The following is a 57,671-nucleotide window of genomic DNA, read 5'->3' on the forward strand; positions in this document are numbered from 1 at the left end:
TAATAGTATCTCAACGGATATATACCCAAACCAACATATAATCAGGAGGGATTTTTCCATGGCTTTTCAATTACCGGCACTTCCGTATCCGAACAACGCACTTGAACCACACATCGACGCATTGACGATGGAGATTCATCATGACAGGCACCATAACACTTATGTGACGAACCTGAACGCCGCACTGGAAAAGGCACCCGAACTGCAAAACAAAAGCATCGATGAGCTTCTGACCGACCTGAACGCTGTACCGGAAGCGATCCGCACAGCGGTCCGCAACAACGGCGGTGGACATGCCAACCACACCCTGTTCTGGGAAGTGATTGGACCGAATGGCGGCGGCGCACCAACCGGCGCACTGGCTGCTGCCATTGACAGCGAGCTGGGCGGCTTCGATAAATTCAAGGAAGACTTCGCGGCTGCAGCTACTACACGCTTCGGCAGCGGCTGGGCTTGGCTCGTGGTGAAGGACGGCAAGCTTGCCGTAACCAGCACACCGAACCAGGACAACCCGATCAGCGAAGGCGCAACTCCAATCCTCGGCCTCGATGTATGGGAGCATGCCTACTACCTGAACTACCAGAACAAACGTCCTGACTACATCAAGGCGTTCTGGAACGTAGTGAACTGGGAAGAAGTCGGCAAGCGTTACGAAAGCGCGAAATAAGCATCTGCCTTCAGCATGATGCTCTAAGCAAACAGGTTCACCTCTGCCGTAATGGCAAGGGTGAACCTGTTTTTATTTAAAATATAAGAATTTATATGTTCCACACGATAACTTATCCTTCTATTTCTCGCTGAAACGGTACCGTCCTTTAAAAGGACGGCAATGCCGTTTCCACTTGCCACGCTAAGCCAGGCTGAATTCACTGCCTGAACTTGGCGTTCAGAGCGTCGTACTCACGCCGGGTGACCGGAATTACCGTTCCATGGCGGGGGCTGGCCGGCAGCTCATAATCAGTGGATACCGTCCACTTACCCGAATCAAGATCTTCCGTCTCCAGCGGGATGTACCCTCTCCCTCCGAATTCATCCACAAACAGATACCACTTCTTCTCTGTATTGGATTTGAACAGGGTTGGCCCTTCAATGCCCTTTAGTCCGCCGACACTCCCGCTTAGCAGCTTCACCTCAGGCGCAAATATTGAATCCAGGGACTCCTGGAACACCATTTTGCCAAAAGGGGATTCCGGGCCTTGCTCGCGCTCATCCTTGGTGAATCGGTAAATCTTCCCGTTATATGCCGCCATAGTGGTATCAATGATCGAATACCCGTAGTCCATATAGACCTGCGGCTCTGTGAACGCGCGGAAATCGCGTGTCTTGCTGTACAGGATCGTCTGGTAGGCGTCCCCGGTGTGAGTAGAATCGGCGTACATCCGCGAGGCCCAGAATACGATATATTTCCCGCTCTCCTGGTCATAGATCACCTCAGGTGCCCAGGTATTCCCTGCTTCCTCCGGCGAGACCTTGGCTTCCCAAGGCTCCGACCAGTCCACGAGATTATCCGATTCCCACACGATGATCGACCGGCTGCCCTGTGTCTGGGCTGCGCCCCAATCCCAATTGCCGTTGATCTTCAGATCGGTGGCGATCAGATAGAACTGTCCACCTTCAGGTGAACGGATGATGAAGGGATCTCTGACCCCCTTGTTGCCTAAGCTGGACCTAAGCACGGGCTTCCCGCTATTCAGCTCCTTCCAATGCAGCGGGTCATTGCCTTCGCTGAGGGCGAAGTATACCTGCTCGCCGTCCCCGGTCCCTTCGCCTGTGAAATAGCTGAACAGATAGCCCGCATAGTCCACCGCCACCGGAATGTCCTGTGCAGCTTGAGTCCCGGTAACCTGAGTTCCGGCAACCTCACCCGGCTGGCTTGCCTCCTCCTCAAGCTCCGGCCCGCCTGCCACCAGGGTCACCACCGACTTGCCCGGAATCAAGGCCTGGAATACCTGCTCCCCATCTGCTGTCCCATCAGCAGCTACATCAACGGCCACATCCTCGCCGCGGGCCAGATCCAGCTGCGCATTGGTTACATAGGAACGCAAGGCCGAAGCCTTCAGCCCAAGCCCGCTCAGCGTGAGCTTCACCTGCTTCTCCTCCAGGCTGTCATTCACCAGCACCGCCGTCATGCTCTGCTCCTCCTCATGTACATAAGCCGAGCCGAGCAGCTCACTTCCGGCTTCCTGGCTCAGACCGGAGAGCGCAATCCGCACCGCTCCGGGGCGGATGAACTTGCTGTAGTTGCCGAGCGACCAGAGGATCTTCGAGGTCAGGATGTTCTGCTCGTCCCCTGGCTGAGTATAATCGGTGTACAGCAAACCGTCCTTGTAATCCACCTTGGACACTGCCGTCCACCATTGCCATGCGGCTGCATCTGCCTCGGTCAGATCGAAGTGAATGGTGCGCGCCACCTGCAGCGCGGGCTCCATCCCCAGATCCCGTCCAGGGCCATAGTCGCCCATAATGCAGTATTCGGTGACCCAATATTTGGCCTGCGGATCATATTGCTTCAGATTGCGCTCCAGCAGCCTTCTTAGCTTCACCAGCCGGTCGTCGCCAGAATGACTGTAGTCGGACCAGTAGGAATGCGAGGCGATCTTGTTGCCTACCGCTTCCTTCAGCACAGGGTCACCCAGCAGGTCCTTAATGTATTCCCGGTATTTTCCCAGCCCCAGGCTGTTAGCCCCGCTGGAATAGACGCCGCTGCCCGTGAATTCCCGGTAGTGTTCATCATCCAGCAGAGAGGTAATCTCCACCCCGTCCGGGGCACTGATCTGCGCTTCCAGCCCGCTGGCACGGAGCTGGGCATGCAGCTCCAGAATCACCCGCTTCAGATCGTCATTGTTGTACCGGCTGGCTTCCTGCTGCGCATGATTCCAGTCCCAGGTCGGCTCGTTAACGGGGCTGATATAATCGAACGCCAGCCCTTCCTGCTTGAAATGCTCCAGCACCTCAATCAGGAAGGAGGCGAAGGCCGCTTCAGAGCCTTCCTTCAAATTACTGGAGCCTACCTCCGGATCAGGCTGGGCATGGCCGTTGCGGGTCATCCAGACCGGCGGGCTGTTGACGAAGGCAATCAGGGATTCGACTCCGCGCTCCCTGGCCGCCCGCAGGAACCACTGCTGGCCTGCCTGCCTGCTCCAGTCGTACGGCCCTTCCTCCGTTATTTTGAAAGCTTCCGTTCTACGCCACGGATCTGGAATGATTGCCTGATCGGTCTCCGCCGAGCCTGCGCCTATATTGAAGCGCCAGGCCGACAGCCCGATCCCTCTGCTGCGTGAGAACAGCAAATCTGCCACCTTGTTCTTATTCTCTTCGGTCCACTCCTTCCCCAGGGGGTCCATGGACCAGGCGTCGGACGCGCCAAAGTTATCGATAGTCTGATAGCGGAGCTTGCCGTCTATCGTCACTGCCGCATCCGGCGGTTTCTGGTGCTGCACAGGGATTTCCTCCTCTTTCCTATTACTGAACAGAACTACAACAACAACAACACACACTAGAACAACGCCGGTAACCGCCATAGCTGCCAGCCACTTCATGCTCCTATCCTCCTCCTAACCGACCAGACCGGAACGCTCCACACTCTCTACGAAATGCCGCTGAACGAATACATAGAGAATAATTAGCGGCAGAATCGCCATCAGCACACTGGTATTCATCATCATGGACATGAAGAACGGGTCCTGAACGAGCGAATTCGCCGCCTGTCCGCCGCCTGTCATGTAGGTAGCAATGCCGTAGCCGGCCGATGACATCATCGATGACATGACCTTCGGTTCATTCAGATACATATTGGTGAAGAATGAGTCATTCCACTGCCACACGAAGGAGAACAGCATCACCGTTACCATAGACGGAATGGCATTGGGCAGAATCACCCGGGCGAAGGTGGTGAAATAGCCTGCTCCGTCCACATAGGCCGCTTCCTCAATCTCCCGTGGAATGCCCTTGAAGAACTGGCGGAAAATATAGACATACAGCCCTGTCTTAACGCCCATCCCGAGCATTGAAGAAATAATAAACGGCCAATACGTGTTAATGAGATTCGCCGGCTTCCCCGTGAACAGCTCAATCAGGCCGAACAGGTCAAAGTTCTTGAAGTGCAGGTACAGGGGGATCATGATTGTCTGGGAGGGGACAAGAATCGTAAAGATCACTGCCGCGAACAGCAGCCCGCTCCCCTTGAACTTAATCCGGGCAAAGCCGTAACCGGCCAGCACACAGATGATGGTCTGAAGCACCATAACCGCTGAGGACAACAGCATGGTATTCCGCAGTACTGCCGGATAGTTCATCGCCTTGAATACGAGCCTGAAGTTCTCCAGGGTGAACGCCTGCGGTACCCAGATCACGGTGGAATCATACAAATCGTCCATACTCTTGAACGCAATCGACAGCTTCAGCAGGATCGGATACAGAATGACGAACGATATGCCGAAGACCAGCACAAAACGGGCGATCACCCACAACCATTTTTTCGAAAATTCCACCCAATAGGCGGCCGAAGCCAGCCGGTTCAGCTGCTCTTTCTTAGAGCGGTGCGGCATTGCTGCGGTCTCTGTCTTCATGAATGCTCCTCCTTCCAAGCCGCTAGTCTTGATAAAAGACTTTACGTGAGATCAGCGCCGTCGTTACCCACAACAGCAGCGCGATGATAGCAAAATACATCCAGGACATGGCTGCGCTCAGCCCAAAATTGAAGCTCTTGAACGCTGTATCCACCACCATCCGGCTGGTCTGGTCGCTGATGAAGCTGTCGATGATGGTATAGACCAGATTCGTCAGGATCAGCGGGCCGATCATCGGAAACGTAATTTTCCAGAACGCCTCATAGCCTGTGGAGCCTTCAATCTTCGCCGCCTCATACAGGGAAGGGGAGATCGATTGCAGCCCCGCCAAAAAGATCAGAATCTGCACGCCCGATTGGCTGACAATCTCATAGATCCGGCTCACCGCTCCAGTCAGATACTGCACCACGGTGGGGCTCAGACCGGATTCGATCAGCAGCGTGGTCAGCTCCAGATTCTTGATCACCGACAGGCCTCCGCCCGTGGAATCACTGGCGCTGCGCACAACAGACTGCATCAGATCCCCGTTCTCAATGCTGGCAATAATGCCCGAGGCCAGAATGACCGGCAGGAAGAAGATGGCCCGGGCCAGCACCCTGCCATGGAACTTCTGATTGAGCAGCACGGCGAAAAACAGGCTGAAAATCAGAATAAGCGGGGTGTTCAGCACGATATTCATCACGGATTCCGTTAATGTCCGGACATAGGATTCATGGGAGAACAGCGCCTCCCGGAAGTTCGCGAGTCCGATATACTTCAGCGTGAAGCCTTCATCATTGACCTGCAGGTTACTGAGGCTGAACCGCAGGGAAGACAGCAGCGGCGTCAGGAACAGGAAGCAGAAGCCCGCGAACCAGGGAAGAATAAAGTACAGGCCGTAATATCTGTTTTTTTGCTCCAGGGACAGCTTCTTAAGCTTCATTATGGCTGCTCACCTCCTACCCGGTAATTCCGTCCGTCTATGGTTACTCCGCCCACAGTCACCGGTGCACGGTTATAATTCACTATAATTGCGGTACCCGCTTCATAGGTCGTCTGATAGACACCGGCCGCAAGCTTCTTATGCTCCTTGATCGTCTGGGACTGGACACTCTTCAGTACACTGCTCAATGCCTGATACTGCCCGGCTGCCTGATCAATCCAGCTGCGGTAATCCGCCGAGTAGAGCCGGTCGAATCCCGTCATTTTAATCGCGGAAGGATCTGCATAGAACCAGGTATAATAAGGTGCGCTCCCGGTCTCCAGCGCCTTCAGCAGGCTGAGTGATGCATCCTGATCGTCAGCCATATTCCAGGCGGTTCCGGCATATTGCAGATAGCCGTGGTACACCATCTGGAAGAAGGGGATGCTCTCATCCGTAATATTGAACCCGCTGCTCTGCATGGGCGCAGCCACTATATGACGGGCGAAGGGCGCCGCGTACGCATTGCCGCCTTCCACCATCAAGCGGGGCACCGAGCTGCTCATGCGCTCCAGCTGCTCCTTGACGATTCCCTCGGCCCGCTGGCGGTCCACCAGATCCTCCGCATTGAAATCGGAATTTAACCCGCTGCCGAGATCCCGCAGGGACAAGCCGTCCACTCCAAGCGCTGCATAATCCCCGAGGAAGCCGTCTACCACACCCGGCAGTACCCGGGGGCTGACGACATAACCGGAGGGCTGCTTCACATCCAGCTTCAGCATGGAGAAGTCGAAGGGGTACGTATGCGCCAGCTTGCCCGTAATCAGCCGGGAGGCCTGTGATTTGCGTAAGCCCTTGGCTTCCGGGAAGGTCTGCAGGAACGAAGCATCGGGATACAGTGTAATTCCCTTATCCTGTGCGTAAGACTGCAGCTCCTGAAGCCCTTTTGCCCCGCCAAGCTTGCTGTCCACCGATACGCCCTTCGGGTAATTATGGTTGATGCCGCCATTGAACCATCCGGTATACCGCAGTTGAATGTCCCCGATCCCCTTCTCCTGCATCTGCTCCAGAATGACCTCGGCCTCCTTGAAGGAAGTAAGCGGCTCATAAGCACTGTAAGGAATGCCCAGGAAGAATTTCTTCTTCGGAATGCCGCCGATCAATTCCAGGTAGAAGGGAACGTCCTCTGCATCTTCCAGCCTTGCCATCCCGGTATGTTCGATTAAGTACTCCCGGTATTGCGCGGCCATGCCTGAATAGCTGGCTTCTTCCTGATCAAGGAAGCTGTATGCTACAGTGATATCTCCGGGGAAAATACCTGCCTGAAATTGCTTCACCGTACTGGAGCGCCAGCCGTTGGTCAGCGTCACTTCCTCCAGACTGCCCAGCGTATAGCTGGAGAAGACATAGTTATACTGATTCAGCCGCCCGCTGACGTCTGCCTCCACGGCTGCAACCGCATCTCCGCTCTCGATCACCGCCAGGAAGCCGCGGTCCTGAACCTTCATGCCGAATACAGGCAGCCGTGCGGTCTCCTCCTTCTGCACTTGCCCCAGCTGGGTCAGCGCAGCATCCGGCCCGTACATCGCGGTACGGTAAGGGGTTGCATAGAGCTTGTTATTATTGAAGTGTATCAGCGACCCGGAGCCGTCAGGCACCAGGCTGTAGCCTTCATCCTTCGTCCCGCTCGCCCCAAAAAACGGAAGCAGCGACAAACTCTGAATATGCATATTATCCGGATAACGGACCTTATCGCCCGGGATGCTTACCCGCAGCAGCTTCCCGTCCAGCCGGTATTCCAGGGGAAGCGTCACCAGAGAGGCTCCGTCCTCCTCTTCACCGTAGGCCGCCTTATCGATGGCGATTTGCGCCTCATCATAGCCGATCTGCCCGAACAGGGAGGTCACCTTCTTCAGCCCCACTCCCTTGAAGGAGGTATCCCTTCTTTCATACCGCTTGTTCGGCTCATCGTACCTGAACCGCTTCTCAATCTCCTTCTTGTCACTGTCCTTCTCAAGGCGCCCGATGATCAGGGTACGGAAGCGTTCTTCACTGATGTATTTGGGAATGCCGTCGATATTGCTCTTGACCTCCCCCAGCGTGTACACGATATTCAGGCTGTCGCCCGATTCCTCGATGGTGAACTGGCTGCTCTGCACACTGTGGGTGTAGTTGTCGTAGTTCATCAGATTGCCCTTGCTGTCATAATAGGTCAGCTCCACCTGCACATTCAGCTTGGATTTGTTATATCCAGTGGCGACAGCATCCTGTTCGCGGTCCTGCGGGTTAGAATACCAGAGCGCTCCGCTCTTCTTATCCTTAACGGCGATCTCCGTGGTCATCTGATTCAGATACAGGGTCAGATATTCATTGTCCAGTGCCTCCTTCATGTCTGCGGATAGCTCCGGCGATTTCGGGGTCGGGGTGTCCTGCACGCTCTGCGCTGAGGATTGTATCGCTGCTTCGGATGGTCTCGCTGCTTCAGACTGTACCGCCGATTCAGCTTCAGGTGCGGATTCGGCCAAGTCCGCGTACGGCAGGACGGCTGCGCCGCTGAGCATAAGCACAATTGCAATGATGGTTAGCTTCTTCTTCAAAGCCTGGCTCCTCCTTTCTTATCCGCGAAGTGAAAGCTCCTGGTAGACGGTGTAGACAAAACTGACAATTTGCTGGATCAGATTGAAGAACAGCAGGCCCAGGAAGATGATAATGCCCACCACAGCCAGCGTCAGCAGCATGGTTGTAATCGTTTTGAGTACCGTGTACTGATGAACCGTCATGGTCCCGATGAACAAGAGCCACACGAACCACAGCGTGGCCAGAGCATCCAGCAAATGATAGAAGGAAGCCTCCCGCAGTGTAATCACGTTGCTGAGCAGGATATTGGGGATGTTGATCAGAATCAGCGGAAGCAGGGCGTAGCCTGTCGTAATGACGATCTCCGCGAACTTCCCCTCCCCGTCCATCAGCGTCGTCAGCGACCAGTTCGCCAGGCACCAGAGCAGGAACGGGAAAATAATATACTTGAGCTCATTGATGCTGTTCAGTTCAAGCGGGTGATTATAATTGACCACATAGCCCACATACTGGCGCTTCACGATCATGGTCAGGGTAAGGGCGAGAAGAATGCCCAGTGCCATACGCAGCTTGCCCTTATTCTCGTATTTCAGATCCCAGAATCCGTCGAAGGGGTGCATTGCTACATGCAATGAATATTTAATGTCCTTAAGAAACGGCATCCTGAACCCTCCCTTCCTTTCTCGGCCGCTTCACCAGGCGGACGATCACATAGCCGCCCAGCAGCATGGCTATCATTCCGGTCATATAGATGCTGAAGTGATCGCGCATATACTCCCTGCGGTATTTCCCCAGTGCCTTGGAGTAATATTCACGGTCATTGCCCAGCTTCAGAAAGGTCATAGCCTCCTTGTATTCGCCTTGGCGGAGCAGAGATTTGCCGATGCCAACATACGCCATCTCATAGTTGGCATCCAGCTTCAGCACCTCCCGCCACAGCTTCGCGGCTTCATCATGCTTGCCGGAGCTGTACAGGGTGTTGGCTTCATTCACCATGCTGCCGAACCGGGTCACCGTAAACTCGGTAATTCTCCCGAGATCACGGTCCAGCACATAAATCGCATTCTCATAGCTCTCCACCGCCGCCGGGTTCTTGAATGTGCCGAGCTGGCTGCCCAATTGGCCGATTACATATAGCAGCTTGCCGTCCTCATTGTAGGTGAAGATCCGCCCGCGCGTGGCGTCCAGTGCCCGGTAGACCCCGTTTCCGGTCACATCAATGTCAATGAAGGCGGAGCGGTCCTTACTCAGATCTCCGATCGGTGGAATCTCCCCGCCAACCCGCAGGACATCGATGCCGGAGGGATTCAGTCTTTTTATCGGAGAGAAGGTCTTCTTATCCACTGTAGTGGTATAGATGAAGCCATCTTCATCGACATCGGCATTATTGAATTCCAGCGGAATGAACTGCACCATCTTCTCGCGCTGCTCCTTGGTCGATACCGACTTCCAGAACAGATCCACAGGATCAAACTGCACCTTGTTCGTGCCCATGAAGCCTGTGAACTGCCCGTCGCTGTCGAACTCGATCAGCCCTTCATAGACCCCTCTGCCGACCACATAGATGCGGCCTGCCTTATCAACAATCACTTTCCGCGGAAAATACTCAAAACCCGCTCCGATCACATCCGCCTTCGGCGCTCCGATCTCCCGCACGAAGGTCCCTGTGCCGTCCAGCTCGACCAGCCGCCCATTCTCCGTATCCGCCACGTAGATCCGGCCGGCGTCCGTAACGAAGAGACCTTCCGGGTTATTGAAGCTGTCCTTCTTCTCCCCGTTCCGGAAGCCTTCGATGACACGGAGTGTGTTCCACTCCTTATCCAGCACCACAATCCTCCCGTTCCCGGAATCAAGCACATAGAGCATCCCTTCCGCTGAGACAAACAGGTCTCCCGGAGCGGTCCAGGCTCCCGTCCCTGCCTCCAGCCCGCTGATGGCCCTCGAAGGAAGATAAGCAATCGGCGACTGAACAGCGTCTCCCCAGTAGGAGTAGGTATATCCTTCATACGGCGCAGCCCGGGCCGGCCTAGGACACAGGCTCACAAGCAGCAGCACGGATACAAGCACCAGTATCGATGACTTTATTCTCAACCCCAACGCCTCCATCGCTTCAGTCCTTCATGCCGGACGAAGCCATCGTCTGAATCACATTGCTCTGTGACAGAATGAACGTCACAATCGGCACGGTCATCATAATCACCGCTACCGCGGCTCCGACTCCTGCACGGGCGATCCCGCCCTGAATAATCTGGCCCATCGCGTAATGCAGCGTCTTGAGCTGCTCGCTGTAGATGAAGCTGCCCCCGTCCGTGCCCCATAGCATCTGCATCATCAGAATGAGCAGCGTCAGCCAGGCCGGCTTCACCAGCGGCATGACAACCTGCCAGAAGATGCGGTATTCACTTGCCCCGTCTATCTTCGCCGCCTCCAGCAGCGCATCCGGGATCTGCTCCATAAACTGCTTCATGAGATAGAGTCCCAGCGGATAGGCAAAGGCAGGAACGATAACCGCCTGGTAGGAGTCCATCCAGCCCAGAGCGGACATAATCATATAGTTCGGTATCGCGGTGACATGCGGCGAGAACATCAGCGACAGGACAACCACGGTGAACAGCACCTTGGAGCCGCGGAATTTATGCTTCGCCAGCGGGTAAGCCGCCGCCGAGGCCAGCAGAATATGCCCGGCTGTACCGGCAGCGGTAATGAATACCGTGTTGAATATATATCTGGAGAACGGCACCCAGGAATTCTTCATCACCTGAAACAGATTGGCGAAGTTCTCAAGCGTGGCATTGCGTACAAACAGCGTAGGCGGGAAAATAAACAGCTCATCCAGCGGCTTGAACGCATTGTTAATGACATAAATTAACGGAACCGCCATGAATGATCCGAATCCGGCCAGGGCCAGGAACAGCAGGGCGTCGACCTGCCAGGAACGGTTTACTTTTTTGTTCAGACGTATCGCCAGCTTCATCCCGCTTATTCACCCACCCTCTTCAGCAGCTTTTGAACAATCAGATTGCTGCCCAGCATCATCACGAACAGCACGGTGGCAATCGCCGAGGCATAGCCCATCTCGAAGCGGATCGTACCGTAGTCCACCAGATGGGTTACAATCGTATGCGCCCCGTACTGCACACTCGGGAAGCCTGCCAGCGCCATAGCTACATCAGCAACTGCCAGCGACGCAGTGATCTGAATAACCGCGCCGAACATCAGCTGCGGGCGCATGGAAGGGAGCGTAATGAACCACAGCTCCTGCCAGCGGTTTTTGACACCGTCCACAGCCCCTGCTTCATACAGCGTCTTGTCAACGGTCTGCAGTCCGGCGATGAAGGCCAGGAAGCTGGTCCCGAGGCTTAGCCAGAGCTGTACCAGCATGATAATCCCCAGCATATACTTAGGGTCCTGCAGCCATTGGATCGGCTCATAAATTACGCCAAGCTGCATGAGAAGTCCGTTGATGATCCCGTAGGAGTCACTGGAGAAGATAATCTGCCAGATGAAGAATACATTCCCCGAGATCGACGGCGCAAAAAAGATCAGGGTCATAAACGCCCGCAGCTTGGGATTCAGCTCATTGATCAGCCAGGCAAACAGAAAACAGGCGATATAGCTGACCGGTCCGGTAACGACCGAGAAAATCAGTGTATTCTTGACCCCGATCAGGAACACATCATCGTTCCAGAGCAGCTTGGAATAATTCTCCCAGCCGATCCAGCGCGGCATCTCCAGCATATTGAAGTGCGTGAAGCTGAAGATGATCGAAATCGCCACCGGCAGTACGGTAAACAACAGAAACAGCACCATATATGGAGCCAGCAGGACGTACAGGTGCTTATCCCGCCGCACATCCTTGCCGAACAATGCCCAGTAATTACGCAGCCCGGAAGGGGACAGCCGGGGCTGAATCAAGGGTTCGGCCGTATTTTTCACTTTCTGCACAAGAGTCCCTCCCTATTCCCTTCGTTTCAAATCGAACTCTGCTCTCTTCTGATCAATCTCATAGTCGATCTCCTGCACATAATCGTACAGGGCATCAGCGGTGTTCGTTCCATTGTTGATGACCTCGCGCAGCGCATTGTCCAGATGGCGGCCTGTGAAGTAACCGCCCGGCACCTCAGGCACACCCTGCACCCATTGCCACTGCTCCTCCAGATGGCGGTAATCGCTTGTCGGCCACGGCAGCTCCTTAAGCGCTTCAACGTTGGCGGTCGGATACCGCGCAGCCGCACCCATGAGGCCCTCCATCTCCCGGCCGAAGCGGACCTGCGAATCCTTGTCTACCCACCACTTCATGAATTCCCAGGCAGCATCCTTGTTCCCCGCCTGCTTAAGCATCAGGGCGGCGGTGCCCCCGCTGGCAACATCCCTGCGGATACTGCCGTCCGGCTGCTTCGTGCCCGGAACCGGAATGAATTCCCACAGTCCCTTAATCTCCGGCGCAGATACGCTCAGATAGTTATAGAAGGTATAGTCCTGAATGCCGACCGGCATCTCGCCTGTGCGGAACCGCATCGGGAAGTCGAAGATCAGCGGCAGCTTGTAGCTGGTATAGAAATTGGTCCAGTTCTTGAAGGCAGCCAGCCCGGTCTCTGTATCGAGTCCGCTCTTCGCTCCGTTATTCAGATAAAATGATCCGCCCATCTGATAGAGCAGCATGGCATAGGCGCGGTTAACCTCCAGCACCGGCACGCCTGTCGTCTGCGCGAGCGGCAGCGCCATATCCATCCGGTGCTTCTGCAGCACCGGAATCATCGCGTAGACCTCATCCCAGGTCTGCGGCGGCTCAAGATTCAGCTCCTGAAGAATATCCTTCCGGTAGAACAGCATGTTGAAGATCTGCTGCTCCGGCAGGGCAAAGACCTGATTCTCGAACCGGTACGGCACGAGCGCACTGTCTCTGAACTGCTTCACCACATCCTCATAGCCGGGATACTTCGACAGATCCTCTGCCGCTTGGCGCATCCCGAAGTTCACCGGCATATCATTGCCGACCTGCATCGCCACATCCGGGCCTTCCCCGGCCAGCGAGGCGCGCAGCAGCACATTCGGACTCACCAGCTTCAGATTGACGCCAATGCCGGTGAGCGGGGTAAATGTATCATCAATCATTGCCTTCAGCACCTGCGCCTGGTCGCGGCCGGTTCCGATCCATACATCAATGTTCTCGCCGTTCTCCGTGGTATTGCCAATCGTGTTGTAATCCTCGAAGAACGAATGGGTGAAGGACGACACCTCATGCACAAGCTTCCTGAACCCGGAAGCATTCGCCTTCGGCAGCTTCACATCCGGCGAAGAGAGCAGCAGGTAATCAATCTCCAGCGGCTGCTCCCGTACCTCCAGAATCCAGGAGCCGACGCTGCCGACATTGATTTTGAACTGCGACAGCCGCTTCTGCACCGTTTCCGGCTTGTCGGCCATGTCCGCCAGCTGATAGGCAGTTTTATTCAAGGTTGCGGTTTTATCACTCTTTTCCCCTGTAAGCCGGACCAGTTCTTCCGATACGCCATATAGAATCTTGCTCTGCTCACGGAAGACCGCCGTCATATCCGGGATTTGCTCCTCCAGCTTATAATCGCGGTACGGATCAGGCACATTGCCTGTAATCATCAGGATTTTCCGGTACATCGCATTAATGTCCAGCACACTGGCCTCCACCTGGCGCAAGAGCGGTGCAATGGCCCCTAGGCTGACCTCCAGCTGTAATTCGTGTTTTCCTTTGCTTAAATAGAATAAATAGGGCTCCTCATCGTTCCCCAGCCGGTTCATCTGCCAATCCGAATCATAGTAGAACGGAACCTGCAGCATTTCCCGGAACGGAATCTCTCCGTCAATCCGCATAGAGCGTGTGGAATAGATCCCTCTTAGCAGCTCCTGCCGGCCTTTGATGGTGATGTTGTACAGACCGTCCTCCGGCGCTTCCACCTCCCAGGCGATCCATTGTCCTGGTACCCGCCAGTTGTTGCCGCCAATCGTGTTCATTCTGATCTTGGACACATCGTACGGCTCTGTTGAAGGGCTTGAGCGGTCTGTAATCGGATACAAGGTCGGGGAGGATTTGTAAGCAGCGTCTTCCCCCTGCACCTTAACCGAGTGGCCGCTGGTGGCCTTATACCCCTTAGCTTCGTAGCTCTGCTTCACCTCTGCGTAGGCAGCGGGTGCATCGTAGCTGTGCAGCTTAATATAGTCGATGACCATCGGCTCTCTGCTGGACACCATCGTCAAGGTGTGCCGCCCGGCCGACAGATAGAATTGGTACGGCTCCTCATAGTAGCCTTCCGTATCTCTCAGCAGGGTCTCCTGCCAGGCCGGGGCCTCAATCTGGCGCGGCCGGAGATCATTGTCCCGGTTATCCTGCTGGATCTCCGGGTTCTCATTGACCCAGATCCGCCCGAAGGACAGATTGCGGGCGCTGGTGAACGGCAGCTTGCCGTCGATCAACAGCTCACGTTCAATCGCCGAGCTTTTGCCCTTCACCGGATAATACCGGACAGAGATGTGATACAGCCCGGACTTCGGCACATCCAGCTGCCACTCTACCGAACCGCTCTCCTCCGTTCTGACGTATCTTCCCGTCTCCCCGCCAAGCTCCGTCAGCACCTCCGGGCTCATCCCCTCGGCCCCTGTATAATCGGCTCCCTTCAGCATGATTTCTTCGCGGGGCTGCTCCTCGCGCTCGTATTGCTGCAGATAATGCTCATAGCCGCCCTCAGGCAGCTGCCGCACCTCCTGCCCGTTCCCCGTCACACCTTGCGCCTGGGCAGCAGGCAGCTCTGCGCTTGCCGCTGGCAGCGCCATCATGGAGATCAGCATGACGGTTACAAGTGTCCGGTTCATCATCCGCCGGGATAATGATATTCTCACTCGGGTTCCCTCCTCTAGCAGACTTGCATATTAAGAGTGATACAGGTGGTGCAGAATAGAAGGATAAATAATTGTGTGAAACATATAAATCCTTATAATTCAAGCGCACACGGCTACGCCGCCCTATAAGGGCGGCTGCCGATTTTGCAGACAAACACAGCAGGTATTGCGCAAGACAAGCAGTTATTACCCTTGTTATGAGCTGTCCAGCTACCTATTTCTTCTCTTTATCCTGCTCACCGCTCAGTACTTTCTTGGCTGCGGCCTGCGCCGTTCCAATCACTTGGGCCACCCCGGTGGACGGTGTAATCTCGCCCTTCAGGAATTTCTCAGTCACCTTATCCAGCTGATCCTTGACGCCAAGACCGCCGTAACGTCCGCCGAAGACCCGCTCCACCTTATCTTCATCATTCATCGCATTGGCGATAGAGGCTTCATCCGGCAAAATATTCTCCATCGACAATCTGCGGTTCTCCTGCCAGCTGTCGAACGGCTGCAGATCCTCCCAGATCTTTACGATGGTATCCGCATCCTTAACCCCTTTGGGAATGGCATAGGCTGCTGTCTGGCCCAGCGGATCGTAGTACTTATCGGCCTGCGGGCCTTTTGGAATATAGACATATCCCCATTCATCCTTCATCTTGCCAAGAATACGCCCCTCGATTTCCCAGAGACCGCCCGGATACATAGCCACGGTGCCTTCTCCAAAATACTTAGCCGGGTCTTCCCAGTCATTGCCCTCGTTAGGCTTGAATACCTTATCCTGCGTGTACAGCTTATGAAGGAAGTTAAGCGCTTCCATGGATGCCGGTGAATCAAAGACCGCCTTCTGAGTAGCTTCATCGTAGATTTTGCCGCCGTTGCTGGCGATCAGCAGCTCCGAGATCACATAATGGGCTCCGGCCAGACCGTACTGGTCCATCTTCCCGTCCCCGTTCTTGTCAATCGTCAGCTTCTTCGCCGCATCAAGCATCGTATTCCAGTTCCAGTTATCCTCATCCATGAGCTGTTGCGGGTCCTTCAGGCCTGCTTCCTTGAAAATACGCTTGTTGTAGAACACGCCGCTGTCGTTCGGGCTATACCAGCTTTCCAGGCCATAGACCTTATCGCCGCCGAAGCGCATGGAATCAATCACACTCTGATCGATGAGTGAATCCTTCAGATAATCATCCAGCGGTGTCAGGAAGCCGCCATGCATCAGGCCCCAGATGAAGCCGTCAGGCAGCCGGACAATCTCGGCAAACGGATCGCTCGCCATAACGGAAGAGGACAGCTTCTCGGCGGTGGACCAATACTCTGTATTCAGGTATTTAATCTTGACGTTGTATTTCTCTTCCACTGCTTTGATCCGCTCGCGGGCAAGCTCATCTGCCTCTGAATCCCCGACAGGAGTGGCATCCCACCAGTGGGAGATGCGGATCTCCCGCCCGTTCAGATTAGCAGCCGGCTCCTTCGGCGCTTCCGTTGCCGCTGCTGGCGTTTCACTGGCTGCCGGAGCCTGAGTCGCCTCCGCCGCCGGTGTTGTTGCCGGTGCAGACGCGTTATTCCCTCCGCTGCAACCGGTTACAAGTGTAACTACGGCTGTCAGCAGCATGAACCACGCCGAGCTTTTCTTCTTCAACTGTTTCACTGTTCGCCACGCTCCCCTAATTTCAGTGATGTTAAGCTAATCCAAGATTAAACTGATTCAAGATTAAACTGATCCAAGATTAAACTGATCCAAGATTAAACTGATCCAAGATTAAACTGATCCAAGATTAAACTGATTCAAGCATGTCTGCGTCCGTCCCCCGCTCCCTTCCCGATGTCATATTTATATAGTGGCGTATGCCAGCATATAAGCCCTTAAGACTACCCTTGAGATGATGAAAAGAAAACTTGGAAATAAATGAACTTGGATACGGTTATTACCGCCCCCTAAGGGCGGTGCCGTATAAGCGAGAAAGATAAGGAGCATTGCATGGCCGAATCGTCCCTTTAAGGGCGGTGCTGCTCCAGAGGGAAGGATTAGGATTGTTGTACGGCCCCTGCCTTCCCCTTAAGAGCGATACTGCTTCAGAGGGAAGGATAAGGATTGTTGTACGGCCCCTGCCGTCCCATTAAGAGCGATACTGCTTCAGAGGGAAGGATCAGGAGCAACTGTGCACGGGCCATGCCGTCCCTCTGAGGTCGGCACCTCTCTCGCGGGAAATATCCGGATGAGTGGTGGGTTACGGCTGCGAATTCTTATACTTTTCAAATTATCAGTAAATTCGTAAAATCTCCTTGTCCCATATGTACCGCCAGAGTAACCGCTTACTCAAACTCTAAAAAATAATGAAATGGGTTTCATGAAATCCATTTCATTATAACTTCTGGTTATCCCCTGGTCAATCCTACTTTACACAAATTTCATGCTTCAATCCAAAAACTTTCCAGAATACAGGCCCCCTCGTGCTGACGCACTCCACATACGCCTGGAAAGTTCTTGACCGGCCCTGGATGAACATACTTGAATGCGTGCACAGCAGACTTGTCTGGTAAGCAGCTTCCGTTAGGCTACTATGCGTGCTAATGCGCGAGCTATTCTGCGGTATTTTTCGGACGGCCCGTGCTGTCGCGTACCACCAGCTTTGGCTGGAGCACCGTACGTTTCTTGGGATTCCTGCCGCTGATCAGCTCATGAAGCATCTCTACCGACAGCTCCCCCAGCTGGTTGGTGTTCTGCGACACCGTGGTCAGCTCCGGAATAACCGCTCTGGACAAGGGCGAATCGTCGAACCCGACGATCGACAGATCTTCCGGTATCTTCAGCCCATGCTGGGTGGCTGATTTCAACGCGCCAATGGCTGTAAAATCATTCACACACAGCACCGCTGTCGGCCGGTCCTCCTGCTCCAGCATCCGGTCCATCAGCGTCCGTCCGCCCTCGATCGAGAAGTCGTGGAACATGACCCAATCCTTGCGCAGCGTAAGCCCCCGCTCCTTCAGCTTCATCCTCACAGACTTCAGCTTCACCTGGGTCGTGGAGGTCTCCTCCATTCCCCCAAGGAATCCGATTCTCCGGTGTCCCAGGTCCAGCAGATGCTGGGTGGCCAGTGCCGCCCCTTCTTCTTCATCGGTGTAAATGCGGTGCAGGCCGCTCCGGGGCAGATTGCCGTTGACCAGCACGATCGGCACATGCTTCGACAGCTCCACGACCTCCTGGGACAACGCCGGCGGACACTGATTCAGGTTAATTCTGCCGCCCAGGAAAATAATCCCGTCCACTCTTTTCTCCCGAAGGATGCTAAGGTACTCCGACTCGCGGCTATGCTCCCCCGCCGTATCGCAGAGGAAGAAGGTATAATGCTTCTCTCTGGCTACATTCTCGGCTCCCCAGAAGACCTCCGGGAAAAAGGGGTTGGTGATGTCAGGCAAAATCATGGCGATCGTGCCAGTCTCCTTCTTAAGCAGACTGCGGGCCAGCGCGTTCGGCTGAAACTGATGCTTCTCAATCACAGCCATGATGATCTCCCGGGTGCTCTCCTTGACCGGAGCTGTATTGTTGAGGACACGGGAGACTGTGGCTACGGACACCTGGGCCTCCTTGGCGATATCATATATGGTAATCGTCTTCATCCTTTACCTCCTTGGTCTCGCGTTCCTGGCTTATAGCAACTTACATCCGGGGCGGATGGGTGCGGGGGGGGTGGGGTGGGGTGGGGTGGGGATTGGGGTGGAGCGGGAGTTGGCAGGGGGGGCAGGGCGTGGGTAGAGTTGGTAGGGCGCGAGGAGATGGGGTGGTGCTTAGTGGCCCTTTATTCGTGCCAGCCGCCAACTGCTCCTCACTTCACTCAACCACTAACTTTTGGCCAATTCAGGGGCATTTCTGCTCCTCATTTCGTTCGACCCGCCCACTTTCGGCCAATTCAGGGGTACTTGTGCTCCTCATTTTGCTCGACCCGCCCACTTTTGGCAATTCAGGGGTATTTGTGCTCCTCATTTTGCTCGACCCGCCCACTTTCGGCACATTTAATGGGATTTATCCCTCTGATTCCGGCGCGGTCAGTGGCGCACATATACTATACTTTCGGCTGTTGAGGTCAGGTAGTACTTAATTCCAGTTTGTCCACAACCGAAGCACCCTACATTTGCTCAACAGCACACGGAAGCGGCGGCACTCTATTGAGAAGGACGGCAGCCGTTGCAGCGTTGGTGAGAAGATGAGAGAAGCACCCCCGTCTAGCACCAAACATACTAATCTTTACACTGCAATCGGCAGCAGTGATGCTTGTCCGTTGGGTGATCTGTATGGCTCAGCAGGGATTAGCATAGCGGTAGCAGCTTGGAGCCTACGTCCCTTGCTCATCGAAATAGCTGTTCAGCAGCTTGAGGAACACATTCGGAAAGGCGTAATTTTTCATGTCCTCACGGTTGATCCAGCGCTGCGCTCCGCTGTCTGCTGCATCAGCTGCGGCATCCCCGCTGTCGAACAGCGCCAGCGGTGCGTCTTCCGCCGGCTGTGCCCCTAGCGCGCCATCCGCGCGCTCCGCTTGCGCCGCCCCGTACACGGCGCGGCTCTCCGCTGCCAGCGGCAGCGCCGCCTCTTCCCTGCAGCGGTACACCTGCAGGGTCCAAACAATATGGCTGAATGTATGCTCCGCAGCCATCCAGTGCCCCTCAGGCCGGGCGTGAATCCCGGCCTGGCTCATGGACCGGCGCAGCCGGTCCAGCGCTGCCGCTTCCGGCAGCAGCGCACCGCGCGCGCCGCCGGCCTCAGCAGGCGGCGCAGGCCAGTGCGGCAGCTCCCACATGCGGGCCAAAAGCCCGCTAGTCGGCCGCTGCCGGATCAGTACCCGGCCCGCGTGCTCGCCGCGGCCCTCCACTAAGGCAGCCATCCGCTCCTCCGGACGCGGCGGCTTCGCCTTGGTCTTGACGGGCAGCGAAGCCTCGCAGCCCGCCAGCCGCGCGGCGCAGTGCTCCATCACCGGGCACGGAAGGCAGCGCGGTGATTTCGGCGTGCAGATGAGCGCGCCAAGCTCCATCAGCGCCTGATTGAAGCTGCCCGCCTCCCCTTCGGGAATGAGTTCGGCGGCGAGCTTTTCCATTTTCACACGGGTCGGGCCTTTGGCAATGTCATCCTCAATCAGGAAATACCGGGATAAGACGCGCATCACATTGCCATCCACCGCCGGCTCCGGCCGGTTGAACGCGATGCTCAGAATAGCACCGGCTGTATACGGGCCTACGCCCTTGAGGCCGAATACGGCATCGCGGTCATCCGGCACCAGCCCCCCGTACAGCTCCTTGACCTGCTTCGCGGCATGCTGGAGATTCCGGGCACGCGAGTAGTAGCCAAGACCCTCCCAGCATTTCAGCACCTCTTCCTCCGGTGCATCTGCGAGCGCCTCCACGGTTGGAAACTGCTCAATAAAACGGTTGAAATAAGGAATTACCGTATCCACCCGGGTCTGCTGCAGCATAATCTCCGAGATCCAGATGTAATACGGATTGCGGTGGCGCCGCCACGGCAGGTCCCGCTTCTGGAGGTGGTACCATTCCAGCAGGAAACGGCTGAAGAATAACTTGGCTTCCTGCTGCGCTTCTATGTGCTTCTCATCTGTCGTCATCGTTATTCTCCTTGCCGTTCATAATTATATAGTTACAGGCTGTGGCCGGTCGTCCGCTCTACCACCGCGAAGGCCGAGGCCAGTCCGCGGCTGTGCGTAATGGTGAGATGAATGACATACTCCTGCTCCGGCAGCCCCAGCCGGGCCCAGGCCTCCGCCGACAGTATGGCTACTGGCTTGCCCAGCGCATCCGGCAGAATCTCAATGTCCTGAAAACCCACCATCTGACCGATTCCGCAGCCCAGCGCCTTCACAACCGCTTCCTTGGCCGAGAATCTCCCGGCGGTGAATTCCGCTGTCTTCGCGCCTTTGCCTGCGGCCAGCACCCGCTCCTGCCCGGTCAGAATTCTCCGTGCGAACCGGTCGCCCAGGCTGCCCTCTGCAATCCCGGCAACCCTGCCGATTTCCAGCACATCATGCCCGATTCCGTAAATCACACTCCCACACCTCTCCTGGCTCTGCATTCCTTAACCCTCTTATATTACCTTCTATCCTTACCCTGCGTCTAATGATATGATCTTGCTAGGACTCCACAGATCTCTTGTAACAGTGAAGCCTGTCAGCTTCTTGACCAAGTATTATTAATAATAGTCTTAGCGTCAGCTTTCTGCTATCTTAAAAGAAAAAAAACTGAAAGTCTATCACCCGCAAATCAGGTATATCTGGTAAAGAAGTACAACCGCCAGTTCCAAGAGATGAAGGAAAGGAAGAATACCTTATGTCCCGTAATTTTGAATTACCCGCAGGAGAGGATACGGTGCTTCGCTGCTCCCATTTTCCCGCTCAGGGAGAGGCCCGGAGTGTGGTGGTTATCGCTCACGGCTACAAAGGCTTCAAGGATTGGGGGATGTTCCCGTATACGGCACAGGCGCTCAGCGACGAGCATGAAGTGATCAGCTTCAACTTCTCCCATGCCGGCATCGGCGAGGATCTGCAGAATTTCACCGAGCTGGATAAGTTCGCCCGCAACACCTACCAGCGTGAGATCAAGGATATGGAGATCCTGCTCTCTTATCTGAGCCAGCACCACAGGTTCGGCAGCCTCCCGCTTTTCCTGCTGGGCCATAGCCGCGGCGGGGGCGACTCACTCCTCTACGCACTGGATCATCCGGCAGAAATTGCCGGGGTCATCTCCTGGAACGGGATCACTAACCTGGATCTGTTCACAGAGCAGCAGAAGAGTGAAATGCGGGAAAAGGGCCGGACCCATGTGCTCAACGGACGGACCGGCCAGCAAATGCCGCTGGACGCCATCATTATAGAGGATCTGGAGCAGCAGGCGGAGCGTTACCAGATTCTAGAGCGGATGAAGCAGGCCAACTTCCCCGTTGTCCTGATTCAAGGTAGTGAAGACGGCGAGCATCTGCGGCGCGGCTCCGAGCAATTGGTCCGGCTGCGGCCGGATATCGAATGGGTGCAGATTCCCGGCGGCAATCATACCTTTGGCACCGTTCATCCTTTTGCCGGAACTACCCCCCAGTTGGAACAGGCGATATCCGCTACCAGAGGGTTCATCAACCGGGTACTGGCGAAGTAGACCATCCATTTATAATGAGCCTCACATACCTGGCTGCCTAATTGTATTAGGTTTTCCGCATACATTCGGCCGATGCACCTTCGCGCCACACAATGTATTCGGTTTTCCGCACACATTTGGCCGTTCGCCCTCGCACCAGCATACTCTTACACAAAAACCGCCGGAGCGTCTGCATCAAGCGCAGCGTCCCGGCGGCTCCGGCATAACCTGTCTAGATCCCCGGAATACTATCGCGCTTATGCGCCGTTCTCCGGAAGAAGCGCTCCAGCTTCTCAGCCGCTTCAGGGCTGACGGTCTTCCCCTCCAGATAATCGCTGTTCTCCTCATAGGTGATTCCAAGCTCAGTCTCATCCGTCTGGCCCGGCCAGAGTCCGGCCGTCGGCGCTTTGGTTACGATATCTGCCGGCACGCCAAGCGCCGCAGCCAGCTGCCGTACCTGCCGTTTGTTCAGGGAGGACAGCGGTGTTATATCGACGGCGCCATCGCCCCACTTCGTATAGAATCCGGTAATGGCCTCAGAGGCATGATCGGTACCCACCACCAGCAGATTGTTCTCAAAAGCAAGCGCATACTGCATCACCATCCGCGTTCTCGCTTTTACATTCCCCTTGCCCTGATGGGTAATATGCTTGTGCTGGCCCAGGGCCTTCAGGCTATGCTCGACCTCCAGGGCGATCTCGTTCACCGCTTCTTCGATATTGGTCTCCACCGTATGGGTCAGCTCAAAAGCCCGGGCCACCGCATAGCTGTGCTCAATATCCTCCTGCTCCCCGTAAGGCTGGAACACCCCGAGTGTCATATACTCCTTGCCTTCCTCCGCCGTCAGCTCGTCCGTAGCCAGCTTGCACAGACCCGCAGCCACCGCGCTGTCCACACCTCCGCTAATCGCAATCAGCAGACCTCTGGCCCCCGCCTGGAGCGCATACGCTTTCAGGAAATTTACACGCTTACGGATCTCCGCATCCGTATCAATCACCGGTTTAACTCCCAGCGTAGCAATAATCTCTTCCTGCAGACTCACAGGACCACCCCGTTTCTTAGAATTGTAATCCCTACCCTTAACATTAGAAAAAAAATCCCGCATGAGCCAAGCCCCCGGCTGACGGCTGGCTGATGCGGGATCATTACTTATTCATGCTGCTGCCCTCAGGCTGCAGGACATTATTACTGGCACACGCGGTCAAAAACTTCCTTCAGCTCCGCAGCAATCTCGGCGGCCGAACGGTCTTCCACACCGTGACGTTCGATGAAGTGAACCAGCTCGCCGTCCTTCATCAGCGCGATGGAAGGAGATGATGGCGGATACGGTGCGAAAAATTCACGCGCCTTGGCGGTAGCTTCCTTCTCCTGACCGGCAAATACGGTGAACAGGTGATCCGGCAGAATCTCGTTCTGCAGCGCCTGGGCTACCCCTGGACGGCACTGTCCGGCGGCACAGCCGCATACGGAGTTCACAACAACCAGCGAAGTTCCCTTGGCTGCCGGAAGGGCTGCTTCCACATCCTCCGGTGTTAACAGCTCCTGAAATCCGATGCTTGTCAGATCGTCGCGCATAGGTTGGATAGAATCTCTCATATATTGATTAAAAGACATGGACATTTCTCTGCACTCTCCTTCATCACTTGAATTGAGATAAGGTCAGAACCCGGATAACGTTACCGCGTTCCAGCACTACTTGCTAACTTTATTATACATACATACTCTGCGAAAGCAAGAGACGCAGCCTGCCGCTGCACAGCCCCGAAACGGTGCCGTCCCCGTGAAATCTGCTACATATATACAGGGCTCTGGACCGCTCCCTCTCTGGACTCCACCGGAAAAGTAACGATGACCGAGGTCCCGGACCCTACCTCCGATTCTACCCGGATCGTTCCGTTATGCCGCTCTGCAATACTAAGACAGAGCGGCAGACCAAGACCTGTCCCCTGGCTCTTGGTGGTGAAGAACGGAGTGAACAATTGATTCAGCTGGCTCTGGGGCATGCCTTCTCCGGTATCCGTAATAATCAGCAGCACGTTATCCCCATGCTCATAGGCAGCCAGCGTCAGTACGCCCTTGGCCTCCATCGCCTCCATGGCGTTGCGGGCCAGATTCAGAATCAGCTGCTTGATCTCCCGGATATTCAGCTGCAGCAGCGGCATCGTCGGGCTGATTTTCAGCTCCACACTCTGGCCGCGGAGATTGGCATCCGCCCAGATCAGCGGCGTAAGCTCCTCCAGAATATGCTGGAGCCCGGCCGGCTCCTTGTCCGATACACGGGTCTGTGCCAGCGACAGAAAGTCATTGATGATGCTGTTGGCCCGGTCCAGCTCTTCCATGACAATATGATAATAGGAGTGGAGCTCCTCCGGGCTTTTCTCCCGCATCAGCTGCAGGAAGCCGCGAACTACCGCCATCGGGTTACGGATCTCATGCGTAATGCCCGCAGCCATCTGCCCGACCAGCGACAGGCGCTCGACATTGTCAAGCTCACTGCGCATTTTCTCCTCTTCCGTCAAATCCTGAATAATCATGACGATGCCGCCCGGCAGTCCCGATTCATGCTGGAGCGGCGCGGTAAAAATATGATAGGTCATCGAATCGACCCTGATCTTGGTATTGGAGCGCTGTCTGCTCCTCAGAACCGCCTGTAACCGGTCCAGGGTAGCCTGATCCATGCTTTTGCCGAAGATATCACTAGCCGGCCTGGACAAAATAAACTCTCTGGTCAACAAGGGACAATGACGCTGCATCAGGCTCAGCATATATTCATTCACCTCTGTCACATACCCGTTGTCATCGAACTCCATAATATTCAGCGGAACCACATTTGTAATCTGCTGCAGCTTCTCCGATTCCCACTGGAATTTCTCCGAGATTCCCTGCATTTGGACCCTAACCTGCAGCTTGTCCCACGCCTTATCGATATAGGTGATGAACAAGGCGCCCAGAATTAAGGCCGTTAATCCGTATAGTCCGGCGAGGGCCGCTTCGCTGGTAGGTATATCCATGACGTTCCTGCCCTGTATATTCGGTACAATGACTATGAATAACATGCTCGGGAAAAGTGCGCCCCACAGGATGAAGATTTTGCCGGGTATCGCAGATTTCTTGAACATCCCGGACATACCGAAGAGCAGCGGATACAGCAGCACCCCTGTATTCAGGAAGAGATGCTCCAGACCTGAGGGCACCGAGAACAATGCAGTACAGAAGAAGAAGTATAGCGCGAGGTAGACGCTGGAGCGCAGATTACCATATAAGATCCCAATATACGCCGGGAGAATAGCCAGATTCAAATAGACCAACCCGAACATCGTGGCCGACAGTGCCATGCACAGCGTAATCCCCAGCGCGCAGCAGATCATCAGAAAGGTCTGGTCATCCGGAAACCTGATGTTCCTGCGCAAGGGATGGCCCCGGTCCAGCCTCCACTGAAAGAGAAACAGAAAAATGCAGGCAGCCGATATTTGCAATAAAATATCCTTTACCGCATAAATAATTGCAATCACTCCTCAAATTGGTTGAAATTCCTTTTCCACTTAGATTAAAGCATAACCGAGCATTCCTGACAACGATAATCAGGTTTCGGTCGCTTAGACCTGGCTACACTCCGCCTGGAATGGTATGATGCCGTTAATAGAGTGTCGCAATAAGCAAAAGGAGCAAATGAATGAGTAACTACGATGTAATCGTCATTGGAGGCGGCCCGTCCGGGCTGATGGCAAGCGTAGCCGCAGCCGGACACGGAGCGTCCGTACTTCTGATCGACAAAGGGGCTAAGCTGGGCCGCAAGCTGGGAATCTCGGGCGGCGGGCGCTGCAATGTTACCAATATAAAGGAGACCTCGGAGCTGATCGCCCATATTCCGGGCAACGGCCGTTTTTTATACAGCTCGTTTGATCATTTCAACAACCGGGATATTATAGATTTCTTTGAGGGGCTGGGCATTGCCTTGAAGGAGGAGGATAACGGGCGGATGTTCCCTGTATCGGACAAGGCCGCAAGCGTAGTATCCGCTCTGATAGGCAAAGTGCGGAGCCTTGGTGTGCAGATCATGACGGACAGCCCGGTCCGTGAGGTTCTCTACGAGGAAGGAGCCGTCCGGGGCATCCGCCTGGAGTCAGGCCAAGCGTTCGGCGCGAAGGCTGTAATCATCGCCACTGGAGGCAAGTCCGTGCCGCAGACCGGCTCTACCGGCGACGGGTACCCTTGGGCTGCCGCCGCCGGACATACGATCACGGAGCTGTTCCCGACCGAGGTCCCCATTCTCTCCCGGGAGGCGTGGATCAAATCCGGGGAGCTGCAGGGCTTGTCCCTCCGCGATGTCACGCTGAGCGTCTGGAATCAGAAGGGCAAGAAGGTGATCTCCCACAGGGGGGATATGATCTTCACCCATTTCGGCTTATCCGGCCCGATTGCGCTGCGCTGCAGCCAGTTCCTGCGCCAGGTTCAGCAGAAGTCGGGAACCGATACCGTGGAGATGTCCATCGACCTGTTCCCGGACCTGTCCCTGCAGGAGGCGGAGTCTATGCTCCAGAATAAGCTCGATCTGGAGCCGAAGAAGGCGATCCGCAACTCGCTGAAGGGTCTGCTGCCCGAGCGCCTGATCCCGCTGCTGCTGGCGAAGAGCGGGCTGGACGGGGAGATTACAGGCCATCATCTGCCCAAGCTTGGCCTGGGGGCGCTGGCTGCCCTGGTGAAGCGGATGCCCGTTCAGGTTCACGGGACACGTTCCCTGGCGGAAGCCTTTGTGACCGGCGGGGGAGTTGCGCTCAAGGAGATCGACCCCAAGACCATGCAGTCTAAGCTGACGGCAGGCCTCTATTTCTGCGGTGAGATTCTCGATATTCACGGGTATACCGGCGGCTATAATATTACCGCTGCCTTCTCCACCGGCTATACGGCCGGTAAGCATGCGGCGGAGCAGTAAGGTGGATAAGCAGCGCCTATAGTTAGCTTCTTCTGTCTGGCCTGCGATCTGAGAAACATCCCGGATGCTGCCAGTGACAGCCAGAACAGCCGTAATAGCAAAAAGCCTTCCCCCCGGCTTGTGGAGGAAGGCTCTTTGCTATTATCTTGCAAACCTTATGACACTGAAGATACGGCCGATCCAGATTCCGGCGGCAGCCCCGACAGGGATAAAGATCAGCAAGCCCCACCAGCCGTAGGCCGGAATGCAGAGCATAGCGGAGCACAGGACGGCAAAGGGCGTCAGCAGAATGGGCATCGCCTTGGAGCCGGCGTCCGCCTTCTGCTCCTTGGTGAACGGCAGAATGCCGATATAATCATCCCCGGAGAACAGATTCCAGAAGGAGGTCAGCCAGTAGGCCATCAGGCAAGTCAAGATGGCGTACAGCAGCCATTTCAGCACTACCGGCACAATAAGGATGGCCACCAGCGACACCCCGGTGAACTGCAAATACAGCTTGAGATGGGCCGGATTGCGCAGCAGTGCCTTCATCCCTGCGGCGGCGAAGCGGCTCTCGGGCAGCTTCGAGGCCAGCAGCGGCTGCGACTTGCGGAAGATCCAGGGCTTATAGCGTGTCGGCCGCGGCTTATCCAGCACACGGCGCAGCAGAATCGCTGCAATTCTCATCCGCTGCTTGTAGTCTTCGCGCACATCATTCATGAACGTGCCGCGCAGACGCAGGCGGGCTCTGAAGGCCAGAACGGTCACTACCGCGTAGGCGGCTGCCGCCAGGAACAGAAGGGCCGGGCTGTCCTTCCAGAAGAGCGCGAGACGCAGGTAGATCCCGCAGGGTACGGCCACCGCCAGGATCAGCCACAGCCGGCGGCGGAAGCCCTGCCGCTGCACCTTGACGATATGGCCCAGCAGCTTAACGGCCCAGCTACAGGTTATGGTCAGCGCCAGCAGGCCATAAGCGCTTGCCGTGCTCAGATCGTAGCCGCGGATCAGAAACGGCAGCAGAATGACGTACACCGCCGCCATCTTCAGCGCAGTTACCGCTAGGCTATAGACCATCCCGCCCTTGAGGATCGTGCTGATCCAGTTCTGCCGCTGCCGCAGGAACAGCAGATCGCCTTCCTGGAGCAGCAGTACGATACCTCCGGTAGCCAGCAGAATGGCCAGCAGCGAAGGCACGACCACAAAGGGTACATGGCTGAACCAAGCCGGGAGATTGCCGTTCCAGTAGCCATAATAGAAGCGGCCGCCGAGAAGGCCCCCCGGGATGAGGATATACAGCAGGACCGTCCAGTCTACAGCCGTACGGATAATAGCACTCTGCTCCCGGAAATGGGAGAACAGTCTTCGTCTTAAGAGATTCCTTGCAGCCGGGAACGCAAATGAATTCCGGCTCATGTTAATTCGTCGAAGCAATCAAACAGCGATCCCTCCGGCAGCCCCGCTTCCCCGCGTATCGCCGCAAGTGTCCCCTCAGCGGCAATTTTGCCTCCGGAGATCAGAATGAAGCTGTCGCAGATTTTCTCCGCTGTATCCAGAACATGCGTGGACATCAGCACCCCGGCGCCGCGTTCCCGTTCCGCCTCCAGCAGGCGCAGGAAATCCTTGGTGGCCCTGGGATCAAGGCCGATGAACGGCTCGTCCACAATATAGACATCCGGCTGTACCAGGAAGCCGAGCATGAGCATCATCTTCTGCTTCATCCCCTTGGAGAAGCCCGCCGGCAGATCATCGCGCACATGGGTCATGCTGAACTGTACCAGCAGCTGTTCCGCCGTGGATTCGAAGGCTTCATAGCTTAAGCCGTAGGCAGCGGCAGCCAGATCAAGATGCTCCCACAGAGTAAGGTCCTCGTAGAATACCGGCTGCTCCGGCACGTAGGCGTAGGACTGGTTCTCGCCGCCCAGCTTCACCCGGGCCTTGGCATGCTTCAGCAGACCAAGCAGCGTCTTGATCGTAGTGCTTTTGCCGGCCCCGTTCGGTCCGATCAGTCCCAGCAGCTCGCCCTTTCTCACCTGGAAGGAGATTCCTGAGATGCGGATATCCCCTGCCTCATAGCCTGCTTCCTCAATTACCACATCAAGCACGGTATCCTCTTCATCGTAGTCATCATCGTCGTCGTAATACTTGTTGATCCGGTCCTCCGTCTGCTTCGGAGCCTTCTGTTCCTCTGAGCCTTCTGTCTCTTCCATATCTATCTCCATCTCCTGTATCATCATTCAATATAATGCGATCATAGCACCATAGACGGACCTTTGCTGCAATAATTTTCACCCTTTACCCCTCCTTCAAAAGATTGTTCAATTTTTTATAATTAAAAGTGTGCTTATTGTGACAAATGACATGTTTTTCAATCTTTGTTTGACGTATTGTAAAGGCTAGATATCCGGAAGGAAGTATTCCAAACCGTGCGGATAAGCCCGTACGATTAACAATAGAGGTGGAGAAGCATGATACAATCCTATGAACGCGATACTCAGTTGACCCTGCATTTGTACAGAGTTTTTGCCAAGTCCTTCAAGAGCATTAACGAGCATGCTGTAACCGGCAGCAAGATCGAAGGCTTCAACCCGACCGCCTTCGCAGTCATGGAGGTTCTCTATTACAAAGGTCCGCAGCCGATCCAGCAGATCGGTGCCAAGCTGCTGCTGCAGAGCGGCAACGTTACTTATGTGATCGACAAGCTGGAAGAACGCGGCTATCTGCAGCGCAAGCCTTGCCCTAGTGACCGCCGTGTTATTTTTGCCGAGCTGACTACCGAGGGCGAACGCCTGATGAACGAGATGTATCCGAAGTACTCGGAGCGCCTGCATCTGGCCTTCAGCGGACTCAGCGACGAAGAGAAGGAACAGATGATTGTGCTGCTGAAGAAGATGGGCCTACAGGCCGAGAAGCTCTCCCCGCTGCCGCGCAAATAAGGGTAGTTGAGGAATCAGCGGTTGTGAATCTATTCACTAATTGAGCCAATTATCAGAATAGGGGTTGTTCCAAAAAGCATGAACCTGCTGCTTGGAACAGCCCTTTATTTTGAGCAGAATCAACATAAGCACTCGAGTGGACGCTGCGTGAACGGACCGAGGTTTGGGTCGCTGTGCTCGTGAGAATTTTTTTCATTCCCTTTTGCGGTAAAAATCCCGAGACTGCTAATGCTTCCGAAGCGAGCTTTCCTGCGGAAAGCTTTCAGGCGAACGCTATCGCTTTTCCACATTCGTTCCGTCCTCTCCGTTGTTTAAGCGGGATGCGAATACCTAATTTCAAACTACACAAGCGGAAACGGCTGCGTACACGCACCGTATACCTCGTTCACGCATATTGTATGTGGTTTTCCACATACATTTGGCAAATCTACCTCGTACACGCATATTGTATGTGGTTTTCCACATACATTCTGGCAAATCTACCTCGTTCACGCACATTGTATGTGGTTTTCCACATACATTCTGGCACATCTACCTCGTTCACGCACATTGTATGTGGTTTTCCACATACATTCTGGCACATCTACCTCGTTCACGCACATTGTATGTGGAATTTCGCATAGGTTCAGCCCGATGACTTTTCCCCAGCGCTATGCACATATATGATTCACAACAGACAAGGAAGGTCCCCGTCCATCCCCAATCGAGCGATTTCTTTTCCGTGCTAAGACTTGAAGCTTAACGCTTCGATGGTGTATTTACTTCCTGTATGGAAGGCACCCCTTGGTCAAGACGCACCGAGATTACCAGGGAGATCACAGCGAACACTGCCATCACGATGAACAGGGAGTGCAGACCGCCCTCCAGCGCACCTTGCAGACTGCTCCAGGCTTCCTTAGGCAGCACGCTTCCGCTATGCGGGTTAAGCAGCTGGTTAATATCTGCGCCGGAGGCGGCTGCCCCCGGCTGTTCCGCCAGGCTCCGGTCAATACTGAAGTTCAGCCAAGAGCCGAAGATTGCCACCCCCACCGTCTGCCCGAGCGAGCGGGTGAAGGTGTTCAGTGCCGTAGACGCACCGCGCTGCTCATGCTGCACCGAGGACTGGGCGATAATGGTGAAGACGGTCGAGGCATAGCCGAAGCCCACCCCGCAGAATAGCATCAGCACCAGAAGCAGCTGCTGCGAGGAGTCTGCATTCATCAGCGTAAGCCCCACGGCTGCGATAACAATCAGCGACAGGCCGAGCATTCCCGTACGGCGCGTGCCTGCACGCAGAATCATCCTCCCGCCCGCGATGGAGCCCAGCATCCAGCCGACCGACATCGGTGCCAGGAGCAGGCCCGAGAGGGCGGCGCTTTTGCCGAAAACGCCCTGCACCCACAGCGGAACATACGTAGACAGGCCGATAATGAGCGTGCTGACCAGCAGATTCGCACCTGTAGAGACTGCAATATTACGGATGGAGAACAGCTCCAGCGGCAGCATCGGCTCGGCGGCCCGGCGCTCCACGAACAGGAACACCACCAGCAGCAGCACAGCCGCCAGGAGAATAGCCAGCAGCAGCGGAGAATTCCAGGGCAGACTCTGCCCCCCAGTCGTCAGGCCAAACAGCAGCGCCCCCATTCCCGCAGCGAACAGCAGCACTCCAGCTACATCGATCTTCGTCTTGCGGCGGACCTTCTCTTCCTTAAGATAACGCGAGATGAAGATAATCGACAGCAGGCCGAACGGCAGATTGAACACGAATACCCAGCGCCAGCTTAAGTAATCCACTACATAACCGCCAAGCAGCGGCCCGACCAGCGAAGAAATCCCCCACACTGAGCTAAGCAGCCCCTGCGTCTTCGCCCGTTCCTTCAGACTGTAGATATCTCCGATAATAGTAAAAGTCATTGGAATCAGCGCCCCCGCACCGATCCCCTGAATCCCCCGGTAAATAATCAGCTGCTGCATACTCTGCGAGACTCCGCATAACAGCGAGCCTGCGAGGAAGACTAAGGCCCCGCCTATGAACACGGGCTTCCTCCCGATCAGATCACTCAGCTTGCCAAAAATAGGCGTGGTCACTGCCATCGCCAGCAGATAAGCTGTAAAGATCCAGCTCAGCCACTGCATCCCCTGGAAATCCCCTACGATAGCCGGACCCGCCGGACCCGTTACCGTCCCTTCAATCGCTGCCAGAAATGTAGCCAGCAATACCCCTGTCAATATTAACTTCCGTTGCTTGTCCCCCAGTGAACTCAATGAATCCATACCTTCTCTCTATGTTCTCTATGTTCTCTCTCCTGCGCCCGTATCTTCTTGCAGCAGGGAATACATCACTACATCCTGATAGCCCGATGCTGTATGCCGGTATTGCCGCAGCAGGCCTTCCTGCCGGAAGCCAAGTCCTGTGAGCAGACGCTCTGCCCGAAGGTTGCCCGGATGGCACAAGGCTTCCAACCGGTTCAGCCCCATGCTCTGGAAGCCGAACGCAAGCGCAAGCGTAAGCGCTTCCTGCATGTACCCCTGGCGCATGGCTGCCGGTGACAGCTCGAAGCCGATCTCTCCCCGGTAAGCGCCTTGAAGCTGCCAGTGGTTATAGCCGCAGCTGCCGATGACAAGGCCTTCCGGCCCCAGGATGCTCCAGCGCAGGCTCTCTTCCTCCACCGCCCACTCCGCCAGCAGGGCAATCAGTGCTTCCGTATCCTCCACAGAGGACAGAGGCGGGCCATCCAGCCAGGGCGCTACTTCCGGATGGCTCCAAATCGCGAACAGCGCCTGTGCGTCCGCCGGCAGCATCGCCCGCAGACGTACCCTCCGTCCGCTTAATTCCGGGATAACCCCCCCGCACACATACATGTCCCCGTCCCCTTTCAACCCTATCAGTATACATCTTATTCTGCCCGGACGGCGTATTTACCTGTCACTCCCGCTTATCCATCACAAATAGCGTCTGCCCCCATGGCTTGCCGCCACACGGTCAGACGCTGTACCTTATCCCTAATGTTATATTCCATTCGGTGCAGCTACTTTCAGACTTAACCAGAAGCACCCGCTGCCTTAACCGGCTTAAGCACTTCGGTGCACAGTACACCAAGCTTGGCCTGAATGGCTTTGAACTCTTCGATTCCTGTTCCCGTGACACTATAAGCGTCGCCATGGGCGGTGAGGAAATTCTCCTGGGTCAGCCGTTCCAGCTCCTGTTTCACTTCGCGCTCCGCCACCCGGTACCCCAGGTTCTCCAGCTCCGGCAGCATTTCCGTTAGTGTCAGATCCTTCTCATGTGCACAATATAGCATATGGATTCCAATAAACAAGTTCTGTACGTCGGCGCGCATGTTTCACTCCTTCTGGCTACTAGCCTGCTGTATTTATAAAAGCATTACCCTGCCCTGAGTTCCCGGAAACATCCCCGCTTAAGTAATCCTTGCTTCTTCCTCTTCTTCCACTAAGCGGTAAAACCTGTTAATCCCCCGTTAATGCTTGACGTATAGCGCTTCACTGTACTATCTTGATAGTTAACAGTTATGGGATTCATACTGACTCAAGGTACAGGAAGGTGATGCTTCATGTTTCAAGCCATGCCTTATGATGGCACTCGCAGCGAACGGTTCGAAGCCGTTCTCAGCCAGCTCGGGGCACTGATGGAGGGTGAACCGAACGCCATTGCCAACTTGGCCAACGCTTCGGCGCTGTTAAAGCTCTCTCTGCCGGACACCAACTGGACCGGTTTCTACTTGTACGACGGCACAGAGCTGGTGCTCGGCCCCTTCCAGGGACTTCCGGCCTGCATCCGGATTCCGCTGGGCCGCGGTGTCTGCGGAACCGCAGCCGCCGAGCGCCGCACGCTAGTGGTCGGCGATGTTCATGCCTTCCCGGGGCATATTGCCTGCGATGCTGCCTCTAACAGCGAAATAGTTGTTCCTCTGGTCAAAGGGGACACCCTCTATGGCGTACTGGATATCGACAGCCCGCTCAAGCACCGCTTCGACGACGAAGAGCGCCGCTTCCTCGAACGGTTCGCAGCCATGGTATCCGAGGTGCTGTAAGGCTAGCCTTCATCATCAGCAGCAAGTAAGTTCTGAACCGCAAAATACCCCCACAAAGTGGAGCTTAGCTTTGATGATGACTCAGGTACTTTGCGGGGACCCCAAAACATATCAATTCTTATGTACCAAAGAAGCCGCCCCACCGCAGGAATGATTCCTGGATAGGGCGGCTTTTGCTTTGCTGTTCTGATTATACCGCCTGGAGCTGCGGCTATGAAGCTGCAGCCTGTACCGATGGCGTTACAGCCGGACCGGATCGATATGCCAGATCTCGGCGGCGTAGCGGCTAATCGTATTGTCGCTGGAGAATTTGCCGGAATGGCCGATATTGATGATGGACTTCTTCAGCCATTCCTTCTGGTTCCGGTAAGCCAGGTCAATCTTGACATGGGTCTCCACATAGCTGGCGAAATCCTTAAGCACGAAGAATTCGTCATTGTTATCAATCAGCGACTGAAAGAGTGTATCGAACTCCTGGGCATGGGAGATGAAGGGGCCAGGGACGATTAGCTGATCCAAGACTTCTTTTACCCGGCCGTCGCCATTATAGATATCGCGGGCGTGGTATCCGCCGTACTGGTAATAATCAAGTACCTGCTCTGCCCGGAGGCCGAACAGGAACATATTATTGTCCCCTACCATCTCATGCATCTCCACGTTAGCCCCGTCCATGGTTCCAATCGTCAGCGCACCGTTCATCATGAACTTCATATTGCCGGTACCAGAGGCTTCCTTACTTGCCGTGGAGATCTGCTCGCTAACATCGGCGGCCGGAATAATCTTCTCCGCCAGCGATACCGAATAATTCTCCAGGAAGAAGATACGGATCTTCCCGTTAATGTCAGGATCTCGGTTCACAACATCAGCCACCGTATTGATCAGCTTAATGATCCGCTTGGCCAGATGATAGCTTGGAGCAGCCTTGGCACCGAAGATGAAGGTCCGCGGCACGATATTAATGGATGGATTATCCTTGATTTGATTATACAAATGCATAATATGAAGCACGTTCAGCAGCTGGCGCTTATAGGCATGCAGGCGCTTGACCTGTACATCGAAGATCGAGTCGGGATCTACCGCAATACCATGCTTTTTCGTGATATATTCAGCCAAATGCAGCTTGTTGCGGCGTTTGATGGCGGCCACCTGCTCCTGGAAGGAGGCATCCTCACTGTATTTGATCAGTCCGATCATCTCCTGGGGCTGATGCATCCAGCGGGTGCCAATGGACTCGCTGATCAGTCCGGCAAGCTCGGGATTGGCATGCTGCAGCCAGCGGCGGTGCGTAATGCCGTTGGTCTTGTTATTGAAGCGGTGCGGATACATCTCATTGAACAGCCGCATCTCACGCTTTTGCAGAATCTCCGTATGCAGCGCCGCTACACCGTTCACACTGTGGCTGGCGACAATCGCCAGATGTGCCATCCGTACCTGATCGTCATGGATGATCGCCATCTGATTGATCCGGTCCTGGTCTCCGGGATATTTACTCATCAGCTCGCCGCAGAAGCGGGCGTTAATCTCCTCAATAATCAGGAAGATGCGCGGAAGCAGCTCTCTGACCATGCCGATCGGCCACTTCTCCAGTGCTTCGCTCAGAATGGTATGGTTGGTATACGACACCATCCGGGTAGTCATGCTCCAGGCCTGATCCCAGCCCAGATGATAGACATCCATCAGGATGCGCATCAGCTCAGGGATCACCAGCGTAGGATGAGTGTCATTGATATGCAGAGCTACCTTGTCAGGCAGGCTGTCAATCGGCAGACCCGTCTTAGCGAAGGTCCGGATAATACTCTGCAGGCCGGCACTGCACATGAAGTACTGCTGCTTCAGACGAAGCAGCTTGCCTTCGTACTGGGAATCATCGGGATACAGGAATTCAGAGATAGATTCCACCGAACGCTTGTATTCCAGGAACTTGTGATAATCCGTACCGCCCTGAGCGCCGAAGACTCTCGATGGCTGGGTGATGGACTCAGCACTCCAGTTCCGCAGCGTGTTCACATGTCTGCGGTCTGCACCGATAACCGGAATATCATATGGAACCGCCCGTACGGCTTCATAATCTCTATGCTCGAATACAAGCTCTTCGTTCTCCCAGCGGGTGTCCACATGTCCCCAGAAATGCACCTCGACCTGTTTGTCCTCGCGGCGTACTTCCCACACGTTGTCATTCTGCAGCCAGTAATCGGGCAGCTCCACCTGATAGCCGTCTACAATCTTCTGCTCGAACAAGCCGTATTTATAACGGATACCGCAGCCGTGTCCCGCATATTGCAGGGAAGCGAGCGAGTCCAGGAAGCAGGCGGCCAGGCGGCCCAGCCCACCGTTGCCCAGACCGGCATCGGCTTCCACCTCTTCGATATCCTGCAGACAGAAGCCCAGATCCGCGAGGCCCTCACGGACAACCTCCAGCACGCCCATATTCAGCAGGTTATTGCCCAGCAGCCTGCCGATCAGGAATTCCATGGAGAAATAATATACCTGCTTATCCTTATCGATCTTGAACTTCTGATTGGTGTCCGCCCAGTCCTTACCGGCACTCTCCCGGATCATGTTGCCGAGAATATTATAGATGTCGGCGTTCGAAGCTTCTTCAAGCGGCTTGCCTAATTTCCCGATGAGTTTCTCACGGAACACTTGTTTGAAAGTCTCTTTATCGTTGAACAACAGCAGGTTCCTCCTTACAGATGCATGTATTGGTTGAAAATAGTGCCTATTACAACACTGGATCAGAAGAAATGCCCCGAAGTGGCACATTCCCCCTGATCCAGATATTATATCTTGCTGCTCTTGGCTATGACAAATGGACGCCTGCTGTCTCCAACGAGTATCCGGTCTTTGCTGAGATGCACATCTTTGTCCATGATCACATTCTCAATCACGGCATTCTCTTCAATCACGCATTTCTGCATAATCACAGAATTAATAATTCTCGCACCCTTACGAATCTGTACGCCCCGGAAAATAACGCTGTTCTCCACCGTCCCGGCGATTACACAGCCGTTGGCCACCAGCGAGTTGCTGACCGACGCACTATCCAGATAACGGGTAGGCGCCTCGTATTTAATCTTGGTCTGCACCGGATTCTCTTTGAACAGGCCAAAGTAATTCTCCTGCTTCAGCAGCTCCAGACTGTTCTTATAGTAACTCTCCAGCGAATTGATAACGGCATGGTAACCCTTATATTCATAGGCGGAGATTTTGAATTTGTGGCGGTTCTTCTGAATGGCATCGCGGAAGAAATAGCTCTCGCCATGGGCAATGCAATGCTCCACCTGCTCCAGGAACAGCTTCTTCTCCATAATGAAGATGTCCAGATACACATTCGGATGATGCTTCTCATGGTGAATATTCGTAACGAGGTTGTCGTCATTAAGCTCGACCCGCAGACACGGATCATGCTCCGGCTGAAGCTCGTCAATCTGCTTGTAGACCATCGTTACATCCGCGCCCTGCTCCAGGTGATACTGATAGAGGTCCTGCAGATCCACCGTGTTAATGTGCTGGCTGCCGGAGAAGACGATGTATTTGGCTGAAGCCCTTTTGAAGAAATCCAGATTGTTATGATAATGCTGCAGGTCTCCCAGGGAGGTGTCCGTAGGGTCATTCCAGTCTGGCGGCAGGATGAACAGTCCGCCGTGCTTACGGTTCATATCCCACGATTTGCCGTCACCGAGATGATCCATCAGCGACCGGTATTTGCGGCGGACGAACAGTCCCACGCTCTCCAGCTCTGCACGCATCATGTTGGATAAGACGAAATCAATCAGCCGGTACCGGCTGGCGAAGGGGACCGCTGCCCCGCAGCGGAAATAGGTCAGTTCATTTAAATTATCCAATTCATGATCAAGATTAATTACACCCATAAGCTCTTTCATCGGAATCCCCCGCCCTCTTGTGGTTATATGGTTTTGGCTGCTACAGATTTGAGCTTCTTGCTTCGTTTGTCGATCAGCAGAATTTCATTCTCATTCTCCCGGTCGGCGCCGATTTCCATATTATCCTCAATGACCGTGTTCTGACTGATGATGGCTTTATGAATTCTCACGTTCTTGCCGATCTTCACCTTGGGCATAATGACAGAGTCAGTGATGACACTGCCTTCGCCCACTTCAACCCCGTAAAAGAGGACTGAGTGCTTCACCTCGCCATGCACGATGCAGCCCTCATTAATGATGCAGCTCGATACCTTGGCTCCCGGTGCCACATATTGTGCGGGCTGATTCGGATTACGGGTGAAGATTCTCCAGCCGGTATCGTTCAGATTCAGGGGAGGCGTATCGCTCAGAAGATCCATGTTCGCTTCCCACAGACTGTCTACCGTACCTACATCTCTCCAGTAGCCTTCAAAAGGATAAGCGTACAGGGATTGGCCTTCACCCAGCATCATCGGAATAATGTCCTTACCGAAGTCATGGGATGATCCGGCGTTCTCCCCGTCCTCAAGCAGATGCTTGCGCAGAACATCCCATTTGAAAATATATACCCCCATAGAAGCAAGTGTGCTCTTAGGCTGGGCCGGCTTCTCTTCGAACTCGTAAATCTTCAGATCATCTTCCGTATTCAGTATGCCGAAGCGGCTCGCTTCCTCCAATGGAACGTCAATAACCGAGATGGTGCAGTCGGCGTTCTTGGATTTGTGATATTGCAGCATGGCATGATAATCCATCTTGTAAATATGGTCTCCCGACAGAATTAACACATGCTCCGGATCGAATTGATCCACGAACTTAAGATTGCGGTAAATGGCATCCGCCGTTCCCCGGTACCAGCTGCTTCCATTCTCCCGTTCATGCGGAGGCAATACGAATACGCCGCCATCCTTGCGGTTCAAATCCCAGTCGCTGCCGACTCCGATATACGAATGCAGCACCAGCGGTTCATATTGTGTCAGCACACCCACGGTATCGATGCCCGAATTCGAGCAGTTACTTAGGGGGAAGTCGATGATCCGGTAGGTTCCTCCGAAATAAACAGCCGGTTTGGCAATCGATTTGGTCAAACTTTTTAATCTTTTCCCTTGGCCTCCCGCCAATAGCATGGCTACCATCTCTTTTTTCTTCATGGAAGAGCCTCCTTGACTTATGGGTAATGGAACATGTAATAAATTAGGTTAAATGAGTGATGCTGTGAAGTTAGACCTAAGTAAATACCCTAAAAAGAAGTGTTGTGAAAAGATGTAGCCCAAAAGAAATGCAGAGACAGGATGAATACGGGTGATACGGGGAGGAAAACAGCTGATCGGGACATATTACCGGTTAAGCCGAATCAAAAGCAAAAACCAGGTTGTATCCTTTATTCTAATAGTGTTCTATACCCGCCGTCAAAACCCTTTATTGCCCGCCTTAAACTGAGTAATTTCTAACTATATTTCATATTCATGGCGCGATAAATCACTATAATTAGATTAATATGATTAACCGCAATCAGCGCGAATGAATCGAAGGTTTGGCTCCAAAGACCTATTTTCAGCAAACCTTCAACCTGTGGCTTCAAACTATGGACATACTATACTTACTTAATTACTGGATATGGAGGAATTGCTAATGAAAGCAGCCCAAGGTGTCCGGCTACTCCTGGTGGATGATGAGCCTCATATCCTTCAGTTTCTGGAGCTGGGCCTAATTAACGAAGGCTTTGAGGTACAGACCGCCGCCGATGGCGCTGAGGCCCTGGCAGCAGCGGCCGACTTCAAGCCGCATGTCGTCATCCTTGATGTGATGATGCCCGGCATGGACGGATTTGAGGTCTGCCGGTGCCTCCGCGCTGAGGAAGCAGAGGTGGCGATCATCATGCTTACTGCCAAGGATGAGGTGGACGACCGCGTCACGGGCCTGTCCCTGGGCGCAGATGATTACATGGTGAAGCCGTTCAGCTTCGAGGAGCTGCTGGCCCGGATTCAGGCCCGGCTGCGCAACCAGTTCCCCGGCCTGCTCGGCGAGGTCCGCTGCGGCCCCTTCCGGATTGACGGCCGCCGCAAGGAGATCCGCCATAAGGAGGAGGTGCTGGAGCTGTCTCCGACCGAATATGAGCTGCTGCAGTATCTGGTGATCAACCACGGACTGGTCCTGAGCAAGCCGATGATTCTGGACAAGGTGTGGGGCTATGACTTCGGCGGAGAGGAGAATATCGTGGAGGTCTATATCCGCTCCCTCCGGGAGAAGCTCGGCGACAAGGAGCACCGGATCATCCGCACCCTGCGCGGGGCGGGGTACCGGGTGGATCTGGTATGACTGCCCGGACCCGTAGATTCACGGGCAGATTCCATGCTCCGCGTTCCCTGCGCAAGCAGCTGCTCGTCACCTCGCTGCTCATTCTCTCAGGATTGCTTATACTGATCGGCACACTCCAGTATGTACTCATGCGAAATTTCATATACAGCAACCGGGCAGAGGCGATGGAGACCCAGATACGCTCTGTGCCATTTGAAATCTTCAATAATGCAGGTAACAGACGACCCGGAGGAGACCGTCGTCCCCTGCTGCTGGACGCCCATACTACCCTCGCTATCTACAATCAGGATGGCGGCTTCATGGATTTGAAGGAAGAGACTCTGTCCGCTTCACCTGCACCGAGAATGAGTAATGAGGCCTATGACCAGCTGTTGAAGCTCCCCCAGGACAAGAGGGGCGGGAATTACCAGTTGATTACCGCCGGGGATGGCAGCGGACATCTGGCTGTCTTCATGAATCTGGGCAGGCCCGGTGCTGCCCGGATGCTTCTGCAGATGACAGTGGAGACCGGACCGCTGAGGGATGTCATCCTGCAGCAGCTGCTTATCTTCGGCGCATTGTCGCTAGCGGCTCTACTGGCCGGGCTGCTGCTGTATTTGCCTACGCTGCGCAAGACGCTGGTCCCCTTATCCAACATGGGGCGTTCGGCCCAGATTATCGATGCCGGCAACCTGAATGTGCGGTTCCCCGAGGAGCAGGGCCAGCTTGAGATCGACCAGCTCTCCCAGTCCTTCAACGGCATGCTGGAGCGGCTGGAGATTTCGTTCAAGAATGAGCGGGAGGCGAAAGAGCAGATGCGCCGGTTCGCCGCCGATGCTTCCCATGAGCTGCGGACGCCGCTGACGTCCATCTACGGCTTCCTGGAGGTGCTGCTGCGCGGAGCTGCCGATAACCGGGAACAGCTCTACAGCGCGCTCAGCAGCATGCACGGTGAAGCCAAGCGGATCAACAAGCTGGTGGAGGACCTGCTTCTGCTCGCCCGGATGGACGGCGCACCCCGGCTGCAGGTCAAGCAGGTACTGCTGGGCGAGCTGATTGACGACATGCAGGCGCAGCTGCGGGTACTGGCCGGAGAGCGGCAGGTCGTCTTCGACCTGGCCTACGGCATCCGTTGCCTGGTTGATCCTGATCAGATCAGACAGGTCCTTCTTAATCTATTCCACAATGCGGTTCAGCATACCGATGCGGTCAAGGGCATCATCCATATATCTCTGCACGCCGCAGGAGAACTGGCAGAGCTGACCGTGAAGGATAACGGTTCCGGCATCTCTGCGGAGCATCTCCCGCATGTCTTCGACCGCTTCTATCGCAGCGATTCCTCCCGCACACGCAAATACGGCGGCTCCGGGCTTGGGTTATCGATTACGAGGTCCATTGCAGAAGCGCATCACGGAGAGGTGACGGTATCCAGCGCTCCGGGTGAGGGCGCTGCCTTCAAGGTCTCCCTTCCATGCCTGCAGGATTAGCCAATGAGCTGTAAATAGCGATATAATAGTAGGCAGGAATGAAGTGAGTTTTGCGAAGTGGTTCCATGAGGTTTATGCTATCAAAACTTTTAGGAGGGTATCTCATGTACGAAATCGCCATTATCGGTGCCGGTCCTGCCGGTGCAAGCGCCGCCCTGTTCGCTGCCAAGGCCGGCAAAAAAACACTGCTGATTGACAACGACAAAGGTATGACCCGCAGAGGCTGGTATGAGAATTATTACGGAATTAGCGAGATCGGCGGACCTGATCTGGTAGAAACCGGACATAAGCAGGCCGTGAAGTTCGGGGCCGAGCTGGTTGCCGGACAGGCGACCTCACTGGAAGCCAGCGGTGAGGGCTTCGTCATCGGGACAGAGAGCGGAGCTACTTATGAAGCTAAGCATGTCGTGCTGGCGACAGGTGTTCTGACGGATCTGGCTGCCGCAGCCGGGGTAACGACTAAAGAAGGTACGGAGCCAAGAATCAAGACGGTGATTGCATCCACACCGGAAGGCAGAACCAACATCGACGGAATCTGGGCCGCCGGAACTGTGGCCGGGATGAGTGTTCATGCAATTATCACTGCCGGGGACGGCGCCAAGGTTGCCGTTAACGTTATCAGTGAGCTGAACGGCGCACGTTATGTCGATCACGATTTGCTGAAGGCTTAGCAGATACAGCTGTTACATAAGAACCGCCTTTCCTTTTTGGAGGAGAGGCGGTTTTTTGATGTGGAAGGAATATGGTTATTTGTTGAGACTGGCGACTCTCTGCTCCTGCGCGCTCTGCTGCGGCCTGCCGCTGTAGAATTCCTGAACGATGTAGAGGGGACGGCCCTTCGATTCATCATAGATCCGTCCGACATACTCCCCCAGAATACCCAGCATGAGCAGCACGAACCCGTTGAAGGTCAAGGTGATCCCGATCATCGATGCCCAGCCCTTCACGGCCGCATCCGTAAAGAGCGCCAGATACAGCACATACATCAGGTACAGAAACCCGGATACGGACAGCAGTGCTCCAAGAACACCCGCCAGCTTCAGCGGCTTATAAGAGAAGGAGGTAATGCCGTCCAGCGACAGCTTCAGCATCCGCCCTAACGGATATTTGGTCTCTCCGGCCAGCCGCTCCTCCCGCTCGTATTCTATCGCCTTCTGGCGGAATCCGACCCAGCTGACCAGACCGCGCACGAAGCGGTTCTTCTCCGGCAGACGCTTCAGCTCATCGCAGACTCTGCGGTCCATCAGGCGGAAATCACCGGTGTCCACCGGAATGGAGATATCTGTTGAATAACGCAGCACCCGGTAAAATAAGCTGGCTGTCCACTTTTTAAACAGGGACTCTCCATTTCGCTTGATCCGCTTGGCATACACGACCTGGTAGCCTTGCTTCCACTCCGCAATCATCTCCGGAATCAGCTCGGGCGGGTCCTGGAGATCCGCGTCAATGATCACGACCGCATCGCCCAGCGCATAATCCATACCTGCGGTAATAGCGACCTGATGCCCGAAATTGCGGGACAGATCGATCAGCTTCACACTTTCATCCCAATAGCTGTATTCCTCGATCATCTGCGCGCAGTTGTCCGTGCTGCCGTCATTGACGAAGATCAGCTCGTAGGGCTCGCCTGTTATGCCCATTACTTTTTTGATGCGCCGGTAGGTCTCCTGAATAACAGCCTCTTCATTGAACATCGGTATTATAATGGAATAGCGCACTTGAACACTCATGGGCAGCTCCTCCTTAAAAGTAGTAAGGAAGCGCGCCGGCACACGGCCGGATATACGCGCTTCCTGATCTCCTGCTCATGCAGGTTAGTTCAGGGTGATCTCGTACAAGGTTCCGGCATTGCCGCTGTTCTGCGTTCCCTGCCAGTCTGCGGCCGGAACCTCCGTCCCGTTCGCGGTAATCCATTCCGTAATCTCCGAGCTGCCGCCGCCCCGCATCCCGCCCATGCCGCCGCTGGTGACCAGGAAGTACTTCACTTGCCCGCTCTCTACAAGCTCCTTCAGAGTGGCTGGGGTGTAGGGCGTATCTGACGCATTGAAGCCGTTCAGGATGACGACCTGCTCCCCTTCGTCGATGATATACGGGCCTGCCGTTCCATAATCCATCGCTGCGAACAGATATTTCTCGCCGGTATTATGCTCCTTGAGATAGGTCAGCAGAGACTCATTGATACCGGCAGCGTTATTCCTTCCCCCCATGCCGCCCATGTTGGCTATGTCGGGCATGTTGGCTATGTTGGGCATGTTGCCCATTGCCCCCATCCCGAAGGGGCTGCCGCTATCCGGCCCTGCTGCTGGAGTCATGCTATTATTTCCATAGACAATCGGTGTGAATGCCCAATAGATCGGGCCAATCATCAGCACCAGGAACCCTGCTGCCGCAGCGGCATGTAACCAGGAATGCTTAGTCCGTACCGCCTTCAGCAGCCGCAGAATTATTAGCACTACTGTCATTGCAATACCTGCTGCCAGTATGCCCACGGACCAGCCGCTGCCGATGGTATCGTTATACGGACGGATAATGTACACCTCAAGCACCGTTGTAGCCAGCACCGCTGCGGGCAGCAGCCACGACAGCCAGGTCTGCCGCTCCTTATAGTAGCTCCAGAGCTGAGACCAGCCTGCACCTGCCAGCGCCGCCACCGGCGGAGCCATCATAATCAGGTAGTACTGGTGGAAGAAGCCGGCGATGCTGAAGAATCCCATGACCGGGACCAGCCAGGCCAGCCAGAAGAGGGCTTCCTTATGCTGCCGGGTGAAGCTCCTGCGACGCAGGCTGGCCAAGATCCCGATGCTGCCAAACAGCACGAACGGCAGCAGCCAGCTCGCCTGGCCGGACAGCTCCTGCTGGAACAGCCGCAGCGGACCGGCAGTGCCTGTGTTGAACATGCCGCCGTTCATCCCTCCGCGTCCGTTCGGGCTTCCGAACCCGCCGAAGCCGCCGTCCGCTCCTTCACCGCGCCGTCCGCCGTCCTGACCGCCCGGCACCATTCCGCCACCGCGTCCGTCCTGGCCTGGAGCAGTCCCGCCGCTGTCACGGCTCTGATTGTCCCCGGCGGCGGAATCTCGGCCGTTCATCGTCCCTTGTCCGTCCGCGCCCCCTTGTCCGCCAGTTCCATCCATGGGCGGGAATTCACCGCTAAAGTCCGGCATTTCCCCGTTCATTCCGTTCATTCCGGGCATGCCACCGCCGCCGAAGCCCCCGCTCCCGGCTCCTCCAGTGCTGCGGTCACCGGTCAAGCGGGACACACCGTTATAGCCAAAAGCCAGATTAAGCACAGAATTGGTGCCGCTGCTCCCGATGTAAGGCCGCTTATCTGCCGGAATGGAATCGACAATTACAGCCCAGGATAGAGACACTGCCAGCAGTACGGCAGTGCAGGCTGCAAGGGTGCCGGTCTTCTTTTTCCAGTTCACCTGGGCTGCCAAGAGATAGAATAGATAAAAGGCCGGAAGAACCATATACGCCTGCAGCATCTTCTCATTGAAGGCGACACCGATAAGCCCGAAGGCGGCGAGCAGGCTACCCGGCCGGTGGGTCCGGGTGCCACTGAAGAGAAACCATGCTGCCAGCAGTAAAGTGAATACCAGCAGCGCATCAATATTGTTCGTCCGGCTTACCGCCGCTGCTACCGGGGTGGCCGCCATAACGAGCGCTGCAAGCCGTGCCGCCGCCTGTCCGAAGGTTGGCTTCACCAGCAGATAGACTAAGAGTACCGAGCCTACACCGCCGAGCACCTGGGGGAGAATGACACTCCAGCCATGCAGGCCGAAGACCAGTGCACTTAAGGTCTGCAGCCAGAAGGTTACCGGCGGCTTATCAACTGTTACAGACCCTGCTGAATCCAGGGAAGCGAAGAAGAAGTTATGGAAGCTCTGCAGCATGCTGCCCACTGCGGTTGTATAGTACGTATTGGCATATTGGTCATTCCAGATTCCGTATCCGTACAGGACGGCGGCCAGCAGCATAATCATTACCAGTACAACATCGGTACCCGGCCTCTTCAGTATTTTCATCGTTTGATCCACTCCGATTCGTTCATTTCTTAGGTGTATTATGGCATCCGTACCTTAACCGGCAATGAATGCCCGCTGAATGTTTGCTGAACGTACCGGACACGCCAAATACCCCACCAAGAGATACATCCTGGTGGGGTATTTGGGAGAGCTACTATTTCCTTTACGGCTTACGGGCCAGCGCTGCTACCTTATTCAGGGTGTTCCAGTTGCGCGCGGTAAGCACCGTTCCCAGCAGCTTGTCGAATGACACCTTGAACAGCGGCGACTCGCTCACACTCACTTCATAGAAGGCATACAGCTCCCTGCCGATCACCCGCACCTTATCGGCTCCATCCTCATAGGGACGGAGCTTCTCCAGTGCTTCAGCGGCTGGCTCCGCTGCCAGAAACGAGACGTACAGGCGCTTGTAGGCTTCCGGCTCACTCTGCGGGAACGGGTTGCCGGCAATGGCCGCCTCCAGCTCCTCCAGAGAACGGATGATTACAGGCACCTCAAAGCCGAAGGTCTCCTGGATCCGCTGGCTGATGGTCCCGGCAAGCCCGGAAGCGGAGGCTCCTTCACTCTCGAACACAACGTTGCCGCTCTGAATGTAGGTGCACACATGCTCATATTTAAGCGCTTCGAACATCGCCTTCAGTTCTTGCATCTTAATGATTTTGTTGCCGCCGACATTAATGCCGCGCAGTAAGGCAATGTATGTATTCATCTGCGTTCCGCCTTCTCTATATCATCTATTATTCTGTTGCCCGCAGCATTATGCTCTCAGGCGTCTGCGGATCTCGCGGACCAGCAGCTCCTTCTCGGGAACCGGAAGTCCTTCAACCAGCCGTGCGGCTGCTACCGGCAGTATCCACGGGGTGATATCTGCAAGCGTCAAGCCTGACAGCTTCAGATACCTGCGGACATATTGCGCGGTAAGCCGCTTCCTGGCGAACCCTAAGAACCCCTTAGTGAACACAGAAGCCGACTCAGGCATGGACCCGATACTGAACATGATTACCGACCGTGCAACATCTGCTGCAGGATTGCCGCGGACGCCGGTCATCCAGTCTATCACCCACAGCTTGCTGTCCATCAGGATGTTGTCCGGGTGAAAATCGCCATGGCACAGCTTCTCCCCGTCCGGCAGCCGGGCAAGCCGGTACAGAATCTGTGTCTTCTCCTCTGTCTCAAGCATGGGCGCCGCGATAATATGCTACTCCAGCCGCTTCTTCTGCGCTCCTGCTTCGCCCATGCCATCGAGCTGGTGAAGGCTATGATGCAGTCCGGCCATCTGCTTGAAGCCGCTGAAGTTCAGCCACGGCTTCCGGTTCATTTGCTGTAACAGGGTAGGACCGGCGATCTGCTGATACACAATTCCCGGTCTGCCCTCTACCACTACCCGCTCATGGGGCTGCGGAGTAGCAACACCTTGTTCATAGACCCATTTACTGAAACGGTATTCTAAGTCCACATGCTCTTCCGGAACGTCATCGCGGTACAGCTTAAGAATCTTTCCTTCCCCGTACTCCAGCACTTCCGCCGTTCTGCCTTGACCGATTACCTTCCCCTGCATATCAAGCCCTCCAGGCTAATCCAGACTGATCCGCGAGTAAATGCTCTCATCTCCCTTTATAGTGAATCGCGGAAAAACTCATGATAGAAATTAATAATAACCAGCAGCACAGCCAGTGATTCGTTGACGCTATCCACTTCCAGAGCGTGGTTGGCATCGTCAATCCTGTATACCCTTACCTGCTTCATGCTGCTAAGCTCGGCAGGATGCTGCCCGGTGAACATCGGGTCACTCCCGCCATAAATTACACTACCCCGGCTCTGCCGGATGAACGGAAGGCTCTCGGGAACAGGTGTAAGGAACAGATGCGAGACCTTCTCGCCCACTCCGGGCTCCGACGCAACCTTACCGGCAATAATCGTCCCCATACTCTTGCTGATGAACAAAAGCTGCTCGTAGTCGGGAAGGGAAGCAAGCGCAATCTTGCATTCCTCGGCAACAATATCAATCTCCTCGCGCTTGAAGGATACTCTCGCAGCCTGGTAGCCGTATTCAAGCAGCAGCAGGTCACAGCCGTATTCCCGGGCCAGCTTGCCCGCATAATCCAGCAGCGGCCGCTCGGCGGAATAATTCTGTCCCGGAAACACCACAGCCAGCATCTTGGAGCCTTGCGTAATAAGCTTATGTCTGACCTCTCTGCCCCAATGTGAGGACATTACAATGCTGGATACGCTCATCTATCATCCACGCCTTTCCTACCTGTTCTATAAGATTCTCTCTTGCCTCTCATTATAGCTAACTTCAGCACAGGTTGAAAACCGGACAGCCCCGCAGGGCGGGGGGTGAATAGCTGACAATAGCTGACGCTGCTCTATGAACCTTCCGGCTGCTGCTCTGGAAGGGCCTTGTGTCTACTGTTCCTTCTGCGGGCAAGAAGCTCGGCTGTAAGCCATAGTACCACAGGAATCACCACTTCGAACGGGAGGGCATATACCTTGTAGATGTGATAAGCGAACTCCTCCATTTCCATAATATTGGAATATATGAAGTCCGACAGATAGATCATGATCAGCCCCATCTGAAGCACTACAGACCGGTAGCTCCCCAGCTTGAATACCTTCGCTACCCCGTTGCAGGTTACATACAGGCACAGACTGACCTTGACGAAGAGCGCCGTAACAAACACAATGGCCGCCGAGCCCTCGATCCGGGTAACGAAATCGCCTATGTTAATCCGGCTGACCGCCACGTATGAGGGGAAGTACAGACTGGACAGAATATCAGGGCCGAGCATCAGCAGGTTGCGCAGCGTAATCATAATAATGATCCCCCCTGCAATCAATGTGCTGCTGACCAGCACCCGCTTGGCAGAGCCCTTGGCCGGAATAGCGCTGAATGCGCCAAGGAAGACTACAATCTCGGCAAAAGGGAAGGTGAACGAGCCTGCTGTATCTGCAAGAATAAGGTTGAATCTGGTATGGAGTAGCGGCTTCAAATGATGGTATTCAAATTTGGGTACGGAGAGTAGTTGTAAGATCACAATTACAATCAGCGAGAACAGCAGCAGGAATTTGGCGCTTCTTCCAAGCACCTCGATCCCGGCGTGAACCACCCACATACAGAGCAGGCCAATCATAAGCATGGGTGCGAGCATCGGAGTTGCGGTTAAAGCCACGGTCTTGCTGAACTCCCCGAAATTGCGCAGCACCAGCGCGCCCAGATGTAAAGCATACCAGATATACAGACAACAGAGCATCCGTCCCAGGATGGAGCCGAACACTTCAATCAGCATGTCGTACAGATCCTTGCCCGGAAACAAGACATGGAGCCTCGCATAGACCAGCATCAGCGGGAGCGCCAGCAGAATCGCCAGACACTGGGCAATCCAGCTGCTGTTACCCGATTGTGACGACGTTCCCAGGAACAGGGAAGCGCCGGTGATAAATAATACAGCGATGCTGATCGACTGGCCAGCCGGAATAATCTCTTTGCTCACGCTTTCCCCCTCCTTCAGCAGTGCGCTCTAATATAGCTTTTTCACCCAATCCACAAACAGCGGGGACGGACTGGGAATCTCCCAGTGCATCGACAAGGCGAAGGCCAGCGCGAAGGAGATCAGATACAGGGCGCAGCAGACCATGAAATCCCGCTTCATTCCCTTCTTCCGCAGCCCATACGGATCAATGACCGCTATCAATGCGTAGATGAATACCACGTAAATGACCATGCTTAATCCCCCAGCCGGATGGCCCGCGAAGTCTTGGCACTGCTCTGTATCGTCACCTTGGACTTGACGCTCACTTCAAGACCGGCAAAGACCTCAGGCCAGCGGTCCTTCACTTTGTCCCAGAGCTTAGGCTGGTTCTCGTACAAGCTCTCGCCAAAGCCAAAAATATCAGCATCGTATTCCTGCTGCATCTTATGAATTAACGCAAGAATATCTGCCTGCAGCTGCTCGGCTGCCCTTTGCTCGATATCCTGAAGCGTCTCATCCTTAAGGAATCCATCCGGTGTCATCACCTCATCCAGCGCTGTCTTGGTTACAGTACGAATGTCTATTTGGAGCTTGCCATCCACCATTTGGTGCTTCAGCTTGGTCTGATTGGAAATAATCTCCAGCGAATACGCGGGATTCCCCCGCTTATCATCTACAGCCAGCACCCCACCCTTCAGTACATTTTTGACGATAAGCATCGTCTTCGTCTCATCGCCGCTCAGCTTGCCCACCATCCGGTCCTTCACGAATACGGCGGTACCTACCACCCTTTCGCTCTCCTCACCATTTTTCCGGTGAATATGAATGATTGGAGCCGTCGCATTAATCCCCGAAGTCTCCAGCTTGTCGATGAAATCCCAGATCTCCACAGTCGGGGCGGTATTCGTATACCTCTCGTCACGCATCATCTGGGCCAATTCAAAGGACAGGATCGCTTCCGTGGTACTGTTCAGATTGAGCACCTCGCGGGCCGTCTTCTCTCCAGACACGAAGATGAACACATCCGACCGGGTCTCGGTGTCCCGGCTGTACCAGTCAATGACTTTGACCAGCCCCTCTCTGGCCGCTTCCTCACTGATGATGATTGCCTTCGCATGACTCCAGAACAGCTTCTTGCCTGTCATAGAGATCATATTGCGGACAATCTCAAACATCGTATCCCCGCTGAGGCTGACCATCTTGTAGCCCGCTTGGGCCTTGTCCGCCGACCCGCCTGTATCCACTACCTCTGCTGTAAGCAGCAGCTCCCCATCCTCATTCTTATCAATGGCCACTCCGGCAACAATCGCCATATCATCCACCTCGGCATAATTCCAGCAGCCGGTGAGTCCCAGGCTCAGCAGCAGCAACAGTGCGATAAGAGAGGTACACCTTCTCAGCAGAGATCTCATGACCGCTTGGCCGGTCTCTTGGCCGGCTTCCGTCTCCGGTTGCGCATGCCAATCACCGCAGGGCGCAAATTCATATCCCACCAGGGCGCCCGGACGGTTGTATCCTTAATATCCTGGGGGCGGATCGAGCCTACCCCGAGCATGTATGAGACGCCGAAGGAGCGCAGGCTCATTAGGTGAATGACCAGACCGAGCAGACCGAAGAAATACCCGTAGAGGCCCAGGAAGAAGGTGGTGCCCAGCAGCACCAGTCTGGCTATGATCAGCGGTCCGGTCAGCCTCGGATTGAGCAGCGTCGTTATCCCTGTCAATCCCACCACAATGACCATCGGCGCACTGACAATCCGCGCATCCACAGCAGCCTGGCCCAGCACCAGCGCCCCGACAATGCTTACAGCCTGGCCAATCGATGTCGGTATCCGTGCCCCCGCTTCCCGCAGCACCTCGAAGATGGTCAGCATAAGCAGCGCTTCCACTATGGTTGGAAAAGGCACCGATTGCCTGGCAGTCGCAATACTAAGCAGGAGCAGAGTGGGGACCATCTCCTGGGCATAGGTTACAAGGGCAATATAAGCGGCTGGGATACTGATCGACATGAAGGCTCCCAACACTCTAAGCACACGGTTAAACGATGCAAAATAATAGTTGATATAATAATCCTCACTGGCCTGGAAGTTCTCAACGAATACATAAGGAACGGTCAGCGCAAAAGGGGTGCCTTCGACGAGGACCGCAACCCGGCCCTCCATGATTTTACTCACAATTGTGTCCGGCCGTTCGGTACTTCCAACGGTTTCAAACGGAGAGTAGGGCTCGTCACGGATCAGCTCGGACAGATAACCCGTGTCCAGAATCAGATCAAGCTCCACCTTCTCCAGCCTGTCATACAGCTCCTTAATAATGTCGGGAGAGGCCAGGCTCCCCATATAGCAGATACAGGTCTGCGTCTTGCTGCGTGTTCCGATTTCCGTGAATTCAAATTTCAGATCCGGGTCGCGCACCCTGCGGCGGATCAGGGTCAGATTCACAAGCAGCGATTCGGTGAAGCCCTCACGGGGGCCACGCACCGTTTTCTCTGTAGTAGGCTCTTCTATCGCTCTGGAGTCCCATCCCTGAACATTGATGAGAAGCCCTCCGGCATAGCCTTCCAGCAGCAGCACCGCCTTCCCGCTGACGACCGCCCCGATCAGTCCATCCATCTCCTCGGAGACCATGACATCTGGGGTATCAATGACAGTCAACCGGATTCTCTCCATCAGAACTTTAGGGTCCCGGTGCTCTTCTTCTGCGGGCTGGTAGGCGAGTACCGGCTTGATAATCCCCGTCTGAATCAGATTCCGGTCCACCATTCCATCGACATAGATTAACCCGCAGCGGACGGAAGCGCCCTGGCTGTTCTCTATAATCCTTACTCTTAGTGTCCCGTCGTTATTGAATATCTTCCGCAGCCGATCCACCGTCTCCTCCAGCGAAGGGCTTAGTGGAGGATGCGCTGATAGGGTACCGGCAGCTTCGCTGTTCAGTGCAGGTTGCTTGTTCTTCACCGCTATCACTCCTCTCAGAGATCTATTGCTCTGATTATCCCCCGTCTCTCTAACTCCTATTCGCCAGAATTTGCTGGATAGGAGAAGCAGAAGCCGCCCGGACCTTGAACGGCACAACAAATAAGCCCGCTCTGTAAAAGAGGGGCCGGTTGCGTCCAGGCTTCGTATGATATCGTCAGCCGCTGCTCCACTAAGGCAAATGCTCCTTGCAGCAGCCGCTTTATGTTATGGTTAGTACAGTTAGATAACAGCGGTGGGATTGTTACAGAGAAAGGTAAAAGGAGCACGTAAAATGACACCATTCACGCGAAAAGTTATTCTCATTATTCAGTCGATCCCGGAAGGCTCCGTCATGACCTACGGCGGGATTGCCCGGGCTGCCGGAAGTCCCCGGGCGGCCCGGCAGGTCGTGCGCATTCTGCATTCCATGAGCAGGAAGTACAAGCTGCCGTGGCACAGGGTCATCAACGCCAAAGGAATGATCTCGCTCACCGAAGACGAATCCGCCTCCCTGCAGCAGCTATATTTAACCGGAGAGGGCGTTATCTTCGATGAACGGGGCGTGGTTGACCTGGAGCGCTACCAGTATGTTCCGGCTCCTGAGCTGGAGATGGACATGGAGCTTCCGCCTGAACTCGGCGATGAGGAGGACACTTAACCTCTCTTCCTCCGGCCCTCGGAGTAACTCCTGCGGCTCCCGCCCGCCAGCCCGTTCAGCAGGCAATACATCGTGGCATAGATCACCAGCAGCACAAAGGCGACGAACAGGCTGAAGAACACTGACTGCCGGTTCAGACTGTCCATGACCAGCCGGTAGAGCTGATGGCGGTCCGTCAGCACATCCCAGCTGTTCAGCCGGTAGACTCTGCCAAGCAGGACGCCGTAGCCGCCCATGACACAGGCGAACAGGACGAAGACCCACGAGAGCAGCATGTTGCTTTTCCGGTAGATCACGTGCTGGAACTGGTACAGGGAGAAGAATCCGGTCAGCCAGCCGCTCCAGGTGAACAGGAGGAGGGTGGTCAGATCATACCAGTACCGGTTCTGGATCGTTCCGCCGACGATATACTTGCTTTTGCGGACAGTCAGATGGATCAGGTCAGTCATAATATAAGGCGCATTCGGAAAAAACAGCAGCCAGGCTACGCCCAGCGGCAAAATCAGCAGCCCCCCGATCTTCCGCTTATCCAGCTCATGCGCAGCCATGGAGAAGAAGAACGGCACCCAAGCCAGAAACAGATTCCAGAGCAGAAAGGCATAGAACGTATCTGTCTGAAGCGAAACTACGCGGTATACCGCAAGTGTTGCCGCCGTCATAGCAGCCAGAAGGATGAAGACCTTGGTATAATTCAGTTCTTTCATGAAGGATAATCTCCTAACCTTGATATAGTCCATTTCTGTAATTGTACAAATATGGGGCTGGATAGTCCAATATCGGGGGCAGTAACCGCACGCTGCGCATTGTGTTCGGTTTTCCGCATACACCCTTTCTTAAAGAACAAAATGCCTGCGGTATCCCCATTGTGATCGGTTTTTCGACCATATCTGCCTCACAAACCTCTGCCGCACCAAATGTGATCGGTTTTTCGACCATATCTGCCCCACACGCCTCTGCCGCACCAAATGTGGTCGGTTTTTCGACCATATCTGCCCCACACGCCTCTGCCGCACCAGATGTGGTCGGTTTTTCGACCACACTCCGTCCAGATGACCACGCGCTGGCCATGTGTTCGGTCGGACGAAAATCATAATTTCCTTAACAATAAAAAAGCAGCGCTGCCCATGAGGGTAGTGCTGCTTGTATGACGTTAATAGGCAATGGCGGCGCCTGCGGACTGGTAACCCAGGTTACCTTGTACCCGCGTCAGCCCTGCACCGCGTGGGCTATACCCCGCCGCTGAGCTTGCGGGCCACCGCAGGGGTGCGGCCCTTGAAGGCCGCGCTGCGCGATGAGGATTCCTCCAGCCCCGAGAGGGCGCTGCATTCTCTGAAGGCCGCATGCGCGCAGCCCCGGCACCGGCTCGGATTCACGCTGCCCAGCGCTTCATTGATCGCTTCGCCGGTATGATCATAGAACTGGGCAGCACCGATCCGGTCGTACAGCCCCGTTCTCTTGAGCAGCTCCAGCGGCTGGCTCTGGATGCCTGAGATCATCAGTCTGCCGCCAGCGGCCTGCAGCTCCTTCACCAGCGCTGCCAGATTGGCCTCGCCTGTCGTATCCATCAGCGGCACCTTGCCCATGCGCAGCAGGATAAGCTTAGGCTGATCCGGGCCGAGCTCGGGCATGGTGTGGTCGAAGCGGTAGGCAGCGCCGAAGAACAGCGGTCCCTCCACATTGTAGATTCCGATCTGCGGACAGTCGTGGCTCTCTGTTACCATATGGGCCTCGACCTTGACGGAAGACGGGTCAGGCAGCACCTTGGAGATTCTATGCACCTCACCCATACGCTTGACGAAGAGCACAACGGCCAGGATCAGCCCCACCTCTACCGCCACGGTCAGATCAGCGAATACCGTCAGCAGGAAGGTAATCGCCAGCACCAGTGAATCCCCGGTCTTCAGCTTCAGCAGGTGGAGAAATTCCTTGCGTTCACTCATATTCCAGGCTACGACCATCAAAATCGGAGCCATCGCTGCCAGCGGAATGCTGGAGGCGTAAGGGGCGAACAGCAGCAGGATCAGAAACACCACCACACCGTGAATGATCCCGGAGAGCGGAGAAGCGGCACCGCTGCGTATATTGGTGGCAGTTCTGGCAATCGCACCGGTAGCCGGTATCCCGCCGAAGAGCGGCGCGGCGATATTGGCGACCCCCTGGCCGATCAGCTCACGGTTGCTGTCATGGCGGCTGCCCGACATGCCGTCGGCCACGACTGCGGAGAGCAGCGACTCAATGGCCCCCAGCAGCGCAATGACAAAGGCCGGACGGATCAGCAGCTTGATTTTCTCCCACGTAATGACCGGGAAGTGAAAGCTGGGGAGTGTATTCGGGATATCTCCGTAGGCGGAGCCGATGGTCGTCACCTTGCCGCTGAAGAACAGGGCTGCGATAACCGTGGCACACAACAGTCCAATCAGAGAACCCGGCACCTTCGGGGCAAACCGCAACCCCAGCACCACTACGCCGAGACATACTCCCGCAGTCAAAATGCTGTACAGATTGATTGTGGAGAGATGCGCCCCGATCTCCTTCATATTGTCGATAAAGCTCTCATGCCGCTTCATGTCCCTCAGGCCAAGGAAGTTCGCAATCTGCCCGCTGAAGATAATAACGGCAATCCCCGCTGTAAAACCAATGGTCACTGGCTTCGGAATGAACTTTATCAATACCCCCAACCGCAGAACACCCATCAAGACAAGAATCACCCCGGCCATCATTCCGGCAATCAGCAGATTCTCGTACCCGTACTGCATGGCAATAGCGAACAAAATAGGAATGAATGCACCCGTAGGCCCGCCAATCTGGAACCTGGACCCGCCGAATAAGGAAATCAGTATGCCGGCCACAATGGTTGTATAGATTCCGTACTCCGGCTTCACACCGGAAGCAATAGCAAATGCCATCCCAAGCGGGATGGCAATAACGCCGACGATTGTCCCTGAAATGATATCCTTGCGCAGCGAAGCAATGTTATAGCCTTTGAAACGGCCCCACCCTGTCATCCTATAACCTTCTTTTCTCTGAATATCTGATTATTTGAATATAATACCCACATTACTCCTGCCCGCTGCTCTTGTCAACGGGGTAATCCGCCCCCCGGAGCCCGGGGTTATTCGCTGCGGATGCCTTCAAGCAGGGAAATGGTACTCACCAGATGATTGTCAAAGATCTGTCTGGCTACAGCCAAAAGCTCCTTAATCAGAGGATCACGTAGGGCATAGATGACAGTGGTCCCTTCCTTGACGCTGGTGACCACATTTTTGGCCCTGAGGACGGCCAGCTGCTGGGATACCGCAGAGCCTTCCGACCCCAGGATCGCCTGCAGCTCGTTCACATTCTTCTCGCCTTCGCTAAGCAGCTCCAGAATCCGAATACGCATCGGGTGCGCCAGCGCCTTGAAGAATTCCGTCTTAAATTGTTGAATATCGCTGTTCATCAGACTTCTGCTCCTTATGCTGTTACTTGTTCCAATCTATATTATATTAGCTCATTTGCCTGAAGGTGGCTATGCCGGGACAGGAAATAGTTCGTCCGCCAGGGGCCCTGCGGCCCCTACAGATTCACCGGATACAGCCTCGCTTCACGGGTCCTCAGCTCGACGAAGCCGCCCAGCGCCATCGGTTCCCCCAGGCATTCGAACATGATCAGGTCGCGGCCGATCCGCAGATAACCCGTGCCGTCCTCCTCTATATTTTCCAGCACGCCTGTCAGGATGACCGTGTCCCCTTCGATACGCAGGCCAAAGGCACCGCCGGGAGCAGGCACAATATCGACCCAGCTCATGAACAGCGCCGGCAGCTCCCATTCTGCCACCCATTCCTCACCCGGCTGAACAGGCGGCCCGCACCAGATGGCTCTGGCTTCCCCCCATTGTGCTGCCGCGAATCTGATTTCCCCGGTCCGGGGACCTTGTCCAAGAATGTGTATGTTCATCTTCATTAGCTCCATCTTCGTTCATTGGTATAACGTCATTATACATGACAGGGCGCCGGAGAGGATATCAGGTGTAATTCTGCGTTGCTTTGTTCAGATACGTGCTGGGATGCAGCCAGGGATGCTTGAAGAACTCGTGTTTGTCGGTGATTTTGCGGGAGACGCTGAGGTCATAATCAATCATGTGCTTCACCTTCTCCGCGAGGCTTCTGCCCTTCACCAGCAGGCCCAGCTCGTAATCATGGCAGGCACTCCGTTCATTAATATTATAAGAGCCGTGAAATACCGCCTGCGCTCTGTGGTCGTAGATGATTTTCCAGTGGGAGAAGCGTTCAGTCGCACTATAATCATAGAAGGATACGCCGTTACAAAAGGGAACGTACATGTTGCTGCGCACCGCCGCCCGGTTCGTCGGATGATCATTAACCAGGAGCGGATTGCAGATGGTAAGATGGCAGGCGCGCTCCGGCCCCACTTCACCCAGCCGGTCCCAGAAGGCCTGATCGATCAGATACGGATTCACAATAAGGGTCTCATCGGCCGCATAGGTGATCACATCCAGAATATATTGCTGAATCAGATTCACCGGGTTGCCGGGAAAGCTCGCGAAGAGCGTACACTCCTCCTCCCCGAACGCATAGTCCACCGCAGGACGATAGAAGGGTGACGCCAGGTCAAAGTGATCCCCCCCGAGCAGCAGCCACCTGGAGTGAAAAACAGCGTTCAGCGACTGGGCCACAGCCCCCTGAATGCGGAAGCAGCCGTCATGCCACTCCTCTTCCTTCGCGGGGATACCGAGCGGACGTCCATCCACCTGCTGATCCGGGGCTTCCTCAATGGGGGAGGCGAACGTATACTGGTCCCCGATATTCAGACTGCCGATAACGGAAGTTATTCCGTCTATAATCATGAATTTGCGGTGATCAATCACATTCAGCCCGGTCACCTCCACATCCTCCTGAACCTTATCCTGCAGAAAAAGGATGCTCTCAGGCACGCCCTGTGACTTCAGCACCTTGCGC

At 55.0% G+C, this 57,671-nt stretch carries 49 protein-coding genes (1 of these 49 only partly in view); 9 read left to right on the forward strand and 40 right to left on the reverse strand.

What is annotated here, in order from left to right; all coding sequences use genetic code 11:
• Positions 1 to 58: 58 nt before the first annotated feature.
• A complete protein-coding gene (locus tag J2Z70_RS25545) occupies positions 59 to 667 on the forward strand; it encodes a superoxide dismutase (protein WP_036723775.1) in 609 nt (202 codons plus the stop codon).
• Between the two features lie 199 nt (positions 668 to 866).
• Here J2Z70_RS25545 and J2Z70_RS33470 read toward each other — a convergent pair whose 3' ends face one another.
• The 13 genes from J2Z70_RS33470 to acpS all read right to left on the reverse strand — a co-directional run bounded on the left by J2Z70_RS33470 (position 867) and on the right by acpS (position 20,941).
• Entirely contained in the window at positions 867 to 3,539 is a 2,673-nt protein-coding gene (locus tag J2Z70_RS33470; protein ID WP_245368514.1) for a glycoside hydrolase, read from the reverse strand.
• Between the two features lie 15 nt (positions 3,540 to 3,554).
• Positions 3,555 to 4,568 (reverse strand): carbohydrate ABC transporter permease, encoded by a 1,014-nt coding sequence (locus J2Z70_RS25560; protein ID WP_209877852.1) that lies wholly within the window; start codon positions 4,566 to 4,568, stop codon positions 3,555 to 3,557.
• 22 nt (positions 4,569 to 4,590) lie between these two features.
• Positions 4,591 to 5,490: a carbohydrate ABC transporter permease gene (locus tag J2Z70_RS25565; protein ID WP_209877854.1), complete on the reverse strand. Its 900-nt coding sequence runs from the start codon at positions 5,488 to 5,490 to the stop codon at positions 4,591 to 4,593.
• Complete coding sequence (locus tag J2Z70_RS25570; protein WP_209877856.1) at positions 5,490 to 8,066, reverse strand: DUF5696 domain-containing protein; 2,577 nt, start codon at positions 8,064 to 8,066, stop codon at positions 5,490 to 5,492. Before J2Z70_RS25570 ends, J2Z70_RS25565 begins: the two co-directional genes overlap by 1 nt.
• An 18-nt stretch (positions 8,067 to 8,084) precedes the next feature.
• Positions 8,085 to 8,708 (reverse strand): Yip1 family protein, encoded by a 624-nt coding sequence (locus tag J2Z70_RS25575; protein ID WP_209877858.1) that lies wholly within the window; start codon positions 8,706 to 8,708, stop codon positions 8,085 to 8,087.
• Positions 8,695 to 10,137, reverse strand: coding sequence for a tetratricopeptide repeat protein (locus J2Z70_RS25580; protein WP_209877860.1), 1,443 nt, complete (start codon positions 10,135 to 10,137; stop codon positions 8,695 to 8,697). The genes J2Z70_RS25575 and J2Z70_RS25580 overlap by 14 nt, the downstream gene beginning before the upstream one ends.
• Before the next feature lie 19 nt (positions 10,138 to 10,156).
• Entirely contained in the window at positions 10,157 to 11,020 is an 864-nt protein-coding gene (locus tag J2Z70_RS25585) for a carbohydrate ABC transporter permease (RefSeq protein ID WP_209877862.1), read from the reverse strand.
• Between the two features lie 5 nt (positions 11,021 to 11,025).
• Positions 11,026 to 11,931, reverse strand: a complete 906-nt coding sequence (locus tag J2Z70_RS25590; protein WP_425355130.1) for a carbohydrate ABC transporter permease — start codon at positions 11,929 to 11,931, stop codon at positions 11,026 to 11,028.
• 72 nt (positions 11,932 to 12,003) lie between these two features.
• Positions 12,004 to 14,862, reverse strand: coding sequence for an extracellular solute-binding protein (locus J2Z70_RS25595; protein ID WP_425355131.1), 2,859 nt, complete (start codon positions 14,860 to 14,862; stop codon positions 12,004 to 12,006).
• A 265-nt stretch (positions 14,863 to 15,127) separates the two neighbouring features.
• Positions 15,128 to 16,543: an extracellular solute-binding protein gene (locus J2Z70_RS25600; RefSeq protein ID WP_209877864.1), complete on the reverse strand. Its 1,416-nt coding sequence runs from the start codon at positions 16,541 to 16,543 to the stop codon at positions 15,128 to 15,130.
• Positions 16,544 to 17,475: 932 nt separating this feature from the next.
• On the reverse strand, positions 17,476 to 18,513 hold the full coding sequence (locus J2Z70_RS25605) for a LacI family DNA-binding transcriptional regulator (protein WP_209877867.1): 1,038 nt from the start codon (positions 18,511 to 18,513) through the stop codon (positions 17,476 to 17,478).
• Between the two features lie 713 nt (positions 18,514 to 19,226).
• Entirely contained in the window at positions 19,227 to 20,504 is a 1,278-nt protein-coding gene (gene mutY / locus J2Z70_RS25610; protein WP_209877869.1) for an A/G-specific adenine glycosylase, read from the reverse strand.
• A 32-nt stretch (positions 20,505 to 20,536) separates the two neighbouring features.
• Positions 20,537 to 20,941: a holo-ACP synthase gene (gene acpS, locus J2Z70_RS25615; protein WP_209877871.1), complete on the reverse strand. Its 405-nt coding sequence runs from the start codon at positions 20,939 to 20,941 to the stop codon at positions 20,537 to 20,539.
• 281 nt (positions 20,942 to 21,222) lie between these two features.
• Between acpS and J2Z70_RS25620 the strand changes: the two genes are divergently transcribed.
• Entirely contained in the window at positions 21,223 to 22,041 is an 819-nt protein-coding gene (locus J2Z70_RS25620) for an alpha/beta hydrolase family protein (protein WP_209877873.1), read from the forward strand.
• 211 nt (positions 22,042 to 22,252) lie between these two features.
• Here J2Z70_RS25620 and nadE read toward each other — a convergent pair whose 3' ends face one another.
• From nadE to J2Z70_RS25635, 3 genes are all read right to left on the reverse strand, one after another.
• The gene (nadE, locus tag J2Z70_RS25625) at positions 22,253 to 23,062 is read right to left on the reverse strand and encodes an ammonia-dependent NAD(+) synthetase (protein ID WP_209877875.1); all 810 of its coding nucleotides are present in this window, start codon (positions 23,060 to 23,062) and stop codon (positions 22,253 to 22,255) included.
• A 143-nt stretch (positions 23,063 to 23,205) separates the two neighbouring features.
• Positions 23,206 to 23,640: a BrxA/BrxB family bacilliredoxin gene (locus J2Z70_RS25630; RefSeq protein ID WP_036722287.1), complete on the reverse strand. Its 435-nt coding sequence runs from the start codon at positions 23,638 to 23,640 to the stop codon at positions 23,206 to 23,208.
• A 170-nt stretch (positions 23,641 to 23,810) separates the two neighbouring features.
• A complete protein-coding gene (locus J2Z70_RS25635; protein ID WP_209877878.1) occupies positions 23,811 to 25,430 on the reverse strand; it encodes an ATP-binding protein in 1,620 nt (539 codons plus the stop codon).
• A gap of 263 nt (positions 25,431 to 25,693) precedes the next feature.
• Here J2Z70_RS25635 and J2Z70_RS25640 point away from each other — a divergent pair, with 263 nt between their 5' ends.
• Positions 25,694 to 26,953, forward strand: a complete 1,260-nt coding sequence (locus tag J2Z70_RS25640) for a BaiN/RdsA family NAD(P)/FAD-dependent oxidoreductase (RefSeq protein WP_209877880.1) — start codon at positions 25,694 to 25,696, stop codon at positions 26,951 to 26,953.
• A gap of 141 nt (positions 26,954 to 27,094) precedes the next feature.
• Here J2Z70_RS25640 and J2Z70_RS25645 read toward each other — a convergent pair whose 3' ends face one another.
• Complete coding sequence (locus J2Z70_RS25645; RefSeq protein WP_209877882.1) at positions 27,095 to 28,345, reverse strand: ABC transporter permease; 1,251 nt, start codon at positions 28,343 to 28,345, stop codon at positions 27,095 to 27,097.
• Positions 28,342 to 29,139 carry an ABC transporter ATP-binding protein gene (locus J2Z70_RS25650; RefSeq protein WP_209877884.1) on the reverse strand — a complete coding sequence of 266 codons (798 nt, stop codon included), beginning with the start codon at positions 29,137 to 29,139 and terminating at the stop codon, positions 28,342 to 28,344. The genes J2Z70_RS25645 and J2Z70_RS25650 overlap by 4 nt, the downstream gene beginning before the upstream one ends.
• A gap of 258 nt (positions 29,140 to 29,397) precedes the next feature.
• Between J2Z70_RS25650 and J2Z70_RS25655 the strand changes: the two genes are divergently transcribed.
• Entirely contained in the window at positions 29,398 to 29,865 is a 468-nt protein-coding gene (locus J2Z70_RS25655) for a MarR family winged helix-turn-helix transcriptional regulator (RefSeq protein ID WP_036722277.1), read from the forward strand.
• 738 nt (positions 29,866 to 30,603) lie between these two features.
• On the opposite strand, the gene J2Z70_RS25660 is transcribed toward J2Z70_RS25655, so the two are convergent.
• From J2Z70_RS25660 to J2Z70_RS25670, 3 genes are all read right to left on the reverse strand, one after another.
• The gene (locus tag J2Z70_RS25660; RefSeq protein ID WP_209877886.1) at positions 30,604 to 32,118 is read right to left on the reverse strand and encodes an MDR family MFS transporter; all 1,515 of its coding nucleotides are present in this window, start codon (positions 32,116 to 32,118) and stop codon (positions 30,604 to 30,606) included.
• 18 nt (positions 32,119 to 32,136) lie between these two features.
• On the reverse strand, positions 32,137 to 32,706 hold the full coding sequence (locus J2Z70_RS25665; protein WP_209877888.1) for a GNAT family N-acetyltransferase: 570 nt from the start codon (positions 32,704 to 32,706) through the stop codon (positions 32,137 to 32,139).
• 179 nt (positions 32,707 to 32,885) lie between these two features.
• A complete protein-coding gene (locus tag J2Z70_RS25670; RefSeq protein ID WP_036700151.1) occupies positions 32,886 to 33,185 on the reverse strand; it encodes a hypothetical protein in 300 nt (99 codons plus the stop codon).
• 231 nt (positions 33,186 to 33,416) lie between these two features.
• Between J2Z70_RS25670 and J2Z70_RS25675 the strand changes: the two genes are divergently transcribed.
• On the forward strand, positions 33,417 to 33,896 hold the full coding sequence (locus J2Z70_RS25675) for a GAF domain-containing protein (protein WP_036722270.1): 480 nt from the start codon (positions 33,417 to 33,419) through the stop codon (positions 33,894 to 33,896).
• A 240-nt stretch (positions 33,897 to 34,136) separates the two neighbouring features.
• Here the strand turns inward: J2Z70_RS25675 and J2Z70_RS25680 are convergent, their stop codons facing one another.
• The 3 genes from J2Z70_RS25680 to J2Z70_RS25690 all read right to left on the reverse strand — a co-directional run bounded on the left by J2Z70_RS25680 (position 34,137) and on the right by J2Z70_RS25690 (position 38,967).
• A complete protein-coding gene (locus J2Z70_RS25680) occupies positions 34,137 to 36,569 on the reverse strand; it encodes a glycogen/starch/alpha-glucan phosphorylase (RefSeq protein WP_209877890.1) in 2,433 nt (810 codons plus the stop codon).
• Positions 36,570 to 36,676: 107 nt separating this feature from the next.
• The gene (gene glgD / locus J2Z70_RS25685; RefSeq protein WP_036722265.1) at positions 36,677 to 37,780 is read right to left on the reverse strand and encodes a glucose-1-phosphate adenylyltransferase subunit GlgD; all 1,104 of its coding nucleotides are present in this window, start codon (positions 37,778 to 37,780) and stop codon (positions 36,677 to 36,679) included.
• A gap of 23 nt (positions 37,781 to 37,803) precedes the next feature.
• Positions 37,804 to 38,967: a glucose-1-phosphate adenylyltransferase gene (locus J2Z70_RS25690; RefSeq protein ID WP_076083906.1), complete on the reverse strand. Its 1,164-nt coding sequence runs from the start codon at positions 38,965 to 38,967 to the stop codon at positions 37,804 to 37,806.
• Between the two features lie 481 nt (positions 38,968 to 39,448).
• Between J2Z70_RS25690 and J2Z70_RS25695 the strand changes: the two genes are divergently transcribed.
• The 3 genes from J2Z70_RS25695 to J2Z70_RS25705 all read left to right on the forward strand — a co-directional run bounded on the left by J2Z70_RS25695 (position 39,449) and on the right by J2Z70_RS25705 (position 42,272).
• Positions 39,449 to 40,135 (forward strand): response regulator transcription factor, encoded by a 687-nt coding sequence (locus J2Z70_RS25695; protein ID WP_036722260.1) that lies wholly within the window; start codon positions 39,449 to 39,451, stop codon positions 40,133 to 40,135.
• Positions 40,132 to 41,601, forward strand: a complete 1,470-nt coding sequence (locus J2Z70_RS25700) for a sensor histidine kinase (protein ID WP_209877892.1) — start codon at positions 40,132 to 40,134, stop codon at positions 41,599 to 41,601. The genes J2Z70_RS25695 and J2Z70_RS25700 overlap by 4 nt, the downstream gene beginning before the upstream one ends.
• 104 nt (positions 41,602 to 41,705) lie before the next feature.
• Complete coding sequence (locus J2Z70_RS25705) at positions 41,706 to 42,272, forward strand: FAD-dependent oxidoreductase (protein WP_209877894.1); 567 nt, start codon at positions 41,706 to 41,708, stop codon at positions 42,270 to 42,272.
• A gap of 75 nt (positions 42,273 to 42,347) precedes the next feature.
• On the opposite strand, the gene J2Z70_RS25710 is transcribed toward J2Z70_RS25705, so the two are convergent.
• The 10 genes from J2Z70_RS25710 to J2Z70_RS25755 form a co-directional block, all read right to left on the reverse strand.
• The gene (locus J2Z70_RS25710; protein WP_209877896.1) at positions 42,348 to 43,331 is read right to left on the reverse strand and encodes a glycosyltransferase family 2 protein; all 984 of its coding nucleotides are present in this window, start codon (positions 43,329 to 43,331) and stop codon (positions 42,348 to 42,350) included.
• A gap of 84 nt (positions 43,332 to 43,415) precedes the next feature.
• Positions 43,416 to 45,626 (reverse strand): ArnT family glycosyltransferase, encoded by a 2,211-nt coding sequence (locus tag J2Z70_RS25715; protein ID WP_209877898.1) that lies wholly within the window; start codon positions 45,624 to 45,626, stop codon positions 43,416 to 43,418.
• Between the two features lie 163 nt (positions 45,627 to 45,789).
• Positions 45,790 to 46,335 carry a DUF1697 domain-containing protein gene (locus J2Z70_RS25720; protein WP_209877900.1) on the reverse strand — a complete coding sequence of 182 codons (546 nt, stop codon included), beginning with the start codon at positions 46,333 to 46,335 and terminating at the stop codon, positions 45,790 to 45,792.
• A gap of 48 nt (positions 46,336 to 46,383) precedes the next feature.
• Positions 46,384 to 46,806, reverse strand: a complete 423-nt coding sequence (locus tag J2Z70_RS25725; protein ID WP_209877902.1) for a phosphotransferase — start codon at positions 46,804 to 46,806, stop codon at positions 46,384 to 46,386.
• A gap of 18 nt (positions 46,807 to 46,824) precedes the next feature.
• Entirely contained in the window at positions 46,825 to 47,184 is a 360-nt protein-coding gene (locus J2Z70_RS25730) for a hypothetical protein (protein ID WP_209877903.1), read from the reverse strand.
• Positions 47,185 to 47,240: 56 nt separating this feature from the next.
• A complete protein-coding gene (locus tag J2Z70_RS25735; protein ID WP_036722244.1) occupies positions 47,241 to 47,861 on the reverse strand; it encodes a BTB/POZ domain-containing protein in 621 nt (206 codons plus the stop codon).
• Between the two features lie 134 nt (positions 47,862 to 47,995).
• Positions 47,996 to 49,120 (reverse strand): GerAB/ArcD/ProY family transporter, encoded by a 1,125-nt coding sequence (locus J2Z70_RS25740; protein WP_209877905.1) that lies wholly within the window; start codon positions 49,118 to 49,120, stop codon positions 47,996 to 47,998.
• A gap of 27 nt (positions 49,121 to 49,147) precedes the next feature.
• Positions 49,148 to 49,351 (reverse strand): hypothetical protein, encoded by a 204-nt coding sequence (locus tag J2Z70_RS25745; RefSeq protein ID WP_209877907.1) that lies wholly within the window; start codon positions 49,349 to 49,351, stop codon positions 49,148 to 49,150.
• A 2-nt stretch (positions 49,352 to 49,353) separates the two neighbouring features.
• The gene (locus J2Z70_RS25750; protein WP_209877909.1) at positions 49,354 to 50,511 is read right to left on the reverse strand and encodes a Ger(x)C family spore germination protein; all 1,158 of its coding nucleotides are present in this window, start codon (positions 50,509 to 50,511) and stop codon (positions 49,354 to 49,356) included.
• The gene (locus J2Z70_RS25755) at positions 50,508 to 52,055 is read right to left on the reverse strand and encodes a spore germination protein (RefSeq protein ID WP_342593059.1); all 1,548 of its coding nucleotides are present in this window, start codon (positions 52,053 to 52,055) and stop codon (positions 50,508 to 50,510) included. The genes J2Z70_RS25750 and J2Z70_RS25755 overlap by 4 nt, the downstream gene beginning before the upstream one ends.
• Before the next feature lie 292 nt (positions 52,056 to 52,347).
• Here J2Z70_RS25755 and J2Z70_RS25760 point away from each other — a divergent pair, with 292 nt between their 5' ends.
• Complete coding sequence (locus J2Z70_RS25760; RefSeq protein ID WP_036722238.1) at positions 52,348 to 52,713, forward strand: MGMT family protein; 366 nt, start codon at positions 52,348 to 52,350, stop codon at positions 52,711 to 52,713.
• On the opposite strand, the gene J2Z70_RS25765 is transcribed toward J2Z70_RS25760, so the two are convergent.
• From J2Z70_RS25765 to J2Z70_RS25790, 6 genes are all read right to left on the reverse strand, one after another.
• Positions 52,710 to 53,417, reverse strand: coding sequence for a DUF1361 domain-containing protein (locus tag J2Z70_RS25765; RefSeq protein WP_209877911.1), 708 nt, complete (start codon positions 53,415 to 53,417; stop codon positions 52,710 to 52,712). The genes J2Z70_RS25760 and J2Z70_RS25765 overlap by 4 nt on opposite strands.
• 13 nt (positions 53,418 to 53,430) lie before the next feature.
• A complete protein-coding gene (locus J2Z70_RS25770; protein WP_209877913.1) occupies positions 53,431 to 53,781 on the reverse strand; it encodes a hypothetical protein in 351 nt (116 codons plus the stop codon).
• Between the two features lie 158 nt (positions 53,782 to 53,939).
• The gene (locus J2Z70_RS25775) at positions 53,940 to 55,718 is read right to left on the reverse strand and encodes a SulP family inorganic anion transporter (RefSeq protein WP_036722225.1); all 1,779 of its coding nucleotides are present in this window, start codon (positions 55,716 to 55,718) and stop codon (positions 53,940 to 53,942) included.
• 107 nt (positions 55,719 to 55,825) lie between these two features.
• The gene (locus J2Z70_RS25780) at positions 55,826 to 56,152 is read right to left on the reverse strand and encodes an ArsR/SmtB family transcription factor (RefSeq protein WP_036700195.1); all 327 of its coding nucleotides are present in this window, start codon (positions 56,150 to 56,152) and stop codon (positions 55,826 to 55,828) included.
• A gap of 116 nt (positions 56,153 to 56,268) precedes the next feature.
• Positions 56,269 to 56,649 carry a hypothetical protein gene (locus tag J2Z70_RS25785; RefSeq protein ID WP_209877915.1) on the reverse strand — a complete coding sequence of 127 codons (381 nt, stop codon included), beginning with the start codon at positions 56,647 to 56,649 and terminating at the stop codon, positions 56,269 to 56,271.
• 67 nt (positions 56,650 to 56,716) lie between these two features.
• A protein-coding gene (locus J2Z70_RS25790) for a phospholipase D-like domain-containing protein (protein WP_209877917.1) crosses the window boundary here: on the reverse strand, positions 56,717 to 57,671 show its 3' portion. 674 nt of this gene lie beyond the right edge of the window; 955 of the gene's 1,629 nt are visible here — the last part of the coding sequence; its start codon lies beyond the right edge, outside the window; it ends in the stop codon at positions 56,717 to 56,719.

Source organism: Paenibacillus silagei (assembly GCF_017874735.1).
Classification (GTDB): domain Bacteria; phylum Bacillota; class Bacilli; order Paenibacillales; family Paenibacillaceae; genus Paenibacillus_AQ; species Paenibacillus_AQ silagei.

Coding starts and splice junctions, on each gene's coding strand:
- J2Z70_RS25690 (WP_076083906.1), bottom strand. CDS start 38,967: ATGAAGAAAAAAGAGATGGTAGCCATGCTATTGGCGGGAGGCCAAGGG.
- J2Z70_RS25700 (WP_209877892.1), top strand. CDS start 40,132: ATGACTGCCCGGACCCGTAGATTCACGGGCAGATTCCATGCTCCGCGT.
- J2Z70_RS25725 (WP_209877902.1), bottom strand. CDS start 46,806: ATGCTTGAGACAGAGGAGAAGACACAGATTCTGTACCGGCTTGCCCGG.
- J2Z70_RS25750 (WP_209877909.1), bottom strand. CDS start 50,511: ATGAGATCTCTGCTGAGAAGGTGTACCTCTCTTATCGCACTGTTGCTG.
- J2Z70_RS25630 (WP_036722287.1), bottom strand. CDS start 23,640: ATGTCCATGTCTTTTAATCAATATATGAGAGATTCTATCCAACCTATG.
- J2Z70_RS25660 (WP_209877886.1), bottom strand. CDS start 32,118: ATGGATTCATTGAGTTCACTGGGGGACAAGCAACGGAAGTTAATATTG.
- J2Z70_RS25775 (WP_036722225.1), bottom strand. CDS start 55,718: ATGACAGGGTGGGGCCGTTTCAAAGGCTATAACATTGCTTCGCTGCGC.
- J2Z70_RS25595 (WP_425355131.1), bottom strand. CDS start 14,862: ATGCTGATCTCCATGATGGCGCTGCCAGCGGCAAGCGCAGAGCTGCCT.
- glgD (WP_036722265.1), bottom strand. CDS start 37,780: ATGAAAGAGCTTATGGGTGTAATTAATCTTGATCATGAATTGGATAAT.
- J2Z70_RS25770 (WP_209877913.1), bottom strand. CDS start 53,781: ATGGCCAGCGCGTGGTCATCTGGACGGAGTGTGGTCGAAAAACCGACC.
- J2Z70_RS25665 (WP_209877888.1), bottom strand. CDS start 32,706: ATGTATGTGTGCGGGGGGGTTATCCCGGAATTAAGCGGACGGAGGGTA.
- J2Z70_RS25715 (WP_209877898.1), bottom strand. CDS start 45,626: ATGAAAATACTGAAGAGGCCGGGTACCGATGTTGTACTGGTAATGATT.
- J2Z70_RS25695 (WP_036722260.1), top strand. CDS start 39,449: ATGAAAGCAGCCCAAGGTGTCCGGCTACTCCTGGTGGATGATGAGCCT.
- J2Z70_RS25575 (WP_209877858.1), bottom strand. CDS start 8,708: ATGCCGTTTCTTAAGGACATTAAATATTCATTGCATGTAGCAATGCAC.
- J2Z70_RS25560 (WP_209877852.1), bottom strand. CDS start 4,568: ATGAAGACAGAGACCGCAGCAATGCCGCACCGCTCTAAGAAAGAGCAG.
- J2Z70_RS25785 (WP_209877915.1), bottom strand. CDS start 56,649: ATGAACATACACATTCTTGGACAAGGTCCCCGGACCGGGGAAATCAGA.
- J2Z70_RS33470 (WP_245368514.1), bottom strand. CDS start 3,539: ATGAAGTGGCTGGCAGCTATGGCGGTTACCGGCGTTGTTCTAGTGTGT.
- J2Z70_RS25710 (WP_209877896.1), bottom strand. CDS start 43,331: ATGAGTGTTCAAGTGCGCTATTCCATTATAATACCGATGTTCAATGAA.
- J2Z70_RS25675 (WP_036722270.1), top strand. CDS start 33,417: ATGTTTCAAGCCATGCCTTATGATGGCACTCGCAGCGAACGGTTCGAA.
- J2Z70_RS25640 (WP_209877880.1), top strand. CDS start 25,694: ATGAGTAACTACGATGTAATCGTCATTGGAGGCGGCCCGTCCGGGCTG.
- mutY (WP_209877869.1), bottom strand. CDS start 20,504: ATGACGACAGATGAGAAGCACATAGAAGCGCAGCAGGAAGCCAAGTTA.
- J2Z70_RS25745 (WP_209877907.1), bottom strand. CDS start 49,351: ATGGTCATTTACGTGGTATTCATCTACGCATTGATAGCGGTCATTGAT.
- J2Z70_RS25650 (WP_209877884.1), bottom strand. CDS start 29,139: ATGGAAGAGACAGAAGGCTCAGAGGAACAGAAGGCTCCGAAGCAGACG.
- J2Z70_RS25655 (WP_036722277.1), top strand. CDS start 29,398: ATGATACAATCCTATGAACGCGATACTCAGTTGACCCTGCATTTGTAC.
- J2Z70_RS25720 (WP_209877900.1), bottom strand. CDS start 46,335: ATGAATACATACATTGCCTTACTGCGCGGCATTAATGTCGGCGGCAAC.
- J2Z70_RS25765 (WP_209877911.1), bottom strand. CDS start 53,417: ATGAAAGAACTGAATTATACCAAGGTCTTCATCCTTCTGGCTGCTATG.
- J2Z70_RS25565 (WP_209877854.1), bottom strand. CDS start 5,490: ATGAAGCTTAAGAAGCTGTCCCTGGAGCAAAAAAACAGATATTACGGC.
- J2Z70_RS25705 (WP_209877894.1), top strand. CDS start 41,706: ATGTACGAAATCGCCATTATCGGTGCCGGTCCTGCCGGTGCAAGCGCC.
- J2Z70_RS25760 (WP_036722238.1), top strand. CDS start 52,348: ATGACACCATTCACGCGAAAAGTTATTCTCATTATTCAGTCGATCCCG.
- J2Z70_RS25670 (WP_036700151.1), bottom strand. CDS start 33,185: ATGCGCGCCGACGTACAGAACTTGTTTATTGGAATCCATATGCTATAT.
- J2Z70_RS25730 (WP_209877903.1), bottom strand. CDS start 47,184: ATGCAGGGGAAGGTAATCGGTCAAGGCAGAACGGCGGAAGTGCTGGAG.
- J2Z70_RS25605 (WP_209877867.1), bottom strand. CDS start 18,513: ATGAAGACGATTACCATATATGATATCGCCAAGGAGGCCCAGGTGTCC.
- J2Z70_RS25620 (WP_209877873.1), top strand. CDS start 21,223: ATGTCCCGTAATTTTGAATTACCCGCAGGAGAGGATACGGTGCTTCGC.
- J2Z70_RS25735 (WP_036722244.1), bottom strand. CDS start 47,861: ATGAGCGTATCCAGCATTGTAATGTCCTCACATTGGGGCAGAGAGGTC.
- J2Z70_RS25585 (WP_209877862.1), bottom strand. CDS start 11,020: ATGAAGCTGGCGATACGTCTGAACAAAAAAGTAAACCGTTCCTGGCAG.
- J2Z70_RS25645 (WP_209877882.1), bottom strand. CDS start 28,345: ATGAGCCGGAATTCATTTGCGTTCCCGGCTGCAAGGAATCTCTTAAGA.
- J2Z70_RS25780 (WP_036700195.1), bottom strand. CDS start 56,152: ATGAACAGCGATATTCAACAATTTAAGACGGAATTCTTCAAGGCGCTG.
- J2Z70_RS25545 (WP_036723775.1), top strand. CDS start 59: ATGGCTTTTCAATTACCGGCACTTCCGTATCCGAACAACGCACTTGAA.